Origin of the sequence: Glycomyces sp. MUSA5-2 (assembly GCF_037034145.1) — a bacterium.
Taxonomy (GTDB): Bacteria; Actinomycetota; Actinomycetes; order Mycobacteriales; family Micromonosporaceae; genus Glycomyces; species Glycomyces artemisiae.
This window is the reverse complement of record NZ_JBAGKG010000004.1, coordinates 286,166-341,488: the sequence shown is the minus strand read 5'-3', so window position 1 is coordinate 341,488 and position 55,323 is coordinate 286,166. Positions and strand designations below refer to the sequence as shown.

General features: G+C 72.5%; 54 protein-coding genes (2 of these 54 only partly in view). 32 read left to right on the top strand and 22 right to left on the bottom strand.

What is annotated here, in order from left to right:
• Together WA640_RS15270 and WA640_RS15265 are read right to left on the bottom strand one after the other, a co-directional pair.
• Positions 1-680 carry the 5' portion of a sulfotransferase domain-containing protein gene (locus WA640_RS15270; protein ID WP_335988719.1) on the bottom strand. The gene continues 202 nt to the left of window position 1, outside the view, so 680 of the gene's 882 nt are visible here — the first part of the coding sequence; the start codon lies at positions 678-680; its stop codon lies off the left edge, out of view.
• 40 nt (positions 681-720) lie between these two features.
• Positions 721-1,110, bottom strand: a complete 390-nt coding sequence (locus WA640_RS15265; RefSeq protein WP_106365362.1) for a winged helix-turn-helix transcriptional regulator — start codon at positions 1,108-1,110, stop codon at positions 721-723.
• A 162-nt stretch (positions 1,111-1,272) separates the two neighbouring features.
• Between WA640_RS15265 and WA640_RS15260 the strand changes: the two genes are divergently transcribed.
• The 3 genes from WA640_RS15260 to WA640_RS15250 all read left to right on the top strand — a co-directional run bounded on the left by WA640_RS15260 (position 1,273) and on the right by WA640_RS15250 (position 3,838).
• Entirely contained in the window at positions 1,273-2,724 is a 1,452-nt protein-coding gene (locus WA640_RS15260) for an MFS transporter (protein ID WP_335988718.1), read from the top strand.
• A gap of 89 nt (positions 2,725-2,813) precedes the next feature.
• A complete protein-coding gene (locus WA640_RS15255; RefSeq protein ID WP_335988717.1) occupies positions 2,814-3,254 on the top strand; it encodes an Rrf2 family transcriptional regulator in 441 nt (146 codons plus the stop codon).
• Positions 3,251-3,838, top strand: coding sequence for an NIPSNAP family protein (locus WA640_RS15250; protein ID WP_335988715.1), 588 nt, complete (start codon positions 3,251-3,253; stop codon positions 3,836-3,838). The genes WA640_RS15255 and WA640_RS15250 overlap by 4 nt, the downstream gene beginning before the upstream one ends.
• A gap of 12 nt (positions 3,839-3,850) precedes the next feature.
• Here the strand turns inward: WA640_RS15250 and WA640_RS15245 are convergent, their stop codons facing one another.
• The 3 genes from WA640_RS15245 to WA640_RS15235 are packed head-to-tail and all read right to left on the bottom strand — an operon-like array spanning position 3,851 to position 5,254.
• Positions 3,851-4,393: an RNA 2'-phosphotransferase gene (locus WA640_RS15245; RefSeq protein WP_106365358.1), complete on the bottom strand. Its 543-nt coding sequence runs from the start codon at positions 4,391-4,393 to the stop codon at positions 3,851-3,853.
• 6 nt (positions 4,394-4,399) lie between these two features.
• Positions 4,400-4,825 (bottom strand): hypothetical protein, encoded by a 426-nt coding sequence (locus WA640_RS15240; RefSeq protein ID WP_335988714.1) that lies wholly within the window; start codon positions 4,823-4,825, stop codon positions 4,400-4,402.
• Positions 4,826-4,873: 48 nt separating this feature from the next.
• On the bottom strand, positions 4,874-5,254 hold the full coding sequence (locus tag WA640_RS15235) for a DUF1304 domain-containing protein (protein WP_335988713.1): 381 nt from the start codon (positions 5,252-5,254) through the stop codon (positions 4,874-4,876).
• A gap of 145 nt (positions 5,255-5,399) precedes the next feature.
• On the opposite strand from WA640_RS15235, the gene WA640_RS15230 reads away from it, so the two are divergent.
• Positions 5,400-7,022 carry a hypothetical protein gene (locus WA640_RS15230; RefSeq protein ID WP_335988712.1) on the top strand — a complete coding sequence of 541 codons (1,623 nt, stop codon included), beginning with the start codon at positions 5,400-5,402 and terminating at the stop codon, positions 7,020-7,022.
• Positions 7,023-7,055: 33 nt separating this feature from the next.
• On the opposite strand, the gene WA640_RS15225 is transcribed toward WA640_RS15230, so the two are convergent.
• From WA640_RS15225 to WA640_RS15215, 3 genes are all read right to left on the bottom strand, one after another.
• A complete protein-coding gene (locus WA640_RS15225; protein ID WP_335988711.1) occupies positions 7,056-7,847 on the bottom strand; it encodes a hypothetical protein in 792 nt (263 codons plus the stop codon).
• A 60-nt stretch (positions 7,848-7,907) separates the two neighbouring features.
• Positions 7,908-9,692: a serine/threonine-protein kinase gene (locus WA640_RS15220; protein WP_335988709.1), complete on the bottom strand. Its 1,785-nt coding sequence runs from the start codon at positions 9,690-9,692 to the stop codon at positions 7,908-7,910.
• A gap of 72 nt (positions 9,693-9,764) precedes the next feature.
• Entirely contained in the window at positions 9,765-10,892 is a 1,128-nt protein-coding gene (locus WA640_RS15215; protein ID WP_335988707.1) for a Gfo/Idh/MocA family protein, read from the bottom strand.
• A gap of 172 nt (positions 10,893-11,064) precedes the next feature.
• On the opposite strand from WA640_RS15215, the gene WA640_RS15210 reads away from it, so the two are divergent.
• The 8 genes from WA640_RS15210 to WA640_RS15175 all read left to right on the top strand — a co-directional run bounded on the left by WA640_RS15210 (position 11,065) and on the right by WA640_RS15175 (position 19,420).
• Positions 11,065-12,447 (top strand): extracellular solute-binding protein, encoded by a 1,383-nt coding sequence (locus tag WA640_RS15210; RefSeq protein ID WP_335988706.1) that lies wholly within the window; start codon positions 11,065-11,067, stop codon positions 12,445-12,447.
• A 63-nt stretch (positions 12,448-12,510) separates the two neighbouring features.
• Positions 12,511-13,452 (top strand): carbohydrate ABC transporter permease, encoded by a 942-nt coding sequence (locus tag WA640_RS15205; RefSeq protein ID WP_335988705.1) that lies wholly within the window; start codon positions 12,511-12,513, stop codon positions 13,450-13,452.
• Positions 13,449-14,339: a carbohydrate ABC transporter permease gene (locus tag WA640_RS15200; protein WP_335988703.1), complete on the top strand. Its 891-nt coding sequence runs from the start codon at positions 13,449-13,451 to the stop codon at positions 14,337-14,339. The genes WA640_RS15205 and WA640_RS15200 overlap by 4 nt, the downstream gene beginning before the upstream one ends.
• Positions 14,336-15,220 carry an NAD-dependent epimerase/dehydratase family protein gene (locus WA640_RS15195; protein WP_335988701.1) on the top strand — a complete coding sequence of 295 codons (885 nt, stop codon included), beginning with the start codon at positions 14,336-14,338 and terminating at the stop codon, positions 15,218-15,220. Before WA640_RS15200 ends, WA640_RS15195 begins: the two co-directional genes overlap by 4 nt.
• A gap of 36 nt (positions 15,221-15,256) precedes the next feature.
• Complete coding sequence (locus WA640_RS15190) at positions 15,257-16,513, top strand: enolase C-terminal domain-like protein (RefSeq protein ID WP_335988700.1); 1,257 nt, start codon at positions 15,257-15,259, stop codon at positions 16,511-16,513.
• Positions 16,510-17,745 (top strand): ROK family transcriptional regulator, encoded by a 1,236-nt coding sequence (locus WA640_RS15185; RefSeq protein ID WP_335988699.1) that lies wholly within the window; start codon positions 16,510-16,512, stop codon positions 17,743-17,745. The genes WA640_RS15190 and WA640_RS15185 overlap by 4 nt, the downstream gene beginning before the upstream one ends.
• Before the next feature lie 26 nt (positions 17,746-17,771).
• On the top strand, positions 17,772-18,578 hold the full coding sequence (locus WA640_RS15180) for a hypothetical protein (RefSeq protein ID WP_335988698.1): 807 nt from the start codon (positions 17,772-17,774) through the stop codon (positions 18,576-18,578).
• Positions 18,575-19,420 carry a sugar phosphate isomerase/epimerase family protein gene (locus WA640_RS15175; protein WP_335988697.1) on the top strand — a complete coding sequence of 282 codons (846 nt, stop codon included), beginning with the start codon at positions 18,575-18,577 and terminating at the stop codon, positions 19,418-19,420. The genes WA640_RS15180 and WA640_RS15175 overlap by 4 nt, the downstream gene beginning before the upstream one ends.
• Here the strand turns inward: WA640_RS15175 and WA640_RS15170 are convergent.
• The gene (locus tag WA640_RS15170) at positions 19,402-20,412 is read right to left on the bottom strand and encodes a LacI family DNA-binding transcriptional regulator (protein WP_335988696.1); all 1,011 of its coding nucleotides are present in this window, start codon (positions 20,410-20,412) and stop codon (positions 19,402-19,404) included. The two genes, WA640_RS15175 and WA640_RS15170, sit on opposite strands and share 19 nt — an antisense overlap.
• Before the next feature lie 139 nt (positions 20,413-20,551).
• On the opposite strand from WA640_RS15170, the gene WA640_RS15165 reads away from it, so the two are divergent.
• The 3 genes from WA640_RS15165 (at position 20,552) to WA640_RS15155 (ending at position 23,954) form a co-directional block, all read left to right on the top strand.
• Complete coding sequence (locus WA640_RS15165) at positions 20,552-21,259, top strand: ThuA domain-containing protein (RefSeq protein WP_335988695.1); 708 nt, start codon at positions 20,552-20,554, stop codon at positions 21,257-21,259.
• Positions 21,244-22,335 (top strand): Gfo/Idh/MocA family protein, encoded by a 1,092-nt coding sequence (locus WA640_RS15160; protein ID WP_335988694.1) that lies wholly within the window; start codon positions 21,244-21,246, stop codon positions 22,333-22,335. Before WA640_RS15165 ends, WA640_RS15160 begins: the two co-directional genes overlap by 16 nt.
• 149 nt (positions 22,336-22,484) lie before the next feature.
• On the top strand, positions 22,485-23,954 hold the full coding sequence (locus WA640_RS15155) for an Hsp70 family protein (protein WP_335988692.1): 1,470 nt from the start codon (positions 22,485-22,487) through the stop codon (positions 23,952-23,954).
• 18 nt (positions 23,955-23,972) lie between these two features.
• On the opposite strand, the gene WA640_RS15150 is transcribed toward WA640_RS15155, so the two are convergent.
• A complete protein-coding gene (locus WA640_RS15150) occupies positions 23,973-25,133 on the bottom strand; it encodes a nucleoside 2-deoxyribosyltransferase domain-containing protein (protein ID WP_335988691.1) in 1,161 nt (386 codons plus the stop codon).
• A gap of 138 nt (positions 25,134-25,271) precedes the next feature.
• On the opposite strand from WA640_RS15150, the gene WA640_RS15145 reads away from it, so the two are divergent.
• The 3 genes from WA640_RS15145 (at position 25,272) to WA640_RS15135 (ending at position 27,960) form a co-directional block, all read left to right on the top strand.
• A complete protein-coding gene (locus WA640_RS15145; protein ID WP_335988690.1) occupies positions 25,272-26,243 on the top strand; it encodes an aldo/keto reductase in 972 nt (323 codons plus the stop codon).
• Positions 26,244-26,351: 108 nt separating this feature from the next.
• The gene (locus WA640_RS15140; protein WP_335988689.1) at positions 26,352-27,599 is read left to right on the top strand and encodes an endo-1,4-beta-xylanase; all 1,248 of its coding nucleotides are present in this window, start codon (positions 26,352-26,354) and stop codon (positions 27,597-27,599) included.
• Between the two features lie 88 nt (positions 27,600-27,687).
• Complete coding sequence (locus WA640_RS15135; protein ID WP_106365337.1) at positions 27,688-27,960, top strand: DUF2277 domain-containing protein; 273 nt, start codon at positions 27,688-27,690, stop codon at positions 27,958-27,960.
• 24 nt (positions 27,961-27,984) lie between these two features.
• On the opposite strand, the gene WA640_RS15130 is transcribed toward WA640_RS15135, so the two are convergent.
• Both WA640_RS15130 and WA640_RS15125 read right to left on the bottom strand, forming a co-directional pair.
• Entirely contained in the window at positions 27,985-28,887 is a 903-nt protein-coding gene (locus tag WA640_RS15130; RefSeq protein ID WP_335988688.1) for a 2-hydroxyacid dehydrogenase, read from the bottom strand.
• Positions 28,888-28,967: 80 nt separating this feature from the next.
• Positions 28,968-29,558: a dihydrofolate reductase family protein gene (locus WA640_RS15125; protein WP_335988687.1), complete on the bottom strand. Its 591-nt coding sequence runs from the start codon at positions 29,556-29,558 to the stop codon at positions 28,968-28,970.
• Positions 29,559-29,712: 154 nt separating this feature from the next.
• Here WA640_RS15125 and WA640_RS15120 point away from each other — a divergent pair, with 154 nt between their 5' ends.
• On the top strand, positions 29,713-30,492 hold the full coding sequence (locus tag WA640_RS15120; RefSeq protein ID WP_335988686.1) for a class I SAM-dependent methyltransferase: 780 nt from the start codon (positions 29,713-29,715) through the stop codon (positions 30,490-30,492).
• A 3-nt stretch (positions 30,493-30,495) separates the two neighbouring features.
• Here the strand turns inward: WA640_RS15120 and WA640_RS15115 are convergent, their stop codons facing one another.
• Entirely contained in the window at positions 30,496-31,344 is an 849-nt protein-coding gene (locus WA640_RS15115) for an SDR family oxidoreductase (protein ID WP_335988685.1), read from the bottom strand.
• Between the two features lie 66 nt (positions 31,345-31,410).
• On the opposite strand from WA640_RS15115, the gene WA640_RS15110 reads away from it, so the two are divergent.
• The 3 genes from WA640_RS15110 to WA640_RS15100 are packed head-to-tail and all read left to right on the top strand — an operon-like array spanning position 31,411 to position 34,011.
• The gene (locus tag WA640_RS15110) at positions 31,411-32,112 is read left to right on the top strand and encodes a hypothetical protein (protein ID WP_335988684.1); all 702 of its coding nucleotides are present in this window, start codon (positions 31,411-31,413) and stop codon (positions 32,110-32,112) included.
• A gap of 34 nt (positions 32,113-32,146) precedes the next feature.
• Positions 32,147-33,148, top strand: a complete 1,002-nt coding sequence (locus WA640_RS15105) for a TRM11 family SAM-dependent methyltransferase (protein ID WP_335988683.1) — start codon at positions 32,147-32,149, stop codon at positions 33,146-33,148.
• Entirely contained in the window at positions 33,145-34,011 is an 867-nt protein-coding gene (locus tag WA640_RS15100; protein WP_335988682.1) for a phosphotransferase, read from the top strand. Before WA640_RS15105 ends, WA640_RS15100 begins: the two co-directional genes overlap by 4 nt.
• 2 nt (positions 34,012-34,013) lie before the next feature.
• Here WA640_RS15100 and WA640_RS15095 read toward each other — a convergent pair whose 3' ends face one another.
• A complete protein-coding gene (locus WA640_RS15095) occupies positions 34,014-34,916 on the bottom strand; it encodes an AraC family transcriptional regulator (protein ID WP_335988681.1) in 903 nt (300 codons plus the stop codon).
• A 55-nt stretch (positions 34,917-34,971) separates the two neighbouring features.
• Here WA640_RS15095 and WA640_RS15090 point away from each other — a divergent pair, with 55 nt between their 5' ends.
• From WA640_RS15090 to WA640_RS15080, 3 genes are read left to right on the top strand one after another with little or no spacing between them, the layout of a single operon-like run.
• Complete coding sequence (locus WA640_RS15090; RefSeq protein ID WP_335988680.1) at positions 34,972-38,307, top strand: DUF5107 domain-containing protein; 3,336 nt, start codon at positions 34,972-34,974, stop codon at positions 38,305-38,307.
• Positions 38,308-38,331: 24 nt separating this feature from the next.
• Complete coding sequence (locus tag WA640_RS15085) at positions 38,332-40,629, top strand: beta-galactosidase (RefSeq protein WP_335988678.1); 2,298 nt, start codon at positions 38,332-38,334, stop codon at positions 40,627-40,629.
• 37 nt (positions 40,630-40,666) lie between these two features.
• Entirely contained in the window at positions 40,667-41,584 is a 918-nt protein-coding gene (locus WA640_RS15080) for a dihydrodipicolinate synthase family protein (protein WP_335988677.1), read from the top strand.
• 9 nt (positions 41,585-41,593) lie between these two features.
• Here the strand turns inward: WA640_RS15080 and WA640_RS15075 are convergent, their stop codons facing one another.
• Complete coding sequence (locus WA640_RS15075) at positions 41,594-42,250, bottom strand: response regulator transcription factor (RefSeq protein WP_335988676.1); 657 nt, start codon at positions 42,248-42,250, stop codon at positions 41,594-41,596.
• On the bottom strand, positions 42,235-43,536 hold the full coding sequence (locus WA640_RS15070; RefSeq protein WP_335988675.1) for a sensor histidine kinase: 1,302 nt from the start codon (positions 43,534-43,536) through the stop codon (positions 42,235-42,237). Before WA640_RS15070 ends, WA640_RS15075 begins: the two co-directional genes overlap by 16 nt.
• 131 nt (positions 43,537-43,667) lie before the next feature.
• On the opposite strand from WA640_RS15070, the gene WA640_RS15065 reads away from it, so the two are divergent.
• Together WA640_RS15065 and WA640_RS15060 are read left to right on the top strand one after the other, a co-directional pair.
• Positions 43,668-44,519 (top strand): CPBP family intramembrane glutamic endopeptidase, encoded by an 852-nt coding sequence (locus WA640_RS15065; protein WP_335988674.1) that lies wholly within the window; start codon positions 43,668-43,670, stop codon positions 44,517-44,519.
• A 27-nt stretch (positions 44,520-44,546) separates the two neighbouring features.
• A complete protein-coding gene (locus WA640_RS15060) occupies positions 44,547-45,617 on the top strand; it encodes an acyl-CoA dehydrogenase family protein (RefSeq protein WP_335988673.1) in 1,071 nt (356 codons plus the stop codon).
• A gap of 8 nt (positions 45,618-45,625) precedes the next feature.
• On the opposite strand, the gene WA640_RS15055 is transcribed toward WA640_RS15060, so the two are convergent.
• From WA640_RS15055 to WA640_RS15045, 3 genes are all read right to left on the bottom strand, one after another.
• Positions 45,626-47,527, bottom strand: a complete 1,902-nt coding sequence (locus WA640_RS15055; protein WP_335988672.1) for a sulfatase-like hydrolase/transferase — start codon at positions 47,525-47,527, stop codon at positions 45,626-45,628.
• A gap of 27 nt (positions 47,528-47,554) precedes the next feature.
• A complete protein-coding gene (locus WA640_RS15050; protein ID WP_442904759.1) occupies positions 47,555-48,469 on the bottom strand; it encodes a formylglycine-generating enzyme family protein in 915 nt (304 codons plus the stop codon).
• Between the two features lie 100 nt (positions 48,470-48,569).
• Positions 48,570-49,652 (bottom strand): hypothetical protein, encoded by a 1,083-nt coding sequence (locus WA640_RS15045; protein WP_335988670.1) that lies wholly within the window; start codon positions 49,650-49,652, stop codon positions 48,570-48,572.
• A 245-nt stretch (positions 49,653-49,897) separates the two neighbouring features.
• On the opposite strand from WA640_RS15045, the gene WA640_RS15040 reads away from it, so the two are divergent.
• The gene (locus WA640_RS15040) at positions 49,898-50,443 is read left to right on the top strand and encodes a glyoxalase superfamily protein (protein WP_335988668.1); all 546 of its coding nucleotides are present in this window, start codon (positions 49,898-49,900) and stop codon (positions 50,441-50,443) included.
• A 48-nt stretch (positions 50,444-50,491) separates the two neighbouring features.
• Here WA640_RS15040 and WA640_RS15035 read toward each other — a convergent pair whose 3' ends face one another.
• Together WA640_RS15035 and WA640_RS15030 are read right to left on the bottom strand one after the other, a co-directional pair.
• Positions 50,492-51,052: a DUF4291 domain-containing protein gene (locus WA640_RS15035; RefSeq protein WP_335988667.1), complete on the bottom strand. Its 561-nt coding sequence runs from the start codon at positions 51,050-51,052 to the stop codon at positions 50,492-50,494.
• 129 nt (positions 51,053-51,181) lie between these two features.
• The gene (locus WA640_RS15030) at positions 51,182-51,796 is read right to left on the bottom strand and encodes a TetR/AcrR family transcriptional regulator (RefSeq protein WP_335988666.1); all 615 of its coding nucleotides are present in this window, start codon (positions 51,794-51,796) and stop codon (positions 51,182-51,184) included.
• A 107-nt stretch (positions 51,797-51,903) separates the two neighbouring features.
• Here WA640_RS15030 and WA640_RS15025 point away from each other — a divergent pair, with 107 nt between their 5' ends.
• Both WA640_RS15025 and WA640_RS15020 read left to right on the top strand, forming a co-directional pair.
• Entirely contained in the window at positions 51,904-52,869 is a 966-nt protein-coding gene (locus WA640_RS15025; RefSeq protein ID WP_335988665.1) for an SDR family NAD(P)-dependent oxidoreductase, read from the top strand.
• A 110-nt stretch (positions 52,870-52,979) separates the two neighbouring features.
• On the top strand, positions 52,980-53,705 hold the full coding sequence (locus WA640_RS15020) for an SDR family NAD(P)-dependent oxidoreductase (RefSeq protein ID WP_335988664.1): 726 nt from the start codon (positions 52,980-52,982) through the stop codon (positions 53,703-53,705).
• Positions 53,706-53,711: 6 nt separating this feature from the next.
• Here the strand turns inward: WA640_RS15020 and WA640_RS15015 are convergent, their stop codons facing one another.
• Positions 53,712-54,320: a hypothetical protein gene (locus WA640_RS15015; protein WP_335988662.1), complete on the bottom strand. Its 609-nt coding sequence runs from the start codon at positions 54,318-54,320 to the stop codon at positions 53,712-53,714.
• A 201-nt stretch (positions 54,321-54,521) separates the two neighbouring features.
• On the opposite strand from WA640_RS15015, the gene WA640_RS15010 reads away from it, so the two are divergent.
• The gene (locus tag WA640_RS15010) at positions 54,522-54,872 is read left to right on the top strand and encodes a VOC family protein (protein ID WP_335988661.1); all 351 of its coding nucleotides are present in this window, start codon (positions 54,522-54,524) and stop codon (positions 54,870-54,872) included.
• A 66-nt stretch (positions 54,873-54,938) separates the two neighbouring features.
• Positions 54,939-55,323 carry the 5' end (the start) of an RICIN domain-containing protein gene (locus WA640_RS15005; RefSeq protein WP_335988660.1) on the top strand. It continues 410 nt past the right edge of the window, so only the first 385 of its 795 coding nucleotides appear in the window; the start codon lies at positions 54,939-54,941; its stop codon lies off the right edge, out of view.

Sequence of the window (55,323 nt, the reverse complement as noted above, 5' to 3'; positions counted from 1 at the left end):
GCGGCCTTGACGAGGGCGGGCCAGCGTGATTCGGGGACGTCGATGTCGAGACAGGCGGCGATGCGGCGCATCTCGCCTTCGAGGTCGGCCGAGAGGTCGGCGTAGTGGACGAGGAGGAGGTTCGACTCCTCGCGCCGCGCCCAGGCGTCGCCGAGATGCGCCATCACGCCCGGCAGCATGTCGAGGTGCTCGCGCGGGTCGTTCTGGGCGCGGGTCCAGCTGACGACCCAGTCGTGCAGGGAGGGGCGGTTCTTCTTGGCCTCGGGGACCGGGACGCCGGTCAGTTCGGCGATGCGCTCGCGGATCAGGTTGGAGCCCTGGTGGTAGAGCGAGACGGCCGCGTCGAGCGGGTGCCGGGCGACGACGATGTAGCGGGCCGCGGGGTGGATCGGGAGGCCGTCGAGCGGGGTGTGGGTCTTGATGAAGCGGCGGTGGTCCTGGGCGGCGAGCTTCGCGTGGACCTCGTCGACCGGCGTGATCGTCCAGTCGAGCCAGGGCGAGAGCTCGGGCAGCGGCGCGGGCAGGTCCGGGGTCTGGAAGACCAGAAGGGCGCAGATCATCTGCGTCCAGGTGGTGCCGTGCTTGGAGCGGGTGCTGATGACGATGTCGTCGTCGCGCATCGGGAAGGACAGCCAGCGCCGGCTGTCCTCGTCGTCGGAGCGGTAGCGGTGCGGGGTCACCGCGCGAGTCTAGAGGCGTCGCGCCGGCCGCTCAAGGCGATTACGCGGCGGCGACGAGGGCGTCGTAGCGTTCCCGGGCCTCGATGATGTCGGGGCGGTGGCGTTCGGCCCATTCGAGGAGGCCGGTGAGGTGGCCGTAGAGCTCGCGGGCGGAGTCGGTGGCACTGTACTCGACCTTGGGCGGGACGGTCGGGTAGACGGTGCGGGTGAGGAGGCCGTCGCGCTCCAGGTTGCGGAGGGTCAGGGTGAGCATGCGGCGGCTGATGCCGGGGATGCTGCGCTCCAGCTCGGTGTAGCGGACCGGGTTGCGGATGGCCGCGACCAGGATCGAGACCGACCACTTGCCGGCGACGCGGTCGATGATCTGGACGATCGGGCACGCCTCGACCTGCACGTCGGACATCGGGGCGTCGTCGCATTCGTTCGCCATGGCATGTGCTCCACTTCACAGAGCGGCACTCAGGGGGATGACCTGGAGAGGAACATCCGTGTATCCCCCGGTACATGAAAGTGCCTTCTTACGGACGGCTCCATTGGAACACATGATTGCTCCAGGAACAAATCGTTCCCCAAGAGCTGAAGGAGCCCCGCAATGCCGACCGCGACCGAAGCGAGTCTGAGCCGCCGCTGGCTCACCGTCATGGTCCTGCTCGCCGCGCAGGTCATGATCATCCTGGACCAGAACATCGTCACGATCGCCCTCCCGGCCATCCGCGACGCCCTCGGGTTCTCCCCGTCGAACCTGGTGTGGACCGTCAACGCCTACGTGATCCCGTTCGGCGGCCTCCTGCTCCTCGCCGGGCGCCTCGGCGACCTCCTCAGCCGCAAATGGGTCTTCATCGCCGGGCTGGCGCTGTTCACGCTCTCCTCCGCGGCCATCGGGTTCGCCGACACGCAGGGCCTGCTCCTCGCCGGACGCTTCGTGCAGGGCATCGGCGGCGCCGTCGCCTCCGCGGGCCTGCTCGGCATGGTCGTGATGCTGCTGCCCGAGCCCGCCGAGCAGGCGAAAGGCATCGGCGCGTTCGGGTTCGCGTCCGCCGGGGGCGGCGCGCTGGGCAGCGTCGTCGGCGGCGTCCTCACCGAGTCGATCGGGTGGGAGTCGATCTTCTTCATCAACGTGCCGCTCGGCGTGATCGTCGGCGTGCTCGCCTGGCGCCTGCTGACGAACGACCGCGGCATCGGCCTCAGGGCCGGGGCCGACGTGCTCGGCGCGGTCCTGGTCACCGCGGGTGTCATGCTCGCCGTCTACACCCTCATCGGGGTCGAGCAGCAGGGCTGGGACTCGCCGCGCACCATCGGCTTCGGCGTCCTCGCCGCGGCGCTCCTCGCCGGGTTCTTCGTCCGCCAGGCGAAGGCCGCCGCGCCGCTCGTGCCGCTGCGGATCATGTTCTCCCGCAGCGTCGCCGGGGCGAACATCGCCCAGGCGCTCATGGTCGGCGCCGCGTTCGGGTTCATGTACTTCACCGTGCTGTACCTCCAGCAGGTCCTCGGCTTCCAGCCGCTGCACGCGGGCCTCGCGTTCCTGCCTGCCCCGCTCGTGATCGCCGCGGTGTCGCTGTGGGTCGCCCCGCGCCTGCTCACCCGGTTCGCGCCCCGCAAGATCGCGATCGTCGGCCTCGCCGTGATGGTCCTCGGGTTCGTGCTGTTCGCCCAGATGCGCGCCGACGGCGCCTACCTGACCGACGTGCTCCCCGGGATGGTCACCGCCCCGCTCGGCTTCGGCCTGACCATGCCCGCCCTCATGACCCTCGGCATGGCCGACTCCAAGCCCGAGGACGCCGGCGTCACCTCCGGCCTGTTCAACACCGCCCAGCAGGTCGGCGGCGCGGTCGGACTCGCGGTCATCAGCACCGCCGTCTCGGCCCGCACCGCCTCGCTCCTCGACGGCGGCGCCGCGCAGGCCGAGGCCCTCACCGCCGGGTACCGGCTCGGGTACACGATCGCCGCCGTCATGGTCGCCGTCGCGTTCCTCGTCGCCGTCACCGTGATCCGGGTCCGCAAGACCGAAGCGGCCCAAGCCGGACCGGTCCCCGTCACCGCCTAGCCCCCCACTGAGCCGCCGTCCCCCGCCGGGGACGGCGGCTCAGTCGTAACCGTTTCTGTTACGATCAGCGCGACCGGAAGGAGGCGGCCATGGCGGCCAACAGCAGGCTCACGATCGCCGTGCACGTCCTCGCGTGGATGGCGCTGGCGAAGCGCCGCGGCCGCGAGGTCATGACCTCCGACGAGATCGCCGCCAGCGTCGCCACCAACCCCGTGATCGTCCGCCGCAGCCTCGGCGACCTGCGCGAAGCCGGACTCGTCGAGTCCCGCCGCGGCACCGGCGCCGGGTGGCTCCTCGCGCGCGAACCCGCGGCGATCACCCTCCTCGACGTCCACCGGGCGATCGGCGCCGAACCGCTGTTCGCCCTCCACGCCACCGAACCGAACCTCGAATGCCCTGTCGGCCTCGGCATCCGGCCCGCGCTCACGGAGGTCTACGCCGCCGCCGACGCGGCCGTGGCCCGCGAACTCGCCGGGCGCACCGTCGCCGACGTCCTCGCCGAGACCCTCACCCATCAGGAGCGACCGTGATCCCCTGCACCGTCTATGAACTGCGCCAGTACACCCTCCACCCCGGACGGCGCGACGAGCTCGTCGAGCTGTTCGAGCGCGAGTTCATCGAACCGCAGGAGGACGCCGGGATGCGCATCGTCGGCCAGTTCCGCGACCTCGACCGCCCCGACCACCTCGTGTGGGTCCGCGGCTTCCGCGACATGGAGACCCGCGCCGCCGCGCTCGCCGCGTTCTACGGCGGCCCCGTCTGGAAGGCGCACCGCGACGCCGCGAACGCCACCATGATCGACTCCGACGACGTGCTCCTGCTCCGCCCGGCCTACCCCGGCGCGGGATTCTCCGCGCCCGGCGGCGCCGAGGCGGGCCGCTTCACCGCCGCCGTGCACCGCAACGAACCCAGCCTCGCCGACCAGTGCCGCCGCCGCATCGGGCCGCTCGCCTGCCTGGAGACCGAGCCCGCCGAGAACACGTTCCCCGCGCTGCCGGTCCGCACTGGAGAGGACGTCCTCGTCTGGTTCGCCGCGGGCGACACTGCGCACGACCTGCCCGAGCCGGTCCAGACGCTCAGGCTCGAACCCACCGCCGGGTCCCGGCTCCGCTAGCCCGCCCCCGGCTCACTCCGGGAACGCGATCGCCCACGGCGGCACCGACTCCGTCAGCCACACGCCGTTGTCCGACCGGAAGAACACATGGCCCTCAGCGGCCATGCCCGCCGCATCCACCACGAGCACGACCGGCCGCCCGCGCCGCGAACCGACGCGGACGGCCGTGGCGTAATCGGGCGACAAGTGGACGTCGTGGCGGGCCATCGCCTTCAGGCCCTCCGCGCGGATCGCGTCCACGAACCCCTCGGCCGTCCCGTGGAACAGCTCCGCGGGCGGATCGAGGGGCTCCAGACCGAGATCGACCTCGACGGTGTGGCCCTGGTTCGCTCTGATGCGGCCGTCGCGGATCGTGAAGCGCCGCTTGTCATTGCGCTCCACCACCTCGTCCAGCTCCGCGCGGGTCACGCGGAACCGCTGCCGCTCCAGGGCCGCGAGCAGCACGTCCACGTCCACCCAGCCCTGCGCGTCCAGCTCGATCCCGATCCGCTGCGGATCGTGGCGCAGATGCCGCGACAGGTACTTCGAGACCTTGACCACCCGCCGGTCGTCCATCGCGGCCTACTGCTGCGGGGCCTGCTGCTGCGCGGCGCCGACCGCCTGCACGACCTGCGCGACCTCCTCGGGCCGGCCGACCTTCAGGTTCACCTTCTTCTGGCGGCCGTCCGGCAGGATGCGCAGCACGTTCGTGCCGTCGAACCACAGCCGCTCGCCCTTCGCCGCACCGTACGTCGCGGCCTTGAAGCCCAGCGGCGAGTGCAGGTAGACCGTGCCGGTCGCGGGCTCGTACGACGCGTACGGGTTCGAGAACGTCAGGATGCCGATCAGCAGGAACAGCGGGCCGGTGATGATGCCGATCGCGAACGCGCCGACCAGCAGGTTCAGCACGCCGACCACGGTCCAGACGGCGCCGACGACGGTGAACAGCACCGGGTACCAGGTCTTGTACCGGACCTTCAGGGTCTGCGGGGCGGGCGGATACGTCATGGGGCACTCCGATTCTTCAGGGGAAGGGGGCGCCGCCAGCCTACAAGATCACAGCTGCGTCGCCGCGAACACGAGTGCGAGCAGCGGGAACAGCCCCTGCTTGAGCGCCGAGGACGCCATCGACCGGTCCCGCGCCACCAGCACCAGCGCCGCCAGCAGCATCGAACCGCACGAGGAGACCACCAGCGTCCACCCCACCGCGGGCTCCGTCCGCACCAGCACCGCGCCCGCCAGCGCCCCGATCGCCAGGAACAGGTTGTACCAGCCCTGGTTGTACGCCCACGGCTTCACGGCCTCCAGGTCCGCCGGATCGGTCTTGAACGTCCCCTGATGGACCTTGGGATCGGCGAAGCGCACGCTCTCCATCACGAAGATGTACACGTGGAGCAGCCCGGCGAGGGCGGCGAGGACCTGAACGACCAGAAGCATGGAAGCAGTCTCGCCGATCCGCGCCGATCCCGCCAGTGTTCCAGCGCAAAGCAGATGCCGGTCCCGGGCGGCCCGCCGCGCCGACCGGGACCGGTCCCGGGCCGCACGTGGTCTCCTGGACGCACCGCCGACAGAGGAGCGCCCCGTGTACCCCGATATGTCGCCCCCGCAACCGCCTCAGGAACCGTCCCCGGACCGGGTCGTCGCGCAGCCGCTGCCGCCCCGGTTCGAACGCGAGCCGCTGGGGCCCGAGCCGCCGCGGTTCGAGCCGAAGCTCCGCCCGCCGTTCGTCCCCCGCCCCGTCGACCCGGTCGCCGCCATCGTCGGGAACGCGACCGCACTCGGCCTGGGCTACATGCTCATGGGCCGCGTGCGCCTCGCGCTGGCCGCGATCGCCGGGACTGCCTTCCTGCTGCTCCCGCTCGCCGCCGACCCCGGGAACCTGGCCTGGCGGTACGGGTTCGGCGCCTGGTGGGTCCTGATGTGCTTCCACGCCTGGCACCTCACCCGCCGCACCGAGGCCGCGCTCCTCGAAGGCCGCCGCAAGCGCATGCGGCTCATCGCGACCGGAGCCGCCGGGTTCGTGCTCCTCGCGGTCGTCGGCTTCCACCTGGACGCGTGGCGGACCGTGCGCGGCGCCGAAGCCGACCACGCCGAAGGCAACTGCGCGAGCGCCGTCGAGACCCTCGAAGGTCTCGACGCCGTCGACCGGATCACGAACGGCCCCATCGTCATCGAAGGGGAGGAGCAGCTGGAGGCGTGCCGCCTGCTCAACCGGGCCCGCGCCGAGGGCCTCCTCACCGGCGCCTCCACGATGGAGGACTACCTCGCCCACCCGGCCGCGCTGTGGGACGGCGCCGGGCCCGAGCGCGCCGCCATGCTCTTCGACGTGGCACGCGGCGGCGACCCCGCCGAACCCCTCGAAGCCGGGTTCGCACAGCTCACCGACACCCTGACCGCCGACCCCGGCCAGTCCGACCGCGTGCGCGGCATCGTTGAGCAGCTCATGGCCGACCTCGACGACGACACCGCGCCCTGCGAGGCCGTCGCCGTGGACGACTGGATCGCCGGGTGGACCTGGAACGCCCCCGAGATCACCGAGCCGATCGCCGCGGCCGCCGACGCGGTGCCCCTGCGTCTCCTCGACTGCGCCCGCTCCCAGTCCGCGCACGACGAACTGCAAGCGGCCCAAGCGAGCTACCAGCGCTTCCTGGCCGAGTACCCCGACCACGCCGAGGCCGCCACCGCATCCGACGAGGCCTACGAGGTCGACTCCCGGATCGAGTTCGACACCGTCTCGGCCCTGCTCGACGCCGACGAGTACTGCCAGGCCCCCGCCCCGTGGCGCGGCGCCCCCGCGTACTCCGGGTCCGGCCCGCATCCGATGTGGATGATCGGCCTCGACGGGTCGACGTACGGCATGTCCGACTCGTGGCTCTCCGGCAGCGTCGAGGAGACGCAGATCGTCACGTGCGTCGACGGCCCGAAGCGGGGGAAGCACCTGGACACCTGCTACTACGAGAACCCGCTCAGCGACTACTTCAACAGCGAGGTCGACTTCTACGCCACCCGCTTCGACGTCAAGGTCTTCGCGCTCCGCACCGGCGAGCAGGTCGACTCGTACACCGTGCAGTTCGAGGGGGACCCCTGCCCGGAGGTCCTGGAGTACTACACCTACAGCGGCATCGACACCGGCCCTCCGGGCACTGTGGAGGCCGAGGTCAGCGACGCCCAGGTCCGCAGCGTCTTCGAACGCCTCCAGGACTGAGGCGGCGGCCGCGCCCGCCGGGGCGCGGCCGCTTCAGTCCTCGCCGAGGACCCGCAGGTCCGGCGGCACGAGCGTGCGCGTGTGCAGCAGCTCGGTGATGAGGTTGTGGTTGAGCATGTTGCCCACCGGCTCGCCGACCTCCTCGCGGGTCAGGCCCGGCACGCCAGCGCCCGACAGGCGCCTGCGCACGTTCGCCACGAGGTGCTCGACCTTCTTGGGCCGCCACTCCTCCCCGCCGAGCCCGCTCAGCTCGACCGCGACCTGCTTCCACGACACCGGCTGCGGGTACGCCTCGTGCAGCAGGTACCGCTGAGCCAGGCACACCAGCGCCAGCCGCTCGTCGGCGTCGAGGCGCCACGGCCGGTCCTTGAGCGTCGCCGCGCCGGGCGCGGGCGGCGGGAGCCTGCCGTCGTCGCCGGAGACGTACAGCTCCACCAGGTGCCTGCGCCTCGCGGTGCCGCTGATGAACACCGGCGTGTACCCGGTCAGGACCGGCACCGGCTCGTCCTCGGGGAACAGCGTGCGCGAGCCGGGGAGCTGGAGCGGCAGGTGCCCGGTGTTCGCGAGCCACCAGTGCCCGCCGACGCGGGCGACGCGCCCGTGCGCGCGGCTGACGCGCCGGTCGTCCTCGCCCACGCACACGTGCACCTCCGGCCGGTTCCGTCCGAACAGGACGACCCGGTCCTCCTTGGGCCGGAACCGGACCCCGCCCGAGACAGACAGCGCGTAGATAGTGCCCGGCACGGCGTCGGCGACCCCGAACGCCAGGCTCGCGTGGTCGGGCGGCAGCGGTTCCAGGCCCTCGACCTGGGGGATGTCAGTCATTTCGGCCTCCGGAATCCTTCCCGCCCACCCTGCCACGCACCGCTCGGGACCACTCCCGGATCAGGCGTCGGGGAGGGCCTCGGCGGCGGGTTCGGCGAGGTCCACTGCGAGCGCGCACCGGTCCTCCTGGGTCTCCTCATCGCCGAACACGATGAGGCGCAGGAACTCCGTCGTCGTGGTCCCATCGCCGTCGGCGCTCGGGTATGAGCGGTTCACGACGCTGACCAGGCACGAGTCGGGGTACCAGTGGTCGCCCTCGACGAGCGCCGGGCGCCCGCCGATCTCGACGACCTCGCCGTCCTCTGCGGTCGGCGGATCGGCGCGGTCGAACTCCAGGCTCACCTTGCGGTCGCTGGTGGTGCTGTACCACTCGCACTCCCAGTCGCCGAACCCCCGGTACGGCGAGTGGGCGTTGACGCCGGGGAACCGCTCCAGCGCTTCGTCTCCGAGCAGCTCGCACGCGTCGAGGCCGTACAGCGACGCGGGGTCTTCGGGCGCGCGGCGGGGGATCTCGCCGCGGTCGAGGACCGCGAGCGCGCCCGCGACCGCCGTGTCGGCGACCGCGCACAGGTCGCTCTCGCCGCTCTCGTCCTGCCCGGCGTCGATCGACAGGAGGTTCGTGCCGTCGGGCAGCACCAGGGTCCGCTCGCACTCGTCGTGCTCGCCCTCGTAACTGATCACGCCGATCGGGCCTTCCATCCTGGTCGGTCCCCGCTCGGGCTCGGCGGTGCTGACGTAGAAGTACAGCTCGACGTCGACCCAGCCGGTCTCGGTGTCGAGGAAGACGTCGCAGCGGTTGAAGTTGCCGTTGTCGGAGTCCAGTCGGGCCCTGCCGTACGCGCTGAGCGCCTCGACGTCGAGGAGCGCGCACGGGTCGGCGGTGCGCTGGTCGCCCACGTAGTCGACGGGGAGGCCCCCGGCGGCCGGGTCGCCGCCGGATTCGGCGGGCCGCAGCGCGGGCCACAGGACGGCGGCGAGGACGACCAGGGCGGAGGCCGCCGCGGCGGCCCAGATCCACTTGCGGCGCAAGGGCGTGCGGGAGCGGCCGGGTACCGGTTCGCCGGAGAGGCGGGCCAGTTCGGCATGCGCGTCGCCGATCGCGACGCGGCGCTTGGGGTCGGCCTCCAGGAGGCGGTCGAGGACCGGTTCGAGCGTGCCGGCGCGCTTCGGGGCGACGCGGTCGCCCTGGGCGGTGCGCCACAGCAGCGCGTGGGCGTTGCCCTCGCCGAACGGAGAGGTCCCTTCGACGGCGTGGAACAGGGTGGCGCCCAAGGAGAAGACGTCGGCCGCGGCGGTGTAGCGGCCGCCTCGGACCACTTCGGGCGCGACATACCCGGGGGTGCCGGTGACCGCGCCCGTTCCGGTGAGCGTCGGCTCGGCGTGGACCTGGCGGGCGATGCCGAAGTCGGCGAGCTTCGCCTGCCCCTGCTCGGTGACCAGGACGTTCGCGGGCTTGATGTCGCGGTGGAGGATGCCCTTGGCGTGCACGGCCTCCAGGCCGCCCGCGAGCTGCGCGCCGTACCTGGCCGCGGTCTCGGCGTCGACGGTGCCGAGGTCGGCGAGGGAGCGGCCCGCGACGTACTCCATGACGATCCAGTGGTCGCCGTCGTCCTCGGCGAGGTCGTGGACGGTGACGACGTTGGGGTGGTTCAGGCTGGCGAGAGCCTGAGACTCCTTGCGCACCTTGGCGGCCGCGGCGTCGTCGCCGCCGGACAGGGCCCGTTTCAGCGCGACGGGCCGGTCGTGGAGCCGCTGGTCGGCCGCGCGCCAGACCTCGCCCTGGCTGCCGGAGCCGAGGCGCTCCTCAAGCCGGTACCGCCCGCCCACAACCTGCCCAGTGCGCACTGGCCGCTCCCACCGAAAACCCGAATCGCCCCCATGTGCCTGCCTCCACCCTAATGCACCGGAGCGAAACGGTTACTCCCCAACAGGAGCGGTGAACCCGGTATGCGTCTCCTGATCGTCGTAGGCGCCGTCGAGGACGTCGGCCACGAGGATCGGCCTCCCGAGGGTCGCCGACAGGTAGACCGCGCGGACGGTGGCGAGGGCCAGGAGCCCGTCGTCGAGGGTCACCCACGGGTCGCGGCCCTCGCGCACGGCCGCGGCGATGTCGGTCCACTGCGTCAGGTGCGGGTTCGCGTACCCGCCCTGCGGCGCCTCGGCGGCGTCGCGCAGCTCGCGGGCGACCTGGTCGCCCTCAAGGCCCTCGGCGTCCCGGGTGTGCAGGAAGGTCAGCTCGTCGGCGGCGATCACCGCCGACCCGTCGGTGCCGTGGACCTGAAGGCGCACACCGAGATCGGGGTACGCCGTGGTGGTGGCGTGGAGCGTCGCGAGCGCGCCGCCCTCGAAGCGGAGGATCGCGACGGCCACGTCCTCGACCTCGATGCGCTCGTGCCCGAGGCGCGCGGTGTGGGCGGTGACCTCGACCGGGGTCCCGAGGAACCACAGCAGAAGGTCGAGGGTGTGCACGCCCTGGTTCATGAGGGCGCCGCCGCCGTCGAGCGCCCAGGTGCCGCGCCAGTCGGCGGAGTCGTAGTACGCCTGGGTGCGGTACCAGTCGATGTTGGCGACCGCGGAGGTCACGGTCCCGAAGCGGCCCGCCTTGAGCGCGTTGTGGACCGCGAGGGACGCCGGGTCGTGGCGGTGCTGGGAGATGACGGCGACGACCTGCCCGGGCCGCTCGGCGGCCGCCGCGCGCAGGCGCCGGGCCGGGCCCATGGCGACGTCGAGGGGCTTCTCCACGACGACGTGGACGCCCGCTTCGAGCGCCTCCAGGGCCAGGTCGGCGTGGGTGCCGCTGAGGGTGCACACGGCGACGACGTCGATCCCGCCCGCCGCGAGCGCCGACGCGAGGTCGGGGTGGACGCGCGGCCTCGGCCGCCCGAGGTCCGCCAGCTGTTCGGCGACCGCTTCGGCGGCGGGCGCGTACGGGTCGACGAGGGCCGCGACCTCCAGGTCGGGGGAGTGGGCGGCCACTTCGGCGTGGAGGCGGCCGATGACGCCGCAGCCGACGACGGCCACGCGCAGGGGTGCTTCGGTGCTCATGCTGCTTGTGCTCCTTGGCTTTCGGCGGTCGGAGGGAACGCGGTCCGGGGGCGGGTCCAACACTAACGGCCCGCACCGGGTTGACTTACTAACACTAATGGAGTTAGTTTATCGGCACCACGACGACCGGCCCGAACGCCTCACGGGCCAGAACCCTTCAGGAGTTTCAATGATGAAACTGTCCAGGCGCCATGTGCTCGCGGCGGGCTCCAGCGGCGCCGTCCTGGCCGCCACCGCCGCCTGCTCCGACCCCGGCGCCAACGGCGCGACCGAGGACCTCGACCCCGCCGCCGACGTCACCATCTCCGTCGGCGACCAGCCGACCGAGGACAAGCCCGAAGAGCTCGCCGCGTTCAACGACCGCGTCGCCGAGTTCGAGGCCGCCAACGCGAACATCACGATCGAGCCCTCCCCGGAGGTCTGGGAGGCCCAGACCTTCCAGGCCAAGCTCGCCGGCGGCACCCTCCCCACGGTCATGGGCGTGTCCCTCACCTACAGCTACGAGCTCATCGAGAACGGCCAGCTGCCGAACATGACCCCCTACCTCGACGAGCTCGACCTCACCGGCGACCTCAACCCGCTCGCCCTCGACAACGTCAAGGACGACGACGGCAACGTCTACACCATCCCCACCGGCCTGTTCTCGGTCGGCATCGCCTACAACCGCAACGTCTTCGAGCAGGCCGGGCTCGACCCCGACGCCCCGCCCGCCACGTGGGACGAGGTGCGCGCCTTCGCCCAGCAGATCAAGGCGAACGTCCCCGGCGTCACCCCCTACGCGCAGATGACCACCAACAACACCGGCGGCTGGATGCTCACCACCATGACGTACGCCAACGGCGGGCGCATCCAGGACGACGCCGGGACCGAGTCCGTCATGGGCGAGGAGACCATCGCCGCGCTCCAGCTCCTCCACGACATGCGCTGGGTCGACGACACCATGGGCCGCGAGTTCCTCTACGACCAGGAGAGCGTGCGCCAGGCCTTCGCGGGCGGCACCATCGGCATGGTCCTCCAGGCCCCCGACGCGTACGACACCCTCGTGCGCGACTACGGCTTCGACCCCGCCCACTTCGGCATCGGCCAGCTCCCGCAGGGCGGCTCGGGCGCCAACGGCACCCTCACCGGCGGCACCCTGAAGCTGTTCGACGCCAAGGCCACCCCGAACCAGCTCCTCGCCGCCGCCAAGTGGATCAAGTACTACGACTTCGACAAGTACTACGACGAGGCCGTCGCCCTCGACGACGCCGAGACCAACGCGGCCGCGGGCAACCCCGTCGGCCTCCCCGGCCTCCCGCCGGTCTCGCAGGAGATCTACGACCGGTACCTGGGCTGGATCGAACCGCACATCAACGTCCCCCTGGAGCAGTTCGCGAGCTACACCTCCTCGACGCTGCCGCTCATCGCCGAACCCCCGGCGGGCACCCAGCAGACGTACGCCGCGCTCGACCCGGTCGTGCAGCAGATCCTCACCGACGAGCACGCCGACATCGCCCAGGCCGTGGCCGACGCGACCGAGGTCCTCAACGGGATCATCGCGCAGGCCGCGCGGTAGGGACCGAGCCGCCGGCCGGGCACCGCGCCGGGCCCGGCCGGCCCTCGGAAACGGAGACCACCCATGACAAAGACGCTCGAAGCAGTCGCCGCCGCGCCGGTCGCCAAGCGCCGCAAGCGGTTCAACGCCGCGCGCTGGGCCCGCGGAGGCGGCCTGCACGCCGTGCTGCTCGCGGTCCCGGTCGTGCTCGTCTACGCGTACTTCAGCTGGGGCCCGGTGATCCAGGGGCTCGTCCTGAGCTTCCAGAAGACCAACCTCATCCAGCCCGCCGAATGGGTCGGCTGGTCGAACTTCACGTACGTCCTCGCCGACCCCGGCCTCGTCCAGGCCTCCCTGAACACCGCGTACTTCGCGCTGCTGGCCCTCGTGTTCGGCTTCCCGGTCCCGATCGTCCTCGCGGTGCTCGTCAACGAGCTGCGCAAGTACGACGCGCTGTACAACGCGCTCGCCTACCTCCCGGCGATCGTCCCGCCCGTCGCCGCGATCCTGCTGTGGAAGTTCTTCTACGACCCCGACGCGACGGGCATGTTTAACACCGCGCTCGGCTGGATCGGCCTGGGGCCCTTCCCGTGGCTCAACGCCGAGCACTCCGCGATGCCCTCGATCGTCCTGTACGCCACGTGGGCCGGGGCCGGCTCCACCGCGATCATCTACATCGCCGCGCTGTCCACAGTGCGCACCGAGCTGTACGAGGCCGCGGAGATCGACGGCGCCGGGATCTGGCGCCGCGTCTGGCACATCACCCTCCCGCAGCTGCGGAACGTCATCTTCGTGATGATGCTCCTTCAGCTCATCGGCACGTTCCAGATCTTCACCGAGCCGTTCCTGTTCACCGGCGGCGGCCCGAACAACGCGACCCAGACGATCCTGCTGAAGATCTACAACTACGCGTTCGTCAACGGCGACTTCGGGGCCGCGACCGCCCTGAGCGTCCTCCTCGCGCTGTTCCTCGGCCTGCTCTCCGTCGCCTACTACTTCGTCACCAAGCGATGGAGCACGTCATGACCGAGCTCAAGGAACGCGGCGTCGTCTCCGCCGCCGACCGCAGGCGCCCCAGCGTGCGCGCCTGGTTCGGCATCGCCCAGACGGCCCTGCTGATCGTCCTCATCGTCTCCGGCCTCGGCCCGCTCCTGTGGGCCGCCAAGGCCTCCGTGTCCCCGAGCAACGACATCGTGTCCGACCCGATGGGCATCTGGTTCAGCCCCAACGACTGGGGCAACCTCGCCCTCGCCTGGAACGGGGCGCAGATCGGGCAGTCGCTGGGCAACACCGTGATCCTCGCGGTCGGGTCCACCCTGTCCACGCTCATCGTCTCCGTCGCGGCGGCGTTCCTGCTCTCCGTCCTGCGCCCCAAGTGGGGCCCGTGGCTGTCGGGCGCGATCCTCGCGACCCTGTTCCTGCCCGGCGTCGTCTCGTTCGTGCCGCTGTACCTGACGATCCTCGACATGCCGCTGCTGCACGTCAGCCTCCAGGACACGTTCTGGGCGGTGTGGCTCCCGGCCGGGGCCAGCGCGTTCAACGTGGTGGTCCTCAAGCGGTTCTTCGACTCGATCCCGCGCGAGTACATGGAGGCCGCCACGATCGACGGGGCCGGGCCGCTGCGCGTCCTCACGCTCGTGGTGCTGCCGCTGTCGCGGCCGATCCTCGGCGTCATCGTGCTGCTGTCGATCGTGGGCTCGTGGAAGGAGTTCCTGTGGCCCATGCTGGTCCTGTCGAACCCCGACCTCCAGCCGGTGTCGGTGATGCTGCCGCGGCTGGCGACGGGCAATTCGCCGCTGGCGGTCCAGATGGCCGCCGTGTTCCTGTCCATCATCATCCCCGTGGTGCTCTTCGCGATCTTCCAGAAGCAGTTCCTCCGCGGGGTCGGCACCGCAGGAGGTGTGAAGGGATGACGTCCCTCAACGGCGCCCGGGTCCTCGTCACGGGAGCGTCGGGCCGGATCGGGCCCGTCGCGGTCGCGCACCTGCGCGCCGCGGGCGCCCAGGTCACGACGCTCTCGATCCAGGAGAACCCGGCCCTGGAGGCCGAGCGGGTCCTGGTGGGCGACACCAGGTCCCAGGAGGACGTCGCGACGGCCCTGGAGGGCGCGGACTTCGTCGTCCACCTCGCCGCGCTCGCGCACCGCGACATCGCCCCGGCCTACGACGTGTACTCGGTGAACGTCGTGTCGACGTTCAACGTGCTGGCCCAGGCCGGGGCCGCCGGGGTCGCGCGAGCAGTCGTCGCGGGGTCCATCAACGCCTACGGGCTGCCGATGAACCGCCACGACGTGACCCCCGCGTACTTCCCGCTCGACACCGACATCCCCGTCGACATCGCCGACTGGTACTCGCTGTCGAAGCACCACGGCGAGGGCACCGCGCGGATGGCATGGCGGCAGTGGGGGATCGACGTCGTCACGCTCCGGTTCCCGCACGTCCACGACGAGGCGGCCCTGCTCGCGCAGTCGAAGCAGCACGAAGCGGACCCGCGGGCGGGCCTGCGCGAGGCCTGGTCGTACCTGCACACCGAGGACGCCGCCCGCGCGATCGTCCTGGCGCTCACCGCGAACACCACGGGCGCGCACGCGTTCTTCCTGGCCGCGAACAACACGAACGCGCCGTACCGGACCGAGGCGCTGCTGGAGGCGTTCGCGCCGCACGCGCCCCGCCTGCGCCGCTTCGTCGGGCGCGAGGTCCCGATCGACCTGACGCCCGCGCGCGAGCTCATCGGCTTCGAGGCGCGCCGCGACCTGCCCGTGCCGACGCTCGACCTCCCGGCCGAGTTCAGGTGACCCCCATAATGAAGACCCAGCGAGGAGCAGCGACCCATGACCATTGACACGTTCGCGAACCCGTGGCCGCCCCGGGAGGACGTCGCGATCACCTCCGTGCGGGCGATCGCGACCGCCCCCGACGGCATTGCGCTCGTCGTCGTGCGCATCGACACGAACGTGCCCGGGCTCTACGGGCTCGGCTGCGCCACGTTCACGCAGCGGTGGAAGGCCGTGGTGTCCTTCGTGAACGACCACCTCGCGCGGCTCCTCATCGGCCGCTACCCGGGCGACATCGGCGACCTCACCCGGCTCGCGGCGTTCTCAGGGTACTGGCGCGGCGGCCCGGTCACCAACAACGCGATCTCCGGGATCGACCAGGCGCTGTGGGACATCGCCGGGAAGCGCGCCGGGATGCCCGTCCACGAGCTCCTCGGCGGGAAAGTGCGCGCCGCCGCCGACACCTACCTCCACGCGGCCGGGCGCACCATCGAAGAGGTGATCGAGGACGCCCAGCGCCTCGTCGAGCGCGGGCAGCGGCACATCCGCCTCCAGATGTCCACGCCCGGCGGCGGCGGGTACGGCGCCCCGGCGGTCGCCACCGAGTACCCGGACGCGCCTTACCGGAACGGCTGGTCCGCCCGCGACTACCTGCGCCGCACCCCGGCCCTGTTCGAGGCCGCCCGCGACAGGCTCCCCGACGGGATCGAGCTGCTGCACGACGTCCACTCCAGGCTCACGCCGAAAGAAGCGGTCTGGCTCGCCCGCGCCTTGGAGCCCTACCGGCTGTTCTTCCTCGAAGACGTGCTCGCGCCCGAGCACTGGGACCGCCTCCCCGAGGTGCGCGCCGCCAGCCCCGTCCCGATCGCGGTCGGCGAGCTGACGACGTCCCTTCAGGACGCGGTGCGGCTGGTGCAGGGCGGCGGCGTCGACTTCATCCGCAGCCACGTCTCCGACATCGGCGGACTCACCAACGCGCGCAAGGTCGCCGACCTCGCCGAGCTGTGCGGCGTCAAGACCGCCTGGCACGGCCCCGGCGACACGTCGCCGATCGGGGCCGCCGCGAACGTCGCCCTCGACGTGACCTCCGCGGCGTTCGGCATCCAGGAGGGCCACGTCTACAGCGAGCGCGTCCACGAGGTCTTCCCCGGAACCCTTCGCATCGAGGACGGCTGGCTGCGCCCCAACGAGGCCCCCGGCTGGGGCATCGACCTCGACGAGGCCGCCGCCGCGAAGTACCCCGCCGAGCTGTCCGGGCACGACGCCTGGGCCGCCGGCGTCCGCAGACCCGACGGCGCACTGGAGGCCCCGTGACCGACCGGCAGACACCGCAGCGCCCGAGCGACCGGCCCGGCGCCAACCAGTCCGACCTCGGCTCGTTCAACGAGGCCACCATCATCGAGACGATCCGCCAGGCCGGGGCGATCTCGCGCGTCGAGATCGCCGAGCGGACCGGCCTGACCCAGCAGTCGGTCTCCCGCATCCTGCGCATCCTCCTCGAACGCGGCCTCCTCGTCGAGAACGCCTCCGAGCGCGCCGAGCGCCTCGGCAAGCCCCGCACCCCCGTGCGGCTGCGCGCCGAAGCCGCCCACGCCGTCGGCGCGCTCGTGGACCCCGAGCTCGTCACCGTCGTCCTCACCGACCTCAACGGGACCGTGCTCCACAAGCAGCGCCTGCCGATCGAGCACGGCACGTCGCCCGAAGCGCTCGTCGAGACCATCGCCGAGTGCACCGAGGAAGCCGTCACCGCCTCCGGGATCGACCGGTCCACGTTCCTCGGCACCGGCGTCGCCGCCCCCGGGCCCATCACCACCGACGGGCAGCTCCTCGACCTGCCGCTGTCGCGCGAATGGCGCAACGTCCCGCTCCGGGCGATGCTCGCCGAGCGCCTCGACTGCCCCGTGGTCCTGGAGAAGGACGTCGCCGCCGCCGCGGTCGGCGAGCGCTGGATCGGCGGCGAGGACCGCGGCGGCGACTTCGTCTACCTGTACGTGGGCACCGGCATCGGCTCCGGACTCGTCCTCAACGGCGAGACCTACCGCGGCACGAGCGCCAACGCGGGCGAGTTCGGGCAGCTGTGCGCCGTCAGGTCCGGCCGCGTCGACGACACCGGCCGCCCGCAGCTCGTGCGCGAATGCAACCCGACCGCCGCGCTCCCCGAGATCGCCCGCGAACTCGGCTACACCGGCACGGCCGCGACGTATCTGGAGATGTGCGCCGAAGTCGGCGCGGGCGACCCGGCCGCCACCGCCGCGGCCCGCCAGATCGCCGAGGTCATCGCGCTCGGCGCCGTCGCCCTCATCGACCTGCTCGACCTGCCGCTCCTCGTCGTCGGCGGGCCCGCGTTCGCGCCCCAGATCGAGGCGATCACCCTCGACGCCATCGACAAGGCCGTCAACACCATGCCCACCGCCCGGCACGCCCGGCACGTCGCCGTGGAGCGCTCGATGGTGAAGACCGAGGCGGGCGCCATCGGCGCGGCCTCCACGATCTTCCACGCCTCCTTCGCGCCCTCCGTGCGCCGCACCCGCAGGTACGGCCTGTGAAGCGGCTCGCCGCAGGCGAATACACAGTGGATGTCGACCCCGTGGGGGCCCGGATCGCCTCGATCCGCCACGCCCCCACCAGCACCGAATTCCTCCTGACCACGCCGTGGAACGCCGAGGACTGGAGCGGGACCTACCAGTCCTCCGGCTCGAACGAGGAGTGGCACCGCCGGTACCCCGGCGGCTGGCACACGCTCGTCCCCCACGCGGGCGACGCGCGGACCCTCGACGAGGTCTCGCACCCGTTCCACGGCGAGGCCGCCTGGCGGCGCTGGCGACCGGCCGGGACGGAGGCGGACTCGTCATGCACCTACGAGGCCGTGCTCCGCACCGCGCCGCTCGCCGTGCGCCGCCGGGTGCGCGCCACCGGGACCGGCGTCGCCGTGGCCCAGACCGTCACCAACTATTCCAGCCGCGAGACCGCGTTCACCTGGGTCGAGCACCCCGCGTTCGGCCCGGCCCTCACCGGCCCGGAGGCCGAGGTGACCATCGGCGGCGACCCGGTCGACGTGCGCTTCCCGGCCGCGGGGGAGGGACGCTCCGGCTTCCGGGAGCTGCGCGCGAAGGGCCGCGGCACGGCCGCGATCCGCAACGGGCGCAACGCGGTCGCCCTCACCTGGGACCCCGACCTGTTCCCGCACTTGTACGTCTGGCAGGAGCACCGCGGCACCGCCGGATACCCGTGGTGGGGCGCGGCCGACACGATCGCCCTCGAACCCGCCGCCCGGCCCTACGACCACGGCGGCGGCCCGCTCGGCCCGCTGCGGCTCGCCGCGGGCGCGTCCCTGACCGCCGAGTTCGAACTGACCTGCACCGTAGAGGAGCGACCATGACCAGGATCGGCGTCCAGTGCTTCACCCTGCGCGACGAGTTCCCCGCGCACGGCGTGTACGAGACCTTCCGGAAGGTCCGCGACATCGGCTACCGCACCGCCGAGGTCTCCGCGCTGCCGATGACCAAGGAGCACGTGGCCGAACTCGTGCGCGTCCGCGAGGAGCTGGGATTCGAGTTCGCCTCCATTTCGGGCGGGCTCACCGGCGAGGAGTCGCTGGTGAACGCCTTCGACACGTTCGTCGCCGACGCGAAGGCCCTGGGCGCGGACATGATCCGCATCGGGATGCTGCCGCCCGAGGCCATGCGCGATCCCTCCACAGTGGCGGCGTTCGCCGACGACTGCCAGGAGGTCGCCGTTCGCCTTGCGGACCACGGCATCCGCCTCCACTACCACAACCACCACGTCGACTTCGCGAAGTACGACGGCCGCTTCCTGCTCGACGTCATCGCCGAACGCTCCCCCTCGGTGGGCCTGGAGATCGACGCGCACTGGGTGCAGCGCGGCGGCCTCGACCCGGTGCGGACGCTCCGCAAGTACGCGGGCCGCGTGTCGATGGTCCACCTCAAGGACTACCGGATCGCGCGCCTGCCCGACGAGGTCTACGCCGCCCTCGAAGCCGACGACCGCGGGCCCTGGCAGGAGGCCCTGGGGCAGATCGTCCAGTTCGCGGAGGTCGGCGAAGGCAACCTCGACTTCCCGTCGATCATCGACACCGCCATCGCGATCGGCGCCGACCACCTCCTGGTCGAGCAGGACGAGTTCTACGGCCGCACCGCGATCGAATGCCTGACCACCTCGTACCTGAACCTCGTGGCGATGGGCTATGGCGAGCTGTTCTGAGGAGGCGCGGTGGAGCCGCGGACGATCAGCTGCGTCGCCAGCTCCTCCCGCGGGGCGTCCCGCGGCGGGTCGGCCATGATCCGCAGCAGCATCCGCATCGCGGCCGCGCCCATCTCCGCGATCGGCTGGTGCACCGTCGTCAGCGCCGGGCGCAGCCACTGCGCCTCCGGGAGGTCGTCGAAGCCGACCACGCTCACGTCGGCGGGGACGCGGAGCCCGAGCGCCTCGGCGGCGTCGTACACGCCCGCCGCGATGTTGTCGGTGCACGCGAACACCGCCGTCGGCGGCGCCTCCCGGTCCAGGAGCGCCGTCGCCGTGTCCGCCGCCCCGGCGTCGGGCCACTCCAGGTACCGCACCTCCACGTCCAAGTGCGCCGCGGCAGAACGGAACCCGTCCACCCGCGCCTGCGTGTACAGGGCCCTGCGGTCCGCGCCGATCACCGCGAGCCGCCGGTGCCCCAGCCCGATCAGGTGCTCGGCCGCGGCCCGGCCGCCCGCCCAGTTCGCCGCCCCCACGCTCGCCACCGTGGACGGCGGCTGCGTCACCGGATCGAGGAGGACCACCGGGACGTGCGCCGCCGCGAGCGTCGCCAGCTGCCCGGCCGTCACGTCGACCAGCGCGAGCACCGCGCCGCGGAGGTTCCGCTCCAGCAGGCGCGACAGCCACGCGCCGTCCTCGCCCGCCACCGACACGACCAGGTCCACCCCGGCCGCCGTCGCGGCCCGCTCGACGCCCATCAAGGCGTGGTTCGCCCACGTCCCCTTGACGCCCATGAGCACGAGGTCCACCAGCGCCGGGCGATCGGTCCGCGGCACCGCGCCCCGCCCCGACCGGCCCCGGTACCCCAGCTCCGCGACGGCCCGCATCACGCGCTCGCGCGTCGCCGCCGACACGTCGGAGCGCCCGCTGAGCACCTTCGAGGCGGTCGGCACCGTCGTCCCGGCCGCCTCGGCCACGTCGGCGAGGGTCGTCCGCCGCTGCTCCTTCTGCATCGCCGCAGCATACCGGCAACGCGAAAACTTGCGCAACTTTACCGCTCCAATTCGAGCTGGCTATAGCGCGAAACTCTTGACATAATCAATCGACGACGCCGGACCGGCGCCGAACTTGCGCAACTTTTGGAGCCAAGCAATGCCTGCAACGGAGAACAAGCGCGCGCTGGTCGTGCGCGGCGGCTGGGACGGGCACCAGCCCGTCGAGGCCACCGACTCGTTCCTGCCCTTCCTCAAAGAGCACGGCTACGACGTCCGCGTCGAGGACGCCACCGCCGTCTACGCCGACGCGGGGTACATGGCGACGGTCGACCTCATCGTCCAGACCAACACCATGAACACCATTGAGCGCGACGAGCTGCACGGCCTCATCGCCGCCGTCGAGCAGGGCGCCGGCATGGCCGGCTGGCACGGCGGCATCGCCGACTCCTACCGCAACAGCTCCGACTACCTCCAGTTCATCGGCGGCCAGTTCGCCACCCACCCCACCCGCGCCCCGCGCGAGGAGCTCAAGGGCGAGGCGGCCGACTGCTTCACGCACTACACCGTGAACATCGTCCCCGAGCAGGCCGACCACCCGATCGTCAAGGGCATCGAGGACTTCGACCTCCACACCGAGCAGTACTGGGTCCTCTCCGACGAGCTCAACGACGTCCTCGCGACCACCACCATCCCCGTCACCCCCTACCACCCGTGGCACCGGCCGATCACCTGCCCGGCCGTGTGGACCCGCGAATGGGGCCAGGGCCGCATCTTCGTCGCCACCCCCGGCCACGACATGGGCGTCCTCGCCGACCGCAACGTGCGCACCATCATCGAGAGGGGCATCCTGTGGGCCAGCCGCTGAACATCGGGATCATCGGCGTCGGAGCGATCTCCGGCCAGTACCTCGCCGCGTTCGAGCGCCTCGACGCCGTGCGCCTCACCGCCGTCGCCGACCTCGACGAGGCCCGCGCCAAGGAGGTCGCCGACGCCCGCGGGGCCCGCGCCCTCACCGTCGACGGCCTCCTCGCCGACCCCGACGTGGACCTCGTCCTCAACCTGACGATCCCCGCCGCCCACGCCGACATCGCCCTCAAGGCCATCGCCGCGGGCAAGGACGTCTACGGCGAGAAGCCCCTCGCCGCCGACCTCGGCGACGCCAAGGCCGTCCTCGACGCCGCCCGCGAGGCGGGCGTGCGCGTCGGCTGCGCCCCCGACACCGTCCTGGGCACCGGCGTCCAGACCGCCCGCAAAGCCGTCGACGACGGCCTCATCGGCGCCCCCGTCGCCGCCACCGCCTCCATGCTCTGCCCCGGCCACGAGCGCTGGCACCCCAACCCGGACTTCTACTACGTCCCCGGCGGCGGCCCCCTGCTCGACATGGGCCCGTACTACGTGACCGCGCTCGTGACGCTCCTCGGCCCCGTCGCCTCCGTCGTCGGCGCCGCCAGCCACACCCGCGACACCCGCGTCATCGGCTCCGGTCCCCGTGCGGGCGAGACGATCCCGGTCAGCGTCGACACCCACGTCACCGGGGTCCTGCGCCACGAGTCCGGCGCGCTCTCCACCCTCGTCATGAGCTTCGACTCGGTCGCCACCCGCGCCTCCAACATCGAGATCCACGGCGAGACCGGCTCGCTCATCGTCCCCGACCCGAACCACTTCGACGGGGACGTCCAGCTGCACGCGCTCGGCGGCGCATGGGAGACCCTCCCGCCCTCCGCGGGCTACCGCGACGCGGGCCGCGGCTACGGCGTCGCCGACCTCGCCGCCACCCCGCCCGGCGAACCCTTCCGCGCCAGCGGCGACCTCGCCTACCACGTCCTCGAAACCATGACGGCCCTCCTCGAAGCCGCGCACAGCGGCACCGCGGTCACCGTCGAGAGCACCTGCGACCGCCCCGCCCCCGTCCCCCTCCAGGACGCGCCCGGCGCTGATTGAACAATTGCGTCCCATTGGTACGAACAGGCACAACACCTTGCGTGACAAGGGACGGACGCAATGCGATCAGACCGGGTGTAAGGGCAGGTAAAGGGGAATAGGCGCAAGGTAGATCAAAGGGCTTCTATAGAAGTTCCTAGACTCGGATCATGCAGCACAACCCCGCAATGGCGGCGATCGGCGTCGAGCTCGGAGGGCCGAACGTCACGCTGTCGATCCGACGCGGCGACCAGGAGACCGAGATCCGTTGCCTGGACGGCGAAACGGCGCTCGAAGCCGTGCTCGGCCGCGTCCGCGACGCCCGCGACGAGGCCGCGGGAGCGGTCCCCGCGGCCGTCGGCTTCGCCGTCCCCGCGTCCTGGGGCGCGGCCCGGCGGCAGGAGCTCGTCTACCTGGCCGGGGAGGCCGGGCTCGGCGAGGTCGAGGTCATGGCCGGGCCCGAGGCCGCCGCGGTCTGCTACGTGGAGGGCCTCGGGCGCGAGCTGGAGACCGGCGCCGGACTCGTCGTGTGCGACCTCGGCGCGAACACCTTCGACGTCACCGTGGTCGTGCGCGGCGAGGACGAGTTCCAGCACCGCGCCTCCGCCAGCACCGCCGCGGTCGGCGGCCGCGAGTTCGACCAGCTCCTCTTCGCGTACCTCTCGGGCCGCTACCGCGACACCGACCCCGACTTCTGGGACCGAGTGGACTCGCCGGGGACGGCGGAGGACGAGGCCCTGCGCGCCGCGCTCCTCGCCGAGATCCGGAACGCGCGCGAGCTGATCTCCAAGCGCCCCAGGGCGGGCGTGCCCCTCCCCGTCGGCGAGCGCGACCTCCACCTGACCCGCGACGAGCTGGAGTCGTGCATCGCCGAACTCGTCGACCAGGCCGCCGACCTCGCCGTCGCGGCCATCGCCGAAGCCGACACCGCCGTCACCGGCCTCATCCTCGTCGGCGGCGCCAGCCGCACCCCGCTCCTGGCGAGCGTGCTCGCCGCGCGGACCGGACTCGACCCGGTCCTGCCCGCGTTCCCCGAGGCCGCCGCGGCCGACGGCGCGCGGCTCGTGGCGCTCGCGAACGCCCCCGTCGCCGAGGCGCAGGGCCGCCCGCGAAAGAAGCGCCGCCTCGTCGTCCTCGCGGCCGTGCTCGTGCCGCTGGTGGCCGCGGGCGCCGTGTACGGCAACCAGCTCGGGGACGACGACCGGCCCGAGGCCACCGCCTCCGAGTCGCCCGAGCCGACCGCGACCGCGGCAAGCGAGGCCCCGACCTCGCCCGACGAGGAGGGCGACACCGGCGGCACCGGGGGACAGGAGGCCCCGGGCTCGCCGAACGCGGTGGAATCCGAAGCGGCCGAAGAGGAGACGGAGAGCGACCCGACGACCGAGGCCGACGAGGCCCCCACGTCCGGCGCGGTCCCCGAGGTCACGGGCCTGACCGCGAACGAGGCCGAGTCGGCCCTGAACGGCGCCGGGTTCGGCGAGGTCGCGCGGGAAGGCGAGCAGGAGGGCCTGTTCGGCCCCTACTACGACGACTGCGAGGTCATCGGGCAGGACCCGGCCGCGGGGGAGGAGCGGGCGTTCGCCGACACGATCACGATCACCTACTCCTACAGCGGCTCCGACCCCGCCGTCTGCGACTAGGGCGCGCCCTGGGCCGCTCTAGCCGAGCGCCTGGGCGATCATCCCGAGGGTCGCCCAGTCCACCAGGCCGCGCCTGCGGATCTCGCCGTACGAGGCGATCTCGACCCATGTGCGCTCGGTGTCGCCCTCGCCGTGCGGCACGTCCCGCTGCGCGCGGAACCACTCCAGCTCGGCCTCGGTGATCTCGGCGGCGTACAGGTGCGCGCGGTGCGCCGACACGGTGGCCGCGACCTGGCGGACCCCGATGGGCCGCAAGCGGTCCGCGCTGAAGGCCAGCCCGGTCTCCTCCTCGACCTCCTCGCGGGCCTGGACGGCCGGGTCGGCCTGCTCGCGGCTGGAGCCGCCGGGCAGCTCGTGCACGAACCCGTCCGACGTCGAAGCGGGGGACCGGAACTCGCGCACGAGCACGACCACCGTCTCGTCGACGGTCGCGCCGGGCCGGTACAGCAGCACCTGCGAGGTGTCGGGCCGGGAGATGACGACCTCGTTGGTCTTCACGCGGTCCTCGGCCGTGACGCGGACCTGCACGTGCGCGGCCCAGAACATCACCGACTCGTTGTCCTCCCCGACCCGGAACGTCCACTCCAGACTCGCCCCTTCGAGCACGTTGCCCGCGTGGAGCTGCGCCCGGTACCAGGTCTGGAAGCTCGCGGCCCGCCACAGCAGCAGCGGAATCGACCGCTCCCCGCCCTCGCGCCGCGCCCCGTCCCCGATCATCGCCAGCGCCGCGGCGACGGTCTTGTCGAGCCGGTCCGCGATCGGCACGCCGTGGGCCTCCGCGAGGTAGTGCAGGTACTCGTTCTTCTCCGCGGTCGGCGGCGCCCCGTAGACGACCTTCCCGGTGCCGTACCAGATGCCCCACTCGATGTTCGTGGTGAACGCGGGCATGGTCTCCAGGTCGCGCGGCACCCAGAACAGCACCACGTCCGCGTCGTGCATCCCGCGGTGCTCCCACTCGATCTGCCCGGTGTAGTCGCTGAGGACGCCCGCGCGCAGCTCCGGGGTGAACACCACGAGCCGCCCGTCCCGCGTCCACTGCTCGCGCAGGTGCTCGATCGCCTCGGGGTTCCACGAGGCCACGTCGTCGGTCCGGGGGAGCGGCCCGGCGAGGAACACCGCGGCGTCCCACCAGTCCGGCGGCGTCTCGTTCGCATGCACGACAACGACCTCGGATGCCACCGGGCCTCCCCTCGACACGTCCTGCGGGCCGCCCCAGTCTACGTCAGCACCGTCCCCGGGACCGCCGTTCGCGCCGCCGAACAGCACGTGAAAAGGCTTTCTGCGCGGACTAGGATCGGTGCTGACCAAGGAGGAACAATGGAATACACCCAGCTCGGCCGCGCGGGCGTCAAGGTCTCGCGCATCGTCCTCGGCACCATGAACTTCGGGCCCGAGACCGAGGAGTCCGAGGCGCACCGGATCATGGACCGGGCGCTCGAACTCGGCGTGAACTTCTTCGACACCGCGAACGTCTACGGCCGCGACCGCAAGGGCTGGACCGAGGGGATCATCGGCCGGTGGTTCGCCGCCCGCCCTGAGGCCCGCGACCAGGTCGTCCTCGCCACCAAGGTGTACGGCGCGATGAGCGACGCCGTCAACGACCGCGGCCTGTCCGCGTACAGCATCCGCGCCCAGGTGGAGGCCTCGCTCAAGCGCCTCCAGACCGACCGGATCGACCTCTACCAGTTCCACCACGTCGACCGCTCGGTGCGCTGGGAGGAGATCTGGGAGGCGATCGAGGTCCTGGTGGCCCAGGGCAAAGTGGTCTACTCCGGCTCGTCGAACTTCGCGGGCTGGATGATCGCGCAGGCCAACGAGCAGGCTGCCAAGCGGGGGAGCTTCGGCCTCGTCTCGGAGCAGTCGATCTACAGCCTCGTCAACCGCCACATCGAACTCGAAGTGATCCCGGCGGCGCAGCACTACGGCCTCGGCGTCATCCCGTGGTCCCCGCTCGCGGGCGGGCTCCTCGGCGGGGTCCTCGCCAAGGCGGCCCAGACCGGCCGCCGCGCGAGCGCGCAGATGGCCGCCCGCATCGAGGAGCACCGCCCGGCCCTGGAGGCGTACGAGGCGCTCGCGGCCGACAAGGGCATCGCGCCCGCGGTGCTCGGCCTCGCGTGGGTCCTGCGGCAGCCGGGCGTGACGGGCCCGATCATCGGCCCGCGGACCGTGGAGCAGCTCGAAGACGCGGTCGCCGCGCTCGACGTGGAGCTCACCGACGAGGACCTGAAGACCCTCGACGAGCTGTTCCCCGGCCCCGGCGGCGCGGCCCCCGAGGCGTACGCCTGGTAGCAGATCACCCGAGGGCCCGTCCTGTGCATCAGGGCGGGCCCTTGACGTGGCGGCGCGAGCCTGCTGGAATACGGTTGCACCGAAAATTCCATGGAAAGCAGCGCTGTAATGTCAGAAACTTCCGGAACGCTCGCCCACCGGACCGCGGACGCCGTCGTCACGCTCACCCTCGACGGCGCGCCCCTCGCCGGAAGCGAGGTCGTCGTCGAGCAGACCCGGCACCGCTTCCTCTTCGGGTGCACCGGGTTCGACCTCGTCGGCCACGCGAACGGCACCGCCGCCGACGCCGAGCGCGCCGCCCGCAACGCCGAGCTGTGGGAGGGCCTGTTCAACTTCGCGACGCTCCCGTTCTACTGGGGCCGTTTCGAACCCGAGCGCGGCAACCCCGACACCGAGCGCCTCCTCAAGGCCGCCCGCTGGTTCGCCGACCGCGGCCACCCCGTCAAGGGCCACCCCCTCGCCTGGCACACCGTCACCGCGGACTGGCTCCTCGACCTCGACAACGAGGAGATCGCCCGCGCCCAGGTCGACCGCATCACGCGCGAGGTGAGCGGCTTCGCGGGCGCGATCGACATGTGGGACGTCATCAACGAGGTCGTCATCATGCCGATCTTCGACAAGTACGACAACGGCATCACCCGCCTGTGCCGCGACATCGGCCGCATCCCCATGGTGCGCATGGTCTTCGACGCCGCCCGCGAGGCGAACCCGTCCGCGACCCTGCTGCTCAACGACTTCGACATGTCCGCGGCCTACGAGTGCCTCATCGAGGGCGTCCTCGAAGCGGGCGTCCAGATCGACGTGCTCGGCCTCCAGAGCCACATGCACCAGGGCTACTGGGGCGAGGAGAAGACCCAGGCGATCCTCGACCGCTTCTCCCGCTACGGCCTCCCCATCCACTTCACCGAGACCACCATCCTCTCCGGCGAGCTCATGCCCCCGCACATCGAGGACCTCAACGACCACCAGGTCGACTCCTGGCCCTCCACCCCCGAAGGCGAAGCGCGCCAAGCCGACGAGATCGAACGCCACTACCGCACGCTCGTGGCCCACCCCTCCGTCGAGGCGATCACCTACTGGGGCATGAACGACGCGGGCATGTGGCTCGGCGCCCCCGGCGGCTTCGTGCGCGCCGACGGCACCCCCAAGCCCTCCTACGACCGCCTCCACCACCTCGTCAACGACGAGTGGGGCACCCCGCCGACCACCCTCGCCACCGACGCCGACGGCCGCGTGCGCTTCACCGGCTTCCTCGGCGACTACCGCATCACCGCCGCGGGCCGCAGCGTCGACCTCACCCTCTCCGAGCCCGGCGAGGCGCACGTGGAGGCGGCGCTCACCGCGGACGACCACTGAGCACGGCGTCCGGACGCGGACGGGCCGCGCGCTCCTGACTCCGGGCGCGCGGCTGCGGGCTGTCGGTGGGGCGTGTCAGGGTTGGGGCATGTGCCGAAGCATTCAGACGCTGTTCAACCTCGACCCCGTCGCCACCGATGAGGAGGTCGCCGCCGCGGCGCTCCAGTACGTGCGCAAGCTCAGCGGGTCGACGAAGCCGTCGAAGGCCAATCAGGAGGCCTTCGACAAAGCCGTCGAGGCGGTCGCCGCCGCCACCAGGGAGCTGCTGGACTCCCTCGTGACGGCGGCGCCGCCCCGCGACAGGGAGGAGGAGGCCGCGAAGGCCAAGGCGCGCGCGGCCGCGCGCTTCGGCACCGCCTAGACCAGGCCCTGGGACGGAGCCCGGTCAGTAGCCGTTCACCACGGTGTTGGCGAGCGGCTCGCCAGCGGCGAACCGGCGGATTTGGTCGCCGACCGGCGGATAGACCCGGCCGATGAACCCGTCGACCGCGCCGCCCACGTGCGGGGTGATGAGCGCGCCTTCGAGGCCCCACAGCTCGTGGTCCGCGGGCAGCGGCTCGGGCTCGGTCACGTCGAGGGCGCACCGGATCCGGCCCGTGCGGACCTCCGCCGTCAGCGCGTCGGTGTCCACGACCCGGCCGCGCGCGGCGTTGACCAGGAGCGCGCCGTCCTTCATGCGCGCGAGGAACGCGGCGTCCACGAGCTTCTCGGTCTCGGGTGTCAGCGGCACGATGATGACCACGACGTCGGCCTTCGGCAGCAGGTCGGGCAGGTCCTCGATGGTCCCGACGCCCGGCCGCGCGGTGCGGGCGATCTTCACGACGTCCACGCCGCCCGCCGCGAACCGCCGCGCCACGGACTCGCCGATCGACCCGGCGCCCACGATGAGCGCCGTCGCGCCCGTGAGCGTCCCGGTGAAGCCGGCCGCCCACTCGCGGGCCGCCTGGTGCCGCGCGAACGCGTCGAACCGGCGGATCGACGCGAGCGTCGCCGCCTGGATCCACTCCGCGGTCGTCTCGGTGTGCGCGCCCCGGTTGTCGCACAGCGCGACCCCCTCGGGCATGATCGGAATCCACTTCTCGGCCCCGGCGCTGAGGATCTGCACCGCGGCGAGCCCCGTCATCGCCTTGAGCTTGTCCTCGTCCACGCCGCCGCCCCCGGCGACCAGCAGCTTCACGTCGGCCGGGTCGGAGGGGAACTCGCCGCCGTCCCAGACCTCGACCTCGGCACCGTCGGGGAGGACTCCGAGGTGCGCCAGCCCCGCTTCATGAGCGATCCAGATCTTCATGCGCCCATCCTATGGCGCGCGTCGCACGGCGCCACCCGGCCGACCGGTAAGCCCGAGGATCGGTCACAAGCGGCCGGAGTTCAGCCCCGCCGCACCGGGTACCGCAGGTGCACGGCGCGCTTGCCCTGGACCACCTCCGGGTCCTCCAGCAGCAGATGCCCGGTGTCGAAGGCCGCGAAGTACGGCACGCCCTCGCCGAACAGCACCGGCACCAGGCTCACGCACACCTCGTCGACCAGCCCGAGCGCCAGCGCCTGCTGCGTGATGGTGGCGCTGGCGATCGTCACGTCCCGCTCCCCGGCGATCTGCTGCGCCCGCTCGATGGCAGCGGCGACGCCGTCGACGAACACGGTCCGCGGCCACCGCTCCGCGGCGTCCTCGGGCACCGTGTGCGAGACGACCACGACGGGCGCGCCCGCGGGATGGCTGTCGCCCCAGCCGCCGGTCATGTCGAACAGCCGCCGACCCGCGACGATCGCGCCGCAGTGCTCGGTCAGCTCCTTCAGGATCGGCGCGCTTGCGGCGTCGACCCGGAACTCGACGCGCTCGTTCGCGCTGGGCACCGTCACGTCTCCGGCCTCGTACCACTCGAACAGCTCGCCGACCTGGTCGTCGGGCTGCGCGATGAACCCGTCCAGCGACATCGTCATGTGGCTCTGCACCTTGGTCATGCCCGCTCCGTTCCGCCTCGTGCGCAGGCCGAGCGCCAGCGCTACAGGTTGAGACGAGGCGGCCGCCCCGGATTCATCGCCCCATGGGCTCGGCCCGGAACATGCGCCCGGTTCGTACAAGACGGGCGCCGGACCGCGGCCGTACGGTCGGGCCATGTCCGACACCGCATCGAACGCCGCAGTCCAAGGCGAGCTCTGGAGCAGCGACCCGCAGGCATGGGCCCGCACCGCCGAAGGCCGCATCCTGCCGCTCTACGAGCGCATCCTCCAACGCCTGCAACCGGAACCCGGCACGCGGCACCTCGACGCCGGGTGCGGCGCGGGCCTGTTCGCGAGTCTCGCCGCCCGCACCGGAACCGACGTGACCGGCCTCGACGCCGCCGCCGGCCTCATCGAGTACGCCCGCGCCGAACGCCCCGGGCCCCGCTACGTCCTCGGCGACCTCGCCCGGATGCCGTTCCCCGACAACGGCTTCGACACCGTGACGGCCTTCAACTCGGTCCACTACGCCGCCGATCCGCGCCGCGCGCTCGCCGAACTCGCCCGCGTGACGGCCGAAGGCGGCCGGGCGGTGCTCACGGTCGGCGCGGGGCCCGACCAGGCCCGGAGCGCCGCGCTCATCAATCCGCTCGCCGCCCGCGGCGAAGTCCCCGGCCCCTTCGACCTCACCGACCCGGACGCCGCGGCCGAAGCCCTCCTCGACGCCGGATTCACGGAGGCCGCCACGTTCCACATCGCCTTCGACGTCGACTACACGTCGATCGCGGACGCCGTCGCGGCCCAGCTCCCGGCGGGCCCCGTCGCGGCCGCGGTGCGCCATTCCGGGCGCGCCGCAGTCGAATCCGCGTTCCACGAGCTGTTCGGGCCGCTCACCCGCACCGACGGCACGGTCCGCATGCGCCTCGTCTTCCGCTGCCACGAGGCCCGGCGCTGAGGCTCAGACGAGATGCCGCCACGAGTCGGGCTCGGCTCGCAGGAACTCCTCCAGCGTCCAAGGGCGCCGCCCCGTGACGTGCTCGATCGTATGGCTGGTCACCGAGGTCTCGCCGGTCGCAACGGCCTTGTACGACCCGGCCCACCCGGCGATCTGCCACTCCTCGGCCCCGGCACGGGAGGCGCGGGCCTCCTCGTCGGTCTCGGCCACGTACCTGATGTCGGTGCCGACGACCCGGCCGAGAATCCGCGCCGACTCCTCCAAGGTCAGCGGCTCGGGGCCGGACACGTCGTAGATCCGGTCGGCATGGGCCGCATCGGTGAGCACCTCCGCCGCAAGCCGCGCCACGTCGTGCCGGGCGACCCACGCGACCCTGCCGTTCCCGGCCGGGCCGCGGATCTCCCCGTCCTGCACGAAGAGCGGCAGCATGTCCGCGTACAGCGCGTTCCGCAGCGCCGTGAGCCGCAGCCCCGACCCGATGATGAGCTGCTCGGTGAGCGAGTGCTCCCGCGCGAACGTGAACGTCGCGAGCGGCGACGCGCCCATGAAGGAGGTGTAGACGACCCGCTCGACCCCCGCCGCGACCGCGGCCGCCACGGCGCTGCGGTGCTCGGGCATCCGGTCCTCGCTCTCGTGCGCGGACACCAGGAACAGCGTGTCCACCCCGGTCAGCGCCTCCCGCAGCGCCGCCCCGTCCTCGAACGACGCGACCGCGACCTCCGCGCCCGCGATGTCCGGCGCCCGCGACGCGTCCCGCACCACCAGCCGCTGCGCGGCCCCGCGCTCGGCGAGCAGCCGCGCCACCCTCGACCCCAGCTGCCCGCTCGCCCCGGTCACCCCGATGATCCCCACGACTGCGACTCCTTCCGTCCCGACCAGTATTCAGCCCGCGTTGAACGCACGGGCTTCAATGCATACATGAGCATCCACTCGTTCCACCTCGCCCGCGTCCCCCTCCGCACGGCCCTCGGCGCGTTCGCGCGGCGGCCCGCGGCGCCGGGCCTGGACCGCGTCGAGGTCCTCGCCGGGATGCGGCTCGGCGCCCTGGTCGTCTCCCGCCACCGCCTGCGGCTGCGCCACCTCGCCGTCTTCGCCGAGTGGACCGACGAAGCGGCGCTCGACGCGTTCCTCTCGGGGCATCCGCTCGGCCGGGCGCTCGCGACCGGCTGGCACGTGCGGCTCGCCTACCTGCGCCGCTGGGGCGCGGTCCGCGCCTTCGACCACCTCCCCGCGGACACGGGCCGCACCGACCCGGCCGAACCCGTCGTCGCCGTGACGCTCGCGCGCATGCGCCTCCCGGAGCTGCCGCGCTTCCTCCACTGGGGCAGGCCCGTCGAACGCCAGGTCCGCGACCACCCCGAGACGACGCTCGCGCTCGCCGCGATGCGGCCGCCGCGCACCGTCGTCACCTTCTCCGTGTGGACCAGCGCCCGCGCCATGACCGGCATGGTCTTCGGCCGCGACGACGGCCCGGCCGCCCGGCTCCACCACGAGGCCATGGCCGAGCGCGAGCGCCGCGACTTCCACCGCGAGTTCACCACCCTCCGCTTCCGCCCGCTCGCCGAGCACGGCTCGTGGGAGGGCCGCACGGGCATCGTCCCGCCCGGCGAGCGCTATTGAGCCGGTTCACGTTCGCGGCCTGTACGATCCACCGGTGCGCTATTACATTCAGTTCCCTGCCGGGACCGGCGGACTGGTAGAGGAATCCCTCGGCTCCTATGCGACCGGGGTGGACGTCGCCTATGCCGACGACAGCGCCATGGTGTTCGACGCCGATTCCGCGCCCGAGGACATCGAGCGCATTCCCTTCGCGAAGAACTCCTTTTCCGTGATCGCCGACGTGCCCCGGGAGCGACTCGAAACGGCGGCCCTGGACATCGCCGACTTCATCGCCGAGGACCGGCTCGACAGCAGTGCCCGCACGTTCCGGCTCATGTTCCATGTGGACGGCGAACTGGTCGGCATCGGCGCCCGCGCCCGGCGCCGCCTCGAATCCGCCGTCTCGTACGCCTCCGGGCAGCGCGTCGCGCCCAGCGGCGCCGGCGAGGAGTACTGGATCGTCGGACGCACCGAGTACGACCGGTTCATGTTCTGCCGCAGGCACAACCGCCCGAAACTCCCCGCGAAGGCCCGCGGCGCGATCTCCCACGAGCTCTCCGCGATGCTCGTCGCGGCCTCCCGGCCCGAGCCCGGCGACGTGTTCCTGGACCCCTTCGCCGGATCGGGCTCGTTCGTCGAGGCCCGACTGGCATTCCCGGCGCAGCGCATCGTCTATTCCGATACCGCATTGCAACTGCTGCGCGGCGAATTCACCGACCGCCTTAGGGACGGCCGCGCGATCGAATTCCTCGCCGACGACGCACTCGAACTCCCCTCGATCGAAGACCGCAGCGTCGACGTCATCGTCACCGATCCGCCCTGGGGCGAATTCGAGGAACTCGCATTGCCGGTCTCCGAATTCCTCGACCGAATGGCGCAGTCCTTCGACCGAGTGCTGCGCACCGACACCGGCAGGCTCGTGCTCCTCACCGCACGCCGGATCGCCCCCGTCGCCGAAGCGGCCCTGGAGAAAGCGGGCTTCGCCCTGAACGCCGCCCACGGCATCCTCGTCAACGGCCACCCGGCCACCGTCATCATCGGCGGCCGACCGACGTGAACCGCGCGCACGACCTCCAAGTCGTCGAGGCGATCAACCGCGCCACGGACGCTGGACTGACGGCGACCGGCCGAGCCCTGTTCGGCAAGCTCGGCGGTGCGATCTACGCCGAATGGCCCGACGGTCGACCGGCCGTGATCACCCGCTTCACCGGTCCCGCCGACGAGGCCGACCGCACCGTCGACGTACTGACCTATGTCAGGGACCGCGGTCTCCCGGTGCCGCGGCACGAGCCGGCCGTGCGCCTCGGCGACGGCGTCTACTTCGTCCAGGAGCGGCTCCCGAGCGCACCGCCGCAGCCGCTGAGCCCCGCGCGGATGGAAGCGATCGTCGACGTCAACGACCGGTTCGCCGACGCGCTCGCGGACCGGCCCGACATCCCGCCGCCGCCCTTGTCCCGCAACGGCGCTCACGATCCTCGCCACGCGGCCCTCGCCGAACACGGCCCCCGCGGCCGCCGCGTGCTCGACCTGATCGTCCGCGCCACCGAGAGCGCACCGCCCGAATCGGGGACCGACCTCGTCCACGTCGACCTGTCCGGAGCGAACGTCCTCTTCGACGAGCACGGCACCGCGACCGCAGCAGTGGACTGGAACCTGGGCGCCTACCGCGGCGACCGCCACTTCGCGCTCGTCCAGACCCGCTTCGACCGCGAATGGTTCGTCCAGTCGCCCGACCCCGACCCCGTCGAGACCGCGGCGGCCCACCGCCTCGACGAGATCCTCGCCGAACGCCTCCCCGCGGACGTCCTCCGCCGCTACTGGGCCCAATGGCTGCTCCACCACCTCGACCGCGCACTCCGCGCCGCGCCGCCCGAGACGATCGAATGGCACCTCGCCCTGGCAGAATCCCGCCTCGGCTGAGGTCAGGTGCCGAGCGGGCGGCTCCGGTAGGCGGTCGGGGTCGTGCCGTGGACGCGGGTGAACTGGCGCGAGAAGTACATCGGGTCGTCGAACCCGGCTTCGCGGGCGACTGCGGCGATGGGGAGGTCGGAGCCGTCGAGGAGCTCGCGGGCGCGGGTCATGCGCAGGTTCACCTGGAACTGGAGGGGCGAGACGCCGAGGTTGTCGCGGAACAGCGACGTCAGCTGTGAAGCACTGAGGCCGACCATCGAGGCCAGCGCCGTCACCGAGGTGCGGTTCGGCGCCGTGGCGCGCAGGTGGTCCACGGCCCGTTCGAGCGGGTTGAGCGTCGGCCCCGGGTTGCGGCGCCCGGTCGCGATGACCTCGGCGATCGCATGCCAGGCGGCGCCGGAAGCGCGGATGAGCGAGGAGAGGGTGAGTCCTGAGTCGAGGGCGTCGATCACCTGCGACACCAGGCTCGCCACGGGCGCGGGGTCGCGCAGGTGGGTGACCCGGCCGTCCGCGGCGGCGTGTGCGCTCTTGACGAGGTCGGCGGCGTCCGAGCCGGTGAAGTGGAACCACCAGAGCGTCCACGGGTCGGTCTCGGAGGCGCCGTAGGCATGAGGACGGTCGGCGGGCAGGAGGACCGCGCCGCCGCGCGACACCGCGAACTCGGCGCCCTCGGAGCGGCACCAGCCCTCGCCGTCGGTGCAGACCAGGAGGATCTGCTGGGGCGCGCCGCGCGGTCGGGAGCGGCCGTGCCGGGCCGCGTGGGGGAAGTACCCGGCGTCGGTGACCAGGAGCTTCCCGGTCACCGGGTGCCGCAGCGCCCGGTCGGCGATGGAGCGGGGGACGACCAGCATGCGCTGGCCCGCGAAGCCCTCGCGGACCCCGTCGGCATCGGTGACGGTCGTCGGTTCGTCCATGTCCTCCAGTGAAATGACCATCGACTTCGATGTCAAGGGTCCATACGCTCGAACCATGTCGACCGAAGCGTCCAAGATCGTGCTGCCCGACGCCCCCGCCGAGCTCGCCGACCTGCCCGTGCGCGCCTGGCGGGAGGCGGTCGCGATCGACACGTACGCGCCCGCCGCGCCGGACCGCTACCCGGCCTACCTCGACCAGCGCGTCTACCAGGGCTCCTCGGGCGCGGTGTACCCGCTGCCGTTCATCGACGCGATCGAGCGCGAGAAGGCCCCGCGCGAATGGGACGCGGTGCACCTGGAGAACGAGTACGTGCGGCTCATGGTCCTGCCGGAGCTGGGCGGGCGCATCCACGTCGGGTACGACAAGACCCGCGGCTACGACTTCTTCTACCGCAACGAGGTCGTCAAGCCCGCGCTCGTCGGGCTCGCGGGGCCGTGGCTCTCCGGCGGCGTCGAGTTCAACTGGCCCCAGCACCACCGGCCCGCGACGCACCTGCCGACCGAGGCCCTCATCGAGCACGAGGAGGACGGCGCGGTCACGGTCTGGTGCTCCGACCACGACCCGTTCGCGCGCATGCAGGGCATGCACGGCATCCGGCTGCGGCCCGGCAGCGCCCTGATCGAGCTGCGCGGCCACCTCGTCAACCGCACCGACGAGGTGCAGACGTTCCTGTGGTGGGCCAATGTCGCGGCCGAGGTACACGACGACTACCAGTCGTTCTTCCCCACCGACGTGCGCGTCGTCGCCGACCACGCCAAGCGCGCCACCACGAGTTTCCCTGCGGCCCAAGGCCGCTACTACGGGGTCGACTACCCGGCGCAGCGCACGGCCGAGCGCCCCGACGGCGACCGGCTCGACTGGTACCGCAACATCCCCGTCCCCACCTCCTACATGTGCCTGGGCACCGAGGACGACTTCTTCGGCGGATACGACCACGCCGCGGGCGCGGGGTTCGTGCACTGGGCCGACCACCGGACCGCGCCCGGCAAGAAGCAGTGGACCTGGGGCAACGCGCCCTTCGGCTGGGCCTGGGACTCGCATCTGACCGACACCGGCGGGCCTTACGTTGAACTCATGGCCGGGGTCTTCACCGACAACCAGCCCGACTTCGCGTTCCTCCGGCCCGGCGAGACGCGGACGTTCTCCCAGCACTGGTACCCGATCCAGGACACCGGACCGGTCCATCAGGCCACATTGGACGCCGCGGTGCGCCTCGACGTCGACGGCGACCGCGTACGGATCGCCGCGGCGGCCACCGCCCCGCGCCCCGGCGCCCGGGTGGTGCTGCGGCACGGCGACCGGATCGTCCACGAGACGGCCGCGGACCTCGCCCCCGGCGCCCCGCACGTCGAGGAGCTGCATCTGCCCCAGGCGATAGAAGCGACCGGCCTGGAGCTCGCCGTCGAGCACGGCGGCGCGACCCTCGTGTCCTGGCGTCCCCGGCCCGAGCCCGCCGAACCCGCCGTCGCCGAGCCCGCGACCGAACCGCCTGCGCCCGAAGCGATCCCGTCAACTGACGAGCTGTACTTCACCGGCCTCCACCTCGACCAGTACCGCCACGCCACCCGCCCGCCCGAGCCCTACTGGCGCGAGGCCCTGCGCCGCGACCCCGGCGACGCCCGCTGCAACACCGCGCTCGCCACGCGGCACATGCGCGCCGGAAGCCTTCCCGAAGCCGAAGCGCACCTGCGCACCGCGGTCGCACGCCTCACCCGCCGCAACCCCAACCCCCGCGACGGCGAGGCCCACTACCGCCTCGGCCTCGTCCTCGCCCGTCAGGGCAAGGACGAGGAAGCCAAGGCCGCCTTCGGAAAAGCCCTCTGGGACGAAGCCTGGACCGACGCCGCCACGGTCGCCACCGCCCGCCTCGACCTCGCCGCGGGCCGCGACGCCGAACCGGCGCTGCGCGACCTCATCGCCCGCCGCCCCCGCCACACCCAGGCCGGCAACCTCCTCGCGGCAGCGCTGCTGCGCCGCGGCGACCGGACCGGCGCCGCCGCGATCACGGCGGACACGTTGCGCGACAACCCGCTCGACGCCTGGGCCCGCGACCTCGCCGCCCGCCTCGGACTCGACGCCGAACCCACCACCGACCCCACGATCGCCCTCGACACGGCCCTCGAATACCGCGCGATCCGCGACGACGAGGCCGCGACCGACCTCCTCGCGAAGGCCGCGTCCCTCACTCCCGCCCCCGGGCAGGTCAACGTCGCCCTCATCGCCTGGCTCCACCGCGCCGACCTCGAATTCGAACGGGGCGACACCGCCGCCGCCGACCATGCGCTGCAACAGGTCCACGCGCTCGACCGCACCTGGTGCTTCCCCTCCCACACCGAGGACGACGCCCTCGCGCGCCTCCGCGGACACCGCCCCGACGACCCGGTCCTGGCCGCGCTCGCCGGGCACCGCCTCTACGCCGCGGGCCGCCGCACCGAAGCGATCACCGCCTGGGAGGCTGCCGTCGGCACCGGCGACCCGGTGGTGCTCCGCAACCTCGGCGTCGCCGCCCACAACGTCCAAGGCGACCCCGAGCGCGCCGCCGACTGGTACGCGCGCGCCCGCGCCGCCGCCCCCGACGACGCCCGCCTGCTCTACGAGGCCGACCAGCTCGACGCCCGCCGAGGTGTCGACCCCGCCGAACGCCTTGCCGCCCTTGCCGACCGCCGCGACCTCGTCGCCACCCGCGACGACCTCACCGTGCAGTTCGCCGAACTCCTCACCGCCGCCGGACGACCGGGCGACGCAGTCGACGTGCTCGCGGGCCGCGACTTCCAGCCGTGGGAAGGCGGCGAAGGCCGGGTGCTCGCCGCCTGGGAGGACGCCCACCTCCACCTTGCTCGCACCGACCCGGGCCGCGCCGCCGTGCACGCCGAAGCCGCGCTCAACCCGCCCCGCAGCCTCGGCGAGGCCCGCCACCCGCTCGCCAACACCGCCGACCTCCACCTCGCCTTCGGCGACGCGCTCGCCGCGGCCGGGCAGGACCTCGCCGCCCGCGCCGCCTGGGAGCAGGCCGCCGCACAGGACGGCGACTTCCAGGGCATGCAGGTCAAAGCCCACTCCGAGCACACCGCCGCCGCCGTCACCGCGCTGCGCCGCCTCGGCAAGCACGACCGCGCCGCCGCACTGCGCGACGACCTCGCGCAGTACATCGAGGAGCAGGCGCAGGAGACCGCGACGATCGACTACTTCGCGACCTCGCTTCCGACCATGCTCCTGTTCACCGCCGACGTGCAGGCCGACCACGACACCCGCGTGCTCGTCCTCCGCGCCCAGCTCGCGCACCTGGACGGCGACACCGGCCGGGCCGCCTTCCTGGCCCGCCGCGTCCTCGCCCGCGACCCCCTCAACGGCCACGCCCGCACCGTCGCCGCCCTCACCACGCAACGCTGACCACGAAGCGCGCAAAGGAGCGTCATGCACGAGCAAGCCCACGACCTGCGGATCTTCGCCCCGGAGCCGCCCCTGCGCGGCCACCTGCCCTTCGGCGAGCCCCCCGGCACGCCGGACCGGATCGAGGTCACCAGCAGGTGGTTCGAACGCGGCGGCCGCCCGTGGTTCCCGATCACCGGCGAGATCCACTACGCCCGCATCCCCCGCGAACGCTGGAGCGAGGTCCTCGGCCACGCCCGCGCGGGCGGCCTCGACTCCGTCGCCACCTACGTCTTCTGGGCCGCGCACGAACCCGAACCGGGCCGCTTCGACTGGACCGGCAACCGCGACCTGCGCGCGTTCATCCAGCTCGCCGCCGCGCACGGCCTCGACGTGATCGTCCGCATGGGACCGTGGGGCCACGGCGAGTACCGCTACGGCGGCTTCCCCGACTGGCTCATCGAACGCGGCCTCAAGACCCGCACCGACGACCCCGACTACCTCGCGCTCGTGCGCCCGCTCTACGCGCAGATCATCGCCCAGCTCGACGGGCTCACCCACGCCGAAGGCGGGCCGGTCGTCGGCGCGCAGGTCGACAACGAGCTGTACGACCAGCCCGGCCACCTCGCGACGCTTCGCGAGATCGCCGAGGACCTCGGCCTGCGGGTGCCGTTCTGGACCGCCACCGGCTGGGGCGGCGCGCAGGTGCCGGACACGCTCCTGCCGGTCTACAGCGCCTACTCCGAGGGCTTCTGGGAGGACTCGACCGTCGAGTGGCCCGCCTTCGCGCCCTTCCACTTCCGCTACTCCGAGGTCCGCGACGACCTCACCGTCGGCGCCGACCTGCGCGAAGCGCTCGACGGCATCGCCGCCGAGGCCGCCGAACCGCTCAAGCACGACGACCGCACCCCGTTCGCCACCTGCGAACTCGGCGGCGGCATGCACGTCGCCTACCACCGCCGCCCGCTCGTCTCACCCGAGGACGTCGCCAACCTCGCGCTCGCGAAGATCGGGTCCGGCTCGGCCTGGCAGGGCTACTACATGTACGCGGGCGGCACCCAGCGCACGGGCGCCCATGGGACCGAACAGGAGTCGCAGGCCACCGGCTACCCCAACGACGTCCCCGCCCTGAGCTACGACTTCCACGCCCCGATCGGCGAGCACGGCCAGATCCGGCCCCACCACCACGCCCTGCGCCGCCAGCACCTCTGGCTCCAGGCCGAAGGCCGCCGCATCGCCGTCATGGCCTCCACTGTGGGCGGCGGCGACGAAGGGCCCGACGAGCTGCGCTGGGCCGTGCGCTCCGACGGCCGCAGCGGCTACCTCTTCACCACCACCTACCAGCCGCCCAAGCGTCCCCTCGCCGCCCAGTCCGGCGTCCAGTTCACCGTGCGCTTCGACGACGCCGAGGTCACCGTCCCGACCAAGCCGATCGACCTCCCCGCGGGCGTCTCGGTCGTCTGGCCGCTGCGGTACTCGCTCACCGACACCCTCGAACTCCGCAGCGCCACAGCGCAACTGCTCACCCGCCTCGACGACCTCGTGGTCCTCGCCGCCACCGACGGCGTCCCGGTGGAGATCGTCCTCGGCGACGGCACCCTCGTGGACCTCCCCGCCGCGCCCGGCCCGGACTGCCTCATCGACCTCGACGGCGTCCGCCTCCTGATCCTCGACGACGCGAGCGCGAACCGCCTCTACCGGCTCCCGCTCGCCGGCCGCGACCGCCTCGTCCTCGCCGACGCCCCGGTCTACGCCGAGGACGGCGGTCTCGCCCTCCACACCGACCACGAGGAGGTCGCGGTCGCGGTCCTCCCCGCCCCGGACGCCCTCGAAGCCGAAGGCGCCCAGGTCGAGGCAGCGGGTACCGAGGGCCCGTGGACCCGCTGGACGATCACGACTCCCGGCGTCGGCCCCGTGCCGCTCGACGTCGACCAGCCCGGTCCCGCGACCGCCCCCGAGCCCCGCCGCGGCGGCCCCATGAACCGCCTCAGCGCCCCGACCGACTACTCCGGCGCGGCGCAGGTCCACCTCGCCGTCCCCGACCTCGGCGCCGCCGACCGGACCCTGCTGCGGCTCGACTGGACCGGCGACACCGGCCGCGCGTACATCGGCGACGCGTTCGTGAGCGACCACTTCTGGCACGGCCGCGTCTGGGACCTCGACCTGAGCGCCCACCGCGACGCCGTTGCGGCGCACGGCGTCCGCCTCGAACTCCTGCCCTGGCGACGGAGCACCGGCGTCTGGGTCGACCCCTCGGTCCGCGACGTCGAAGACGGCATCACCATCCGCTCGGCCACGATCGTCCGCATCGGCAAAGTCATCCTCCGCGCGGTGCCGTCATGATTGACTCCGGCCCACACGCAAGGAGGAACGAACCATCATGACCACCACGCTGACCGGCGTGATGCCGGTCGCGCCGACCGTGTTCACGCAGGATGAGGCCCTGGACTTGGACGGGCAGCGCCGAGTCGTCGAGTTCCTCATCGACGCCGGATCGGACGCCGTCTGCATCCTCGCCAACTACTCGGAGCAGTTCTCGCTCGACGACAGGGAGCGTCTCGACGTCCTTGAGGCCAGCCTCGACGCCGCCGCGGGGCGCGTCCCGGTCACCGTCACCACCAGCCACTTCAGCGCCCGGATCGCCGCCGAGCGGAGCCGTCAGGCGCAGGAGCGCGGCGCGGCCGTGGTCATGCTCATGGCGCCGTTCTTCGGGACCACCGTGCGCTGCAACGACGACGACGTGGTCGAGTACTTCAAGCGCGTCGCCGACGGCCTCGACGTCGACATCATGATCCAGGACGCCCCGATGAGCGCCACACCGCTCTCCGCGCCGCTCCTCGCCCGGATCGCCGCGGCCGTGCCGCAGGTGAAGTACGCCAAGATCGAGGTCGCCCGCGCCGCCCAGAAGATCCGCGACCTCGCCGCGCTCGCGGGGGAGGACCTGCCCGGCCTGTTCGACGGCGAGGAGTCGGTGACCCTCCTCCCCGACCTCGACGCGGGCGCGGTCGGCACCATGTGCAGCGCGCTCCTGCCCGACCTGCTCGGGCCCGCGGTCCGCGCCCATCTCGACGGCGACCGCGAGAACGCCGTGGCCGTATGGGAAGCGGCCCTCCCGCTCATCCAGTTCGAGAACCGCCAGTGCGGCCTCCGGGCGGCCAAGATCGTGCTCGCCGAAGGCGGCGTGATCGCCTCGGACACCTGCCGGGCCCCGTTCGAGTCCGTGTCCGCCGAGACCCGCGCGGGCCTGCTCGAACACGCCCGCCGCCGCGACCTCCTCGCCCTGCGCTGGGCGAAATGAGGTGAGGGACTAGTTCCGGAGGTAGGCGAGCACCGCGAGCACGCGCCGGTTCGTGTCCTCGTCGGGAGGCAGCCCCAGCTTCGCGAGGATCGAGCCGACGTGCTTGCCGACCGCCGCCTCCGAGACGTACAGACCCCGCGCGATCGACTGGTTCGAGCGGCCCTCGGCGATCAGGCCGAGCACTTCCCGCTCCCGTTCCGTCAACGCCCCCAACGGGTCTCGGTGGCGGCGCACGAGTTGCGCGATGACCTGCGGGTCGAGGACCGTGCCGCCCGCGGCGACCCGCCGCAGGGCGTCGGCGAACTCCGCGACGTCCACGATCCGGTCCTTGAGGAGGTACCCGATGCCGCGCCCGTCGCCGGTGTCGAGCAGGTCGTCCGCGTAGCGGTGCTGCACGTACTGGCTGAGGACCACCACCGGCAGGCCCGGGTCGGCCCGGCGCAGCTCCACGGCCGCGCGCAGGCCCTCGTCGGTGAACCCAGGCGGCATGCGGATGTCGGTGACCACCAGGTCGGGCCGGTGCTCGGCGACGGCCGCCTTCAGCGACTCGGCGTCCCCGACCGCAGCGGCCACCGCGAACCCGAACCGCTCGACCAGGCCCGTCAGGCCCTCGCGCAGCAGCACCCCGTCCTCGGCGAGGACCACTCGGACTACGGCTTCTCGCACGGCAGCTCCACTCGCAGGACCGTCGGCCCGCCCGCCGGGCTCGACAGCAGCATCCTCCCACCGGCGACCGCCGCCCGGTCGGCCAAACCGGTCAGGCCGGTCCCGGCCGCGGGGTCGGCGCCGCCGCGCCCGTCGTCGCGCACTTCGAGGACGAGCACGCCGTCCTCGACACGGGTGCTGATCGCCGCGGCCTCGGCGCCGGAATGCCGGATCACGTTCGTCAGCGCCTCGGCAGCAGTGAAGTACGCGGTCGTCTCGACCAGCGCCGAAGGCCGGTCCTCAAGGCGCACATCGAGATCCACCGGGATCGCGGCGGCGTCGGCGAGTTCGCCGAGCGCCGCGCCCAGCCCCAGGTCGGTGAGGATCTGCGGCCGGATGCCGTGGATGAGCTCCCGCAGCTCGGCCATGAGGTGCTTCGCCTGGTCGTGGGCCTCGCCGACCGAGGCCGCCGCGGGCGAGTCCGGCGGCAGGTCCAGCCGGGCGAGCCCGAGCTTGAGCGTGAGGCTCACCAGCCGCTGCTGCGCGCCGTCGTGCAGGTCCCGCTCGATCCGGCGCCGCTCGGACTCGAAGGCGTCCGCGAGCCTCGTGCGCGACCGGGACACCTCGATCAGCTCCGCGGCGAGCGCCGCCTCCGAACCCGACGCGAGCAGCGCCCGCGCCAGCGCCGCGCGCACCCCCGCCAGCAGCGTCACCAGGTACGGCAGCGCGACGAGCATCAGCACCCCCGCGACGGCGAACGGCGCCGTCTCGTCGACGTCGACGACCGTGCCGAACACCAGGGCCACTTCGCCTTCCGGCTCCTGAAGCGCGAGGATCACCGGGCTCGCGGTGAACACGACCGCGATGAGCGCGAACACGGCCGCGCCGAGCGTCGCGGCGCCCAGCAGCGGCAGCAGGAACGCGTACGCCGCCTCGCGCCAGGCCCCCTGGTCGGCGTACCGCGCCCACATCCGCACCCGCGCCGCCCGCGCCGGAAGCGGCCGCCGGTCGGCGATGCGCAGGAGCCGCCGCTCGGCCGCGCCGATCGGCCCGCCCACGAGCGGCCCGAGCCCGGCCAGCAGCACCAGGCCCACCACCCCGGAGACGACGAGGTCGGCCGTCCCGGCGGTGCCGCCCACCAGCCCCACGACCAGCACCAGCCACGGCACCCCGAGCACCCCGAACGCGAACGCCGCGACCGGCGCGGTCGCCGTCAGGTACCACGCCGAGCGCCACGGCCAGCCGCTCACCGGCAGCCGCGCCAGCCGCATCGCCTCAAGCGCCGTCCCGGGCGCGTCATTGCTCATGGCGTCCACCGTAATCGCGGCGGAGCCGCAGGTGAATGGGGCTGGGCATACGCCCGGGGTATGGCTGGGCATACCCCGATCCGATGCCCCGGCGTAGTGACCCGCGGCCCGCGACGCGGTTGGCTGTCCCCATGGCACGCAACACGAAGGGCCTCACGGCCTACCTGATCCTCTCGTTCGGTCTGGCCTGGGGCGGCATCGCCGCCGTGGTCGCCTCGGGCGGCTCCGTCGTCAACCCGCTCCTCCAACTGCCGATCGCGTTCGCCCCGGCCGTCGCCGCACTCGTCGTCCGCGCCTGGGTGACGCGCGAGGGCTTCGCCGACGCCCGCCAGCGCCTCCGGCTGCGCGCGGCCCGGCGCTACTACCTGTACGCCTGGCTCGGCCCGGTCCTGGTCCTTGCGGCCTCGGTCGCGCTGGCGGGCGCGTTCGGGGACCTGCCCGACCTTGCCGCCGTTCCGGAGGCGGTGCTCGGCGCGGACGTGCCGTGGGCGGTCCTCGCGCCGCTCGCGCTCCTGGTGCCGGTGGTGGCGATGCCGGTGTTCTGGGGCGAGGAGTTCGGCTGGCGCAGCTACCTCCAGCAGCGCGTCGGCCGGAGCCCGCTCACGGCCGCGCTGATCACGGGTCTGATCTGGGCGGCCTGGCATGCGCCGCTGGTGTTCACCGACTACGCCCGCAGCGACGCCCCGGGCCTGACGCTCGCGACCTGGGCCGCGCAGATCATCGCCCAGGCAGTGATCCTGGCGTGGCTGTTCCTGCGCTCGGGCTCGATCTGGGTCCCGAGCCTGGCGCACGCGGGCAACAACCTCGTGATCGGCACGTTCTCCGAGCCGCTGCTCGGCGGGTTCGCGCCGTGGGAGGTGAACCTGCTCCAGGCCGCGCCCCTGCTGGTCCTGTGCGCCTGGATCGTCCTGACGGGCCGCCTGGGTCCGGAACCGCAGCGCCGCAAGGAAACCGGCAATGCTCGAATTGCTCCGATAGGATAAGTGGGAATTCGAGGTGAGGAGCAGAGGATGACGACAGTCGCGGGTGCCCCGGTCATTGCAGCGGTCGCGCGGTACGCGGAGGAGGAGCTGCGGCCCGCCGCGATGGACGTCGACGCCGCCGAGGTCCCCGCGGCCACGATCGAGCGGCTCCGGGGCCTCGGCGTCCTCAACCACCTCGCGCCCGTCGCGTTCTGCGGCGCGGGGCTCGACCGCGACGCCGACCGGCGCCTCCACGAGATCCTGTCCGGGGCCTGCTTCAACACCTGGCTCGTGTGGGCCCAGCACGCGCCGTTCGTCGGCCGCCTCGCCGCGAACCTGAACTCCGGGCCTTCACCGCTCGCCGAGCGGCTGCTGCGCGGCGAGATCCTCTGCGGCGCAGGCATCAGCGACGTGCGCCGCTACCCCGACCGGTACGTCGCCGCGACCCGCACCCCGGGCGGCTGGGTCTTCGACGGCACCCTGTCCTGGGTCAGCGGCTGGGGCCTGAACGAGGTCCTCGCCGTGGCCGCCGTCGATCCCGGCACCGCCGAAGTCGTCACCGCCCTCGTCCCCGTCTCCGACCGCACCGTCGCCACCCCGCTGCGCCTGAGCACGGTCACCGGCAGCCGCACCGAGCGCGTCCGCCTCGACCGGGTCCCCGTCGCCGACGAGCACGTGCTCTCCGTCCAGTCCTTCAACGAGTGGCGCCGCGCCGACGCCGCCCTCTCCGGCGACGCCCGCCCCCACCTCTTCGGCCTCGCCGAGGCCGTCCTGCGCGAACTCGACGCCGAACCCCACGCCGCCGCCCGCGAGTGCGCCGCCGCCTGGCGTCCGCTCATCGCCCGGTACCGCGCCGACGCCTACGGCCTCGCCGACGAGGCCGCCGACACCGAAGGGCCGCACCGCATCGAGGAGCGCCTGGCCCTCAAGGTCACGGTCCTGGAAGCCCTCGGCACCCTGACCCGGGCGCTCACCGCGTCCCGCTCCGGCCACGGCATCGCCGTCGGCGACCGCGCCCAGCTCCTCGCCCGAGCGGCGCAGTTCTGCCTCGTCCAGGGCCAGTCCGCGGCCGTCCGCGACGCGCACCTGAAGCGGCTCACCGCGGCCGCTTCAGGTTAGCGACGCGGTCAGGCGAGGCCGAGGATCGCGGCCTGGACCTCCGGCGTGGGCGCGTACTCGCCGCGGAGCACGAAACGCAGGTAATTGGCGGCAATGCCGATATAGGTGCCGGTCTCGGGGCCCGCGACGGCGTCGAGCACGTCGAGCGCGGCGGCGGCGTCCTCGGCCGGAATGTAGGTGAGGGCCTCGACGGCCTGTAGTCGCACGGGGTCCGGCGCGTCGGCGTCGCCCAGTACGCCCGAGAGGTAGTCGACCGCCTCGGCGCCTCGCCCCAGCCGCGCGAGGGTCTCGGCCGCGGCGATGCGCACCTGCGGGATCTCCTCGGCGTCGCCCAGGACCGCCTGGAGGTCGTCCTCGACATCGTTGCGGCGCAAGAGGTCCGCGGCGGCGAGGATGAGCAGGCCCTGCACGCCCCAGTAGCGCACCACCTCGTTGCCGTCGTTCAGCGCCCGCGTGAACTTCGCCGTGTTCGACCGCTTGCGCTGAATCGCCGAGTCCGCCAGCGTTTTGACCCGCTCGATGGGGAACGCCCCGCGCACACGCGACTGGTCGTACCCTTCGGCCGCGGCGCCCTCGGGGATGAACCCGTTGTCGTGCACGGCGATCAGGTGCTCGTCAAGTGCCGCGGCGAGGCGGCGGCGGACGCGGCGCAGATGCGGCTCGTCGATGAGGTTGGCGACCTCGTCGGGGTCGGTCTCCAGGTCGTAGAGCTCCTCGGCGGGCTTGGGCTGCCACCAGCGCTCCTGGACCTCGTCGAGCGCGCCGTCGAGGTGGAGCCGCTCCCAGTCGAGGACGCCGAGCTGCTGGAACAGGTACGCCACGTGCTGGTTGTAGATCCGGTGGGGCGCGTAGTTGCGGATGTAGCGGTAGCGCCCGTCCCTGACGGTGCGCACGAAGTCGTACCGCGCGTCCATCCGGTTGCGGGCCCCGAAGGCGTACTCGGGGCGGCGGCGCGCCTCCAGCAGCGAGGTCCCGTCGAAGTGGCCGGGGACGTCGAGCCCGGCGAGTTCGAGGACCGTGGGCGCGTAGTCGAGCGTCGTCACCGGATCGGCGACCACCGCGCCCGGCTCGGCGGGCGCGAGGTGCGCCCACTTGTCGGGGAAGACGGCGATCAGGGCGGTCCGCAGCCCCGAGTCGTAGGCGTAGCGCTTGGAGCGGGGGAGCACGCCGCCGTTGTCGGAGTAGTAGAAGACGATCGTGTCCTCGGCGAGCCCCGCGGCTTCGAGCTCGGCGAGGCGGTCGGCGATCTGCGCGTCGACGCGGGTGATGTTGTCGTAGTAGTGGGCCCGGTCGGCGCGGGTGTTCACGGTGTCCGGCGTGTACTCGGGCAGCTCGGCGTCGGCGGGGTCGTGGACGCCGGTGGGCTCGCTCGACCACAGCGACGACTCGTGCGTCGTCATGTGGTTGAAGATCGCGAAGAACGGCTGGCCCGGGTCGCGTCCCGCCCAGGAGGCGTCGGGGCCGTTGGCGTCCCAGGTCGCGGCCAGGTCGATGTCGGTGTTGTAGTCGGTCTTGTTGCTGTTCGACGTGTAGTACCCGGCCTCGCGCAGGTACTGCGGGAAGCCCAGGAGCCAGTCGGGGCGCAGGCCCGAGGCGCGCATGTGGTGGGCGGGGCCGCAGGACTCGGGGGCCTTCCCGGTGATGATGGAGAAGCGGGTCGGGGCGCACACGGGGTAGGTGGAGAAGGCGTTGGCGTACAGGATGCCCCGCTCGGCCAGTGCGTCCAAAGTGGGCGTCTGCGCCTGGTCGTCGCCGTACGCGCCGAGGAACGGGTTGTGGTCCTCGGCGACGAGCCAGAGGATGTTCGGCCGCTCGGCGTCCTGGGCTGCGGCTGCGGCGGGCAGGGCCGCCGTCCCGGCGATCGCGCCGCCGAGGGCGAGGACGGCGCGGCGGGAGGTGCGGTTCGGCATGGGGAGTCCTTCAGTTGTGGTCGATCGCTATGCGGCGACGCGGAAGCCGACGTTGCCGCTGGAGCTGTCCGGGGTGTTCGCGGACCGGGCCGCGACCCGGTAGCGGTTGCAGTACGAGTCGTGGCACATGTGGGAGCCGCCGCGCATGGCCTTTGCCCGCCCCTGCTCGGGGCCGCGCGGGTCGAGGCCGGGGGCGTGGTCGCGCCCGAACCAGTCGGCGGTCCACTCCCAGACGTTCCCCACCGTGTTGTACAGGCCGAACCCGTTGGGCTCGAACGACTTCGCGGGGGCGGTGGCGAGATATCCGTCGGCTGCGGTGTTCTCCCGCGGGAAGTCGCCGCGCCAGATGTTCGCGTGGTACCGGCCGTCCGGCTCGAACTCGTCGCCCCAGGGGTAGACGGCCTGTTCGAGGCCGCCGCGGGCGGCGAACTCCCACTCGGCCTCGGTGGGCAGGCGGGTCCCGGACCAGGCGCAGTACGCCTGCGCGTCGTTCCAGGAGACGTGGGTGACGGGGTGGTCGCCGCGCTCTTCAGTGTCGGAGCCGGGGCCCTCCGGGGCCCGCCAGGTGGCGCCGTCGACCGAGCGCCACCACGGCGCGGTCGGGACGCGCGGCGAGACCTCGGCGATGCGCGGGTCGAGGAACCCGTCGAACACGAACGAGTACCCGAAGTCCTCGGCCTCGGTCTTGTACCCGGTCGCGTCGACGAACCCGGCGAACTGCTCGACCGTGACCGTCGTGGCCGCGATCCGGAACGGCGACAACTCGACCCGCCGCACCGGCCCCTCGGCGTCCTTCGGGTGCCCGATGCCGTCCTCGGCGCCCATGAGGAAGACCCCGCCGTCGAGCCCGATCAAGTCCGCGGCCCGGACCGCGAGCGCGGCGGCCGCAGGCGCTCGACCTGACGAGCGCACGGGACGTCCTGGGGCGCAACACGAATCCATGGGGCTCCCTGAGATGAGGCGGCTATGGCGCGGCACCAGCCTATGCCGGGCCGCGCCCATAGTCAACTTATCCTATGGGAATTATCGATTACTCCGAGCGTCAACGGTCGAGCAGCGCCGCCATCTGCTCTCCGCCGGGCCCGCCGTTGGCCGCCCACCAGGTCTCCCGTCCGGCATCGGCCGTGCAGTCAGCGATCCCGGCGTCGCAGGACCGCACGTCGACCACGACCGCTGCCCGCACCGGCAGCACGTCCCTGGTCGTGGCGTTGTACGGCGCGACCCCGGAGAAGGGCACGGACCCGGTGGCGCGGAACGGCTTGACGGCGATCGACCCGAACGGGCCGAAGCCGCTGATGTCGGCGCAGGCCGGTGAGAGCAGCCGCCCTTCGGCGGGGAACGCCGGGTGCGCGTCGCGGACCTCGTCGAGACGCTGGCGGTGCTCGGCGGGATCGGCGTACCGGTCGGTGAGATGGAGGTCGTCGATGCGCAGCCGCAGGTCGGGGTCATCGCAGTCGGCGGGGTGCTCGCCGCCGGTCCAGATGCCGACGGGCCACAGGCCGGTCTCGTAGGCATCGCCGGTGGCGGCGCCGAGGCCGTAGTAGTCGACCAGCGCGCTCCCGGCGTCGAGATTGGCGGTCTGCGTGACGAACAGCCGGTCGGCCTCCCAGGCGTCCCCGTCGCCCTTGCCGAGGAACCCGTCCATGTCGACCGGCCCGTGCTGGACGGTGTGCACGCACCACTGGAGGTCGGTCGTGCGCCCCGCGGCGGTCGCATGGGCGTTGAGGCAGTCGGGGCCCGAGGCGGTGGTGGTGTCGGCGGCGACACCGAGGCGCAGCCCGGTGCCGTAGGCGTCCTCATAGGTCTCGACCTTCACGGACTCGATGTCGAGTTCCGGCTCCCACGCGAGTTCGAGCACCAGATCCGCCGCGGTGAGCCGGGCGGACTGAGCGGCATCGGCGTCGTCGAAGCCTGCGGTCAGGCCCTCCGGACTTCCCGGCGAGTCGGCGAGATCGGCTGCGTCCCAGCCGTACTGCTCGTTTGCGGCCGGCACGAGACCGCGGGCCGTGTCCCAAGTGGCCGGCCAATCGACGGCGACTGCGGCGAGAGCGGTTGCGGCAGCGAGGATCGCGGCCCAGCGGGCCCGGGTGGGATAGAGGCCGCCTGAGGGGAGGAGTGGAGCCACGACGGCGATGATACCGGCGCGCCTCGATCTGTGCCCGAGTTCTCCGCCTGGCTGGATTCACCGTGGGACGCCGCCCCGACTAATCTTGCCCGCTATACTCGGCTGCGGCTGATGCGGCCGGCCGCCTGCGCCCGCTCGGGCATGGTGAACGCATCGCGATTCGCGCCGGTTCGGACCCTTCCAGTGGCGAACCTGTCAGCAACGCAGGCACTGACCACGGCTTTCGCCCTACGAAGGACGACATCATGCGCGACTTCCGCGACGCCAAGACCATGGCCAAGGCCCTCCGTGCCGAACTGGCCCGCCTCGGCCTGGCCGACGTGTCCCACAGCCAGAGCCTCGAAATCGTGGCGGCCCAGTTCGGATTCGGCAACTGGAACATCCTCGCCGCCGAACTCAGCGCGGCCGAGCGCCACGACACCGACGGCGTCGCCTTGCAGGCTCCCGCCCCGGTCCTGCGGATCTTCTCCGTCGAGAAGGCCCGGGAGTTCTACCTCGACTACCTCGGCTTCACCCTGGCCTGGGAGCACCGTTTCGAGGACGGCCTGCCCCTCTACATGCAGATCGAACGCGGCCGCACGGTCCTCCACCTGAGCGAGCACCACGGCGACGGCAGCCCCGGCACCGTCGTCTTCGTCTCCATGGCCGGCCTCGACGCCTTCCACCGCGAACTCAGTGCCAAGCACTACCCCAACCTGAACCCCGCCATCGAGACCGAACCCTGGAACGCCCGCTCGATGACCGTCATCGACCCGTTCAGCAACACCCTGCGCTTCAACGAATACCGGTAGCCCTTCGAGCGATGTCGAACATCGTGGAGCGTTGTCAAGACCAGGGCGTCAGGGACGCAGCCGCCGTTCCAGATCCGCCGGGAGCGGGTAGGCGCGCTCGGGCGGCAGCAGGCGCTGCGCCTTCGCGGCGCCGCCGCTCTGGATCAGGTCGGCCGCCTTGCGGACCTGCGGCGTGAGGTCGGTCAGGGACACCGTCCACTCCTCGGCGAAGGCGCGGATCAGGTGGCGGCCGACGCCGACCTGGATGCTGTAGTGGTTGAGTGCGGCGCCGCGGACCGAGCGCTCGGGGTCCCACTGGACGTGCACGGCGGCCTTGGCGAGCGCGGCCGGGTCGCCGGTGGTGAGCGCGGCGCTCGCGAGCGCCTCCTCCCAGCCGTCCCGGGTGATCCGCACGGCGAGGATGCGCTCCTGACCGGCCTTGCGGGCCCAGTTGCTACGGTGCATGAGCCACAGGAACGACGGCTTGATCCACGTCATCCGGTTGAACGAGAACGGCGCGGTGAACCGCCCGGCGCGCAGCGCCGCATCCGCGATCGCGGGCGCATACGCCTGGTAGACGACGATAGTGCGGGCGTCGAAGTCGGCGCGGATCTCATACGGGGGGGCCATGCCCCGCAGCGTGTCACCGAGGCGCGCTCCGAGGCAATCGCGTTTCCCGTTGCGGCCGTTGCGCGGGCGTTGTGCGGCCGTTGTGCACGAGCGGTTCGCCGCCGATGAGCCCCAAATGAGGCCCGAACTTCACTCGCCGAGCGCGTCCAGTGCCGACAGCCCGATCTCTGCCGCGCGGCGCATCGCCCCGGTCGTCTCGGCCGCCGAGTCGCCGTCCTGGAGGCTTGCGACGGCCGCTGCGCTGACCGCGCCGACGACGGCGCCGACGATGCTCGGGGCGCTGGTGCGGTCGAGGACGTCCGGGTACGCCTCGCGCAGGGCCTCCGCGATGCGGGCCTGGGCGGTGAACACGGCGTGCAGGATGCGCGCCCGCACGGCGGGGGAGTCGGCGATGAGGCGGGCGCGGAGCGCCGCCATGCCGCTCGGGAGGTCGCGGGCGGCCGTGTCGTCGATCATCGCGGTCAGGGACCGGGCGAGGACGTCCCGCAGCGGCGCGTCCGGTTCGCGCTCCTCGATCACCCGCAGCGCCAGGTCGAGCCGGGCCCGGCCGTCGCTGATGAGCACGTCCTCCTTGGTCGGGAAGTGCAGGAAGAACGTGCGCTTGCTGACGTCGGCCGCCTCGGCGATGTCGGCGACGCCGGTCGCCTCGTAGCCGCGCTCGGCGAACAGCCGCGCGGCCGTCTCGATCAGGCTCCGCCTGGTCTGCTGCTTCTTGCGCTCGCGGCGCCCCGTCTCCTCCGGCACCCGGCCAGCATAGTGCACCCCGAATATCAATGCACCCGGTATACTTATAAACCCGGTGCATTGATATGTTCGTTCCGCAAGCACCGCACGCAGACAGGAGACCCGCGATGAACGACTTGCAGGGCCGCACGGTCCTCGTCACCGGAGCAGGGCGCGGCATCGGCCGCGCCGAGGCCCTCCACCTCGCCTCGCTCGGCGCCAACGTCGTCGTGAACGACCCCGGCGTCGCCGTCGACGGCCGGGGAGGCGACGCGAGCGTCGCCGAAGCCGTCGCCGCCGAGATCCGCGACCGCGGCGGCCGCGCGGTCGCCGACACCGGCAGCGTCGCCGACTGGGACGCCGCCGAACGCATGGTCGCGCTGGCTGTCGCGGAGTTCGGCGACCTCCACGCGGTCGTCAACAACGCCGCCACCGAGGCCAACAAGGGACTGGAGCGGCTCACTGAAGCCGAGTTCGACGGCGTCGTCGCCGTGAAGCTCAAGGGCGCCTTCGCCGTCAGCCGCTGGGCCGCCGCGCACTGGCGCCGCCGCCGGGACGCCGGGGACCGGGCCGGCCGCGCGATCGTGAACACCGCCTCCGGCTCCGGGCTCTACAACCCGCTGCCGACCCAGTCGAACTACGCCTCGGCCAACGCGGCGGTCGCGGCCATGACCACCGTGCACGCCCTCGAACTCGGCCGCCTGGGCGTGCGCGTCAACTGCGTCGTCCCCTCGATGGTCCGCACCCGCCTCACCCTCGGCGTCCCCGGCATGGACGACGCCCCGGACGGCCCCGACCCGAAGGACCCGGCCGTCGTCGCGCCGCTCGTGTCCTATCTGGCCGGTCCCGACTGCGCGTTCACCGGGCAGGTCCTGTCGGTGCGCGGCGGCGCGGTCACCCCGGTCCGCGGCTGGGAGCTCGGCGAGGGGATCGAGCCGGAAGGCACCGCCTGGACCCAGGCGGAACTGGCGGCGCGGCTCGGCGCGCTGCCCTTGCAGGACCCCTTCGACCGCCTCGCCGCCTCGCTCGGCGCCGCCCTCGGAACCAAAGGGCGACAGGACATCGAGGCGATGATCAGCGCTCAGCTCGACTAGCCGCGCCGCCGTGCGACTTCGAGCCGTGTACTGCCAGTGCCTCCCGGTCCGGCCGCCTCGGGCCTACCATCGGAGGCCTGTGCAACCGGCTTCCGATCGGAGGAGCGAACATGAGCCGCATCTTGATCACCGGGTCGGCCGAAGGGCTCGGACGCGCCGCAGCCGAGACCCTCCAGGCGGAAGGGCACGACGTGATCGTGCACGCCCGCAACCGATCGCGGGCCGCCGTCCTCGATCCGCTCGCGGAGCGCGGGGCGGCGGTGGTCATCGGCGACTTCGCCGAGCGCGACGACGTGCTCCGCATCGCCGAGGAGCTGGGGGACGAGCCCCTGGACGCGGTCATCCACAACGCGGGGGTGTGGTCGGGCCGGGCGGTCATGCCGGTCAACGTCATCGCGCCGTACCTGCTGACCGCCCTGCTCACCCGGCCGCGCCGCCTCGTCTACCTCTCCTCGGGCTCGCACTACAGCGGCAGCGCCGCCGCGATGAAGGGCACCGACTGGCGCGGGCGGACCGCCGGTTCCTACTCGGACAGCAAACTCTTCATCACCGCGCTCGCCGCCGCCGTGGACCGACTGCGCCCCGGCGTGGTCGGCAACGCCGTCGACCCCGGCTGGGTCCCGACCCGCATGGGCGGGCCGGGCGCGCCCGACGACCTGGAACAGGGCCACCGGACCCAGGAGTGGCTCGCCGTCAGCGACGACGCCGAGGCGCTGACGACCGGCGGCTACTGGTACCACAAGGCCCGCCGCGACCCCCACGAATCCGTCCACGACCAGGACTTCCAGGACCGCCTCGTCGAAGCCCTCGCCGCCGAGACCGGCATCCGCATTTGACGGCGGTCAGAGGCCGTCGCGGGCCATCGCCTCGACGATCTCGACGTGCCGGTCCGCGTTGGTCTGGGAGAACTCGCTGTCGTAGTTGAGGCCGTAGGGCCAGAAGTGCGCGCCGTCGCAGGTGATGACCGCGCTCTGGCCGTCGTACTGCTTGACGAGCGCGGTCGCCTGCGCGCCGTTGTACGTCCCGCCGCAGCCGAGCGAGCCCCAGCGCGAGCTGGTGCCGACGCCGATCGTGTGGGAGATCTCGTGCAGGGCGGTGCGCTCGTTCATCGACGCGCGGGCGCCGAAGCGGATGGTGCCGTTGATGTTCCCGTCCGCCGTGGGCACACTCGGGTCGTAGTGGACGGTGATCGACTTGCCGAGGTCGCTCAGATCGTTGTAGCGCGCGACGGCGGCGTTCATCGCGGTCGTGATCAGGGCGTACGCCTGCTGCTGGTCCTGCGTCGGGTTTGAGGCGCGCACCAGCGTCCACGTGATCGTGCTCTGCTCGGTCTCGACGTCGGCCTGCGCCGGGGCGGCCAGCGGGAAGAGGAGGAGCGCGCCGACGACGGCGGCGAATGCGGTGAGGACGCGACGCCTCCGGCCGCGCCGGTGGGGGAGTGCAGGGTCCATGATGGTGCCGTCCGTTCGTGAGGAGGTCGATCAAAATCGAGGCTGATCGATGTCATGAACAGGGTAATTCCTCCTGAACCCCAATGCAAGCGTTGTACTGCAATGAAAAGGGCAAAACCGTCGCACGCGGCGCAGCCCCTCGGACACCTGGCACCGACTGCTGTGACCGGTGTTGTCGGTGGGGTGGACTATGGTCGCGGCATGACGCAGATCGGCAGCGTGTTCCTGCCCGTACACGACACCGCGGCGGCCGCGGCCTGGTACTCCGAGCGGTTCGGGATGACCGTGCGCAGCTGCGCGGACCATGCGGCCGTGCTGGACGCCGGCTCGCCCCCGCGCACGCTCACCCTCATGGGCCCGCCGAGCGGGATCGGCGCCGAGCCCGGACTGCGCTGGGCACCGTTCAACCTGGTCGCCGCCGACCTCGCGGCCGTGCGCGCCCGCCTGGCCGAGACCGGCGAGGTCGGCCCCGTCTCGGGCGACGAGCGGACCTGCTTCTGGTTCACCGCAGCCGATCCCGACGGCAACACCCTCCTGATCGTCGACCGCTGACGCGGACCGGGCGCCCGGTAGGATCGGTCACGCTCGTTGCGACCATTCCACCCCGAGGACGCCAGAGTGACACCCGAGAGTTCCCCGCACCCGCAGCGCGAGGGCGCCCAGGCCGACGGCGACTGGATCCGGCCGCGGCGGCGCCTGACCGGCAGATCGGTCGCTTCCGTTGCGGCCGTGGCGCTCGCGCTGGCCGCCGCGATCGTGTGGGAGGCGGTGTCCGGCGACGCGCCCGCGGTGGACGCGGACTCGGCCAAGCTCGCCGACTTCGACGCCGATTCGGCCTCGGGCTCCGAGGCGAGCGCGACGGCGACGGAGTCGGCCGGGACCGTGCAAGCGGACGAATCGTCCGGTGACGCGACGCAGACGTCGGACGCGTCGCCGTCCGAATCCACATCGGAGGATGTGGTCGGCACCGCCGCCGCCGGCCCGGAGACCGGTGTCTACCGGG

What these genes read in the sequence shown, in the direction of transcription:
- WA640_RS15190 (WP_335988700.1), top strand. Translation starts at nt 15,257, where the DNA reads ATGACCATTGACACGTTCGCGAACCCGTGGCCGCCCCGGGAGGACGTC.
- WA640_RS15155 (WP_335988692.1), top strand. Translation starts at nt 22,485, where the DNA reads ATGCAGCACAACCCCGCAATGGCGGCGATCGGCGTCGAGCTCGGAGGG.
- WA640_RS15225 (WP_335988711.1), bottom strand. Translation starts at nt 7,847, where the DNA reads ATGACTGACATCCCCCAGGTCGAGGGCCTGGAACCGCTGCCGCCCGAC.
- WA640_RS15120 (WP_335988686.1), top strand. Translation starts at nt 29,713, where the DNA reads ATGTCCGACACCGCATCGAACGCCGCAGTCCAAGGCGAGCTCTGGAGC.
- WA640_RS15175 (WP_335988697.1), top strand. Translation starts at nt 18,575, where the DNA reads ATGACCAGGATCGGCGTCCAGTGCTTCACCCTGCGCGACGAGTTCCCC.
- WA640_RS15040 (WP_335988668.1), top strand. Translation starts at nt 49,898, where the DNA reads ATGCGCGACTTCCGCGACGCCAAGACCATGGCCAAGGCCCTCCGTGCC.
- WA640_RS15125 (WP_335988687.1), bottom strand. Translation starts at nt 29,558, where the DNA reads ATGACCAAGGTGCAGAGCCACATGACGATGTCGCTGGACGGGTTCATC.
- WA640_RS15130 (WP_335988688.1), bottom strand. Translation starts at nt 28,887, where the DNA reads ATGAAGATCTGGATCGCTCATGAAGCGGGGCTGGCGCACCTCGGAGTC.
- WA640_RS15020 (WP_335988664.1), top strand. Translation starts at nt 52,980, where the DNA reads ATGAGCCGCATCTTGATCACCGGGTCGGCCGAAGGGCTCGGACGCGCC.
- WA640_RS15205 (WP_335988705.1), top strand. Translation starts at nt 12,511, where the DNA reads ATGACAAAGACGCTCGAAGCAGTCGCCGCCGCGCCGGTCGCCAAGCGC.
- WA640_RS15240 (WP_335988714.1), bottom strand. Translation starts at nt 4,825, where the DNA reads ATGACGTATCCGCCCGCCCCGCAGACCCTGAAGGTCCGGTACAAGACC.
- WA640_RS15110 (WP_335988684.1), top strand. Translation starts at nt 31,411, where the DNA reads ATGAGCATCCACTCGTTCCACCTCGCCCGCGTCCCCCTCCGCACGGCC.
- WA640_RS15195 (WP_335988701.1), top strand. Translation starts at nt 14,336, where the DNA reads ATGACGTCCCTCAACGGCGCCCGGGTCCTCGTCACGGGAGCGTCGGGC.
- WA640_RS15080 (WP_335988677.1), top strand. Translation starts at nt 40,667, where the DNA reads ATGACCACCACGCTGACCGGCGTGATGCCGGTCGCGCCGACCGTGTTC.
- WA640_RS15015 (WP_335988662.1), bottom strand. Translation starts at nt 54,320, where the DNA reads ATGGACCCTGCACTCCCCCACCGGCGCGGCCGGAGGCGTCGCGTCCTC.
- WA640_RS15070 (WP_335988675.1), bottom strand. Translation starts at nt 43,536, where the DNA reads ATGAGCAATGACGCGCCCGGGACGGCGCTTGAGGCGATGCGGCTGGCG.
- WA640_RS15210 (WP_335988706.1), top strand. Translation starts at nt 11,065, where the DNA reads ATGAAACTGTCCAGGCGCCATGTGCTCGCGGCGGGCTCCAGCGGCGCC.
- WA640_RS15170 (WP_335988696.1), bottom strand. Translation starts at nt 20,412, where the DNA reads ATGCAGAAGGAGCAGCGGCGGACGACCCTCGCCGACGTGGCCGAGGCG.
- WA640_RS15165 (WP_335988695.1), top strand. Translation starts at nt 20,552, where the DNA reads ATGCCTGCAACGGAGAACAAGCGCGCGCTGGTCGTGCGCGGCGGCTGG.
- WA640_RS15010 (WP_335988661.1), top strand. Translation starts at nt 54,522, where the DNA reads ATGACGCAGATCGGCAGCGTGTTCCTGCCCGTACACGACACCGCGGCG.
- WA640_RS15065 (WP_335988674.1), top strand. Translation starts at nt 43,668, where the DNA reads ATGGCACGCAACACGAAGGGCCTCACGGCCTACCTGATCCTCTCGTTC.
- WA640_RS15215 (WP_335988707.1), bottom strand. Translation starts at nt 10,892, where the DNA reads ATGAGCACCGAAGCACCCCTGCGCGTGGCCGTCGTCGGCTGCGGCGTC.
- WA640_RS15050 (WP_442904759.1), bottom strand. Translation starts at nt 48,469, where the DNA reads ATGGATTCGTGTTGCGCCCCAGGACGTCCCGTGCGCTCGTCAGGTCGA.
- WA640_RS15095 (WP_335988681.1), bottom strand. Translation starts at nt 34,916, where the DNA reads ATGGACGAACCGACGACCGTCACCGATGCCGACGGGGTCCGCGAGGGC.
- WA640_RS15085 (WP_335988678.1), top strand. Translation starts at nt 38,332, where the DNA reads ATGCACGAGCAAGCCCACGACCTGCGGATCTTCGCCCCGGAGCCGCCC.
- WA640_RS15025 (WP_335988665.1), top strand. Translation starts at nt 51,904, where the DNA reads ATGAACGACTTGCAGGGCCGCACGGTCCTCGTCACCGGAGCAGGGCGC.
- WA640_RS15140 (WP_335988689.1), top strand. Translation starts at nt 26,352, where the DNA reads ATGTCAGAAACTTCCGGAACGCTCGCCCACCGGACCGCGGACGCCGTC.
- WA640_RS15035 (WP_335988667.1), bottom strand. Translation starts at nt 51,052, where the DNA reads ATGGCCCCCCCGTATGAGATCCGCGCCGACTTCGACGCCCGCACTATC.
- WA640_RS15090 (WP_335988680.1), top strand. Translation starts at nt 34,972, where the DNA reads ATGTCGACCGAAGCGTCCAAGATCGTGCTGCCCGACGCCCCCGCCGAG.
- WA640_RS15255 (WP_335988717.1), top strand. Translation starts at nt 2,814, where the DNA reads ATGGCGGCCAACAGCAGGCTCACGATCGCCGTGCACGTCCTCGCGTGG.
- WA640_RS15265 (WP_106365362.1), bottom strand. Translation starts at nt 1,110, where the DNA reads ATGGCGAACGAATGCGACGACGCCCCGATGTCCGACGTGCAGGTCGAG.
- WA640_RS15235 (WP_335988713.1), bottom strand. Translation starts at nt 5,254, where the DNA reads ATGCTTCTGGTCGTTCAGGTCCTCGCCGCCCTCGCCGGGCTGCTCCAC.
- WA640_RS15135 (WP_106365337.1), top strand. Translation starts at nt 27,688, where the DNA reads ATGTGCCGAAGCATTCAGACGCTGTTCAACCTCGACCCCGTCGCCACC.
- WA640_RS15200 (WP_335988703.1), top strand. Translation starts at nt 13,449, where the DNA reads ATGACCGAGCTCAAGGAACGCGGCGTCGTCTCCGCCGCCGACCGCAGG.
- WA640_RS15145 (WP_335988690.1), top strand. Translation starts at nt 25,272, where the DNA reads ATGGAATACACCCAGCTCGGCCGCGCGGGCGTCAAGGTCTCGCGCATC.
- WA640_RS15260 (WP_335988718.1), top strand. Translation starts at nt 1,273, where the DNA reads ATGCCGACCGCGACCGAAGCGAGTCTGAGCCGCCGCTGGCTCACCGTC.
- WA640_RS15055 (WP_335988672.1), bottom strand. Translation starts at nt 47,527, where the DNA reads ATGCCGAACCGCACCTCCCGCCGCGCCGTCCTCGCCCTCGGCGGCGCG.
- WA640_RS15060 (WP_335988673.1), top strand. Translation starts at nt 44,547, where the DNA reads ATGACGACAGTCGCGGGTGCCCCGGTCATTGCAGCGGTCGCGCGGTAC.
- WA640_RS15245 (WP_106365358.1), bottom strand. Translation starts at nt 4,393, where the DNA reads ATGGACGACCGGCGGGTGGTCAAGGTCTCGAAGTACCTGTCGCGGCAT.